General features: G+C 74.8%; 50 protein-coding genes, 1 other RNA gene and 1 riboswitch (2 of these 52 cut by a window edge). Of the genes, 27 read left to right on the plus strand and 24 right to left on the minus strand.

Annotation, left to right across the window (positions count from 1 at the left end; all coding sequences use genetic code 11):
• Positions 1-2,464: the 5' portion of a type I polyketide synthase gene (locus tag ACZ4M8_RS02155; protein WP_467602612.1), read on the minus strand. 1,928 nt of this gene lie to the left of the window's left edge; the window shows 2,464 of its 4,392 coding nt (coding positions 1-2,464); it begins with the start codon at positions 2,462-2,464; the stop codon falls past the left edge of the window.
• 672 nt (positions 2,465-3,136) lie between these two features.
• On the opposite strand from ACZ4M8_RS02155, the gene ACZ4M8_RS02160 reads away from it, so the two are divergent.
• A complete protein-coding gene (locus ACZ4M8_RS02160; RefSeq protein ID WP_467602614.1) occupies positions 3,137-4,225 on the plus strand; it encodes an FG-GAP-like repeat-containing protein in 1,089 nt (362 codons plus the stop codon).
• Positions 4,226-4,335: 110 nt separating this feature from the next.
• Here the strand turns inward: ACZ4M8_RS02160 and rnpB are convergent.
• An RNA gene (gene rnpB, locus ACZ4M8_RS02165) (RNase P RNA component class A) lies at positions 4,336-4,734 on the minus strand.
• A gap of 39 nt (positions 4,735-4,773) precedes the next feature.
• The gene (locus ACZ4M8_RS02170; RefSeq protein ID WP_467602616.1) at positions 4,774-6,312 is read right to left on the minus strand and encodes an RNB domain-containing ribonuclease; all 1,539 of its coding nucleotides are present in this window, start codon (positions 6,310-6,312) and stop codon (positions 4,774-4,776) included.
• A gap of 203 nt (positions 6,313-6,515) precedes the next feature.
• Between ACZ4M8_RS02170 and yaaA the strand changes: the two genes are divergently transcribed.
• Positions 6,516-7,313, plus strand: coding sequence for a peroxide stress protein YaaA (gene yaaA, locus ACZ4M8_RS02175; protein ID WP_467603433.1), 798 nt, complete (start codon positions 6,516-6,518; stop codon positions 7,311-7,313).
• 267 nt (positions 7,314-7,580) lie between these two features.
• Positions 7,581-8,234 (plus strand): bifunctional 4-hydroxy-2-oxoglutarate aldolase/2-dehydro-3-deoxy-phosphogluconate aldolase, encoded by a 654-nt coding sequence (gene eda / locus ACZ4M8_RS02180; RefSeq protein ID WP_467602618.1) that lies wholly within the window; start codon positions 7,581-7,583, stop codon positions 8,232-8,234.
• Positions 8,235-8,300: 66 nt separating this feature from the next.
• Here the strand turns inward: eda and ACZ4M8_RS02185 are convergent, their stop codons facing one another.
• The 4 genes from ACZ4M8_RS02185 to ACZ4M8_RS02200 all read right to left on the minus strand — a co-directional run bounded on the left by ACZ4M8_RS02185 (position 8,301) and on the right by ACZ4M8_RS02200 (position 12,213).
• Positions 8,301-9,449 carry a bifunctional RNase H/acid phosphatase gene (locus ACZ4M8_RS02185; protein ID WP_467602620.1) on the minus strand — a complete coding sequence of 383 codons (1,149 nt, stop codon included), beginning with the start codon at positions 9,447-9,449 and terminating at the stop codon, positions 8,301-8,303.
• A gap of 3 nt (positions 9,450-9,452) precedes the next feature.
• Positions 9,453-10,196, minus strand: a complete 744-nt coding sequence (locus ACZ4M8_RS02190) for a zinc ribbon domain-containing protein (protein ID WP_467603435.1) — start codon at positions 10,194-10,196, stop codon at positions 9,453-9,455.
• The gene (locus ACZ4M8_RS02195) at positions 10,193-11,065 is read right to left on the minus strand and encodes a Nif3-like dinuclear metal center hexameric protein (protein ID WP_467602622.1); all 873 of its coding nucleotides are present in this window, start codon (positions 11,063-11,065) and stop codon (positions 10,193-10,195) included. The genes ACZ4M8_RS02190 and ACZ4M8_RS02195 overlap by 4 nt, the downstream gene beginning before the upstream one ends.
• 116 nt (positions 11,066-11,181) lie before the next feature.
• Positions 11,182-12,213 (minus strand): ABC transporter substrate-binding protein, encoded by a 1,032-nt coding sequence (locus tag ACZ4M8_RS02200; RefSeq protein ID WP_467603436.1) that lies wholly within the window; start codon positions 12,211-12,213, stop codon positions 11,182-11,184.
• 210 nt (positions 12,214-12,423) lie between these two features.
• On the opposite strand from ACZ4M8_RS02200, the gene ACZ4M8_RS02205 reads away from it, so the two are divergent.
• Together ACZ4M8_RS02205 and ACZ4M8_RS02210 are read left to right on the plus strand one after the other, a co-directional pair.
• On the plus strand, positions 12,424-14,100 hold the full coding sequence (locus tag ACZ4M8_RS02205; RefSeq protein ID WP_467602624.1) for a hypothetical protein: 1,677 nt from the start codon (positions 12,424-12,426) through the stop codon (positions 14,098-14,100).
• Between the two features lie 131 nt (positions 14,101-14,231).
• A complete protein-coding gene (locus ACZ4M8_RS02210) occupies positions 14,232-14,399 on the plus strand; it encodes a hypothetical protein (protein ID WP_467602626.1) in 168 nt (55 codons plus the stop codon).
• 94 nt (positions 14,400-14,493) lie between these two features.
• On the opposite strand, the gene ACZ4M8_RS02215 is transcribed toward ACZ4M8_RS02210, so the two are convergent.
• On the minus strand, positions 14,494-15,069 hold the full coding sequence (locus ACZ4M8_RS02215) for a TetR/AcrR family transcriptional regulator (protein WP_467602628.1): 576 nt from the start codon (positions 15,067-15,069) through the stop codon (positions 14,494-14,496).
• Between the two features lie 99 nt (positions 15,070-15,168).
• Between ACZ4M8_RS02215 and ACZ4M8_RS02220 the strand changes: the two genes are divergently transcribed.
• Together ACZ4M8_RS02220 and ACZ4M8_RS02225 are read left to right on the plus strand one after the other, a co-directional pair.
• Positions 15,169-15,579, plus strand: a complete 411-nt coding sequence (locus ACZ4M8_RS02220; protein ID WP_467602630.1) for a nuclear transport factor 2 family protein — start codon at positions 15,169-15,171, stop codon at positions 15,577-15,579.
• 47 nt (positions 15,580-15,626) lie between these two features.
• On the plus strand, positions 15,627-16,502 hold the full coding sequence (locus ACZ4M8_RS02225; RefSeq protein ID WP_467602632.1) for a Rossmann-fold NAD(P)-binding domain-containing protein: 876 nt from the start codon (positions 15,627-15,629) through the stop codon (positions 16,500-16,502).
• Between the two features lie 160 nt (positions 16,503-16,662).
• Here ACZ4M8_RS02225 and ACZ4M8_RS02230 read toward each other — a convergent pair whose 3' ends face one another.
• The 3 genes from ACZ4M8_RS02230 to ACZ4M8_RS02240 are packed head-to-tail and all read right to left on the minus strand — an operon-like array spanning position 16,663 to position 19,690.
• On the minus strand, positions 16,663-17,613 hold the full coding sequence (locus ACZ4M8_RS02230) for a 3-oxoacyl-ACP reductase (RefSeq protein ID WP_467602634.1): 951 nt from the start codon (positions 17,611-17,613) through the stop codon (positions 16,663-16,665).
• Between the two features lie 60 nt (positions 17,614-17,673).
• Positions 17,674-18,750 (minus strand): Zn-dependent alcohol dehydrogenase, encoded by a 1,077-nt coding sequence (locus ACZ4M8_RS02235; protein WP_467602636.1) that lies wholly within the window; start codon positions 18,748-18,750, stop codon positions 17,674-17,676.
• A 55-nt stretch (positions 18,751-18,805) separates the two neighbouring features.
• Complete coding sequence (locus tag ACZ4M8_RS02240) at positions 18,806-19,690, minus strand: MaoC/PaaZ C-terminal domain-containing protein (protein ID WP_467602638.1); 885 nt, start codon at positions 19,688-19,690, stop codon at positions 18,806-18,808.
• Positions 19,691-20,603: 913 nt separating this feature from the next.
• Here ACZ4M8_RS02240 and ACZ4M8_RS02245 point away from each other — a divergent pair.
• Together ACZ4M8_RS02245 and ACZ4M8_RS02250 are read left to right on the plus strand one after the other, a co-directional pair.
• Complete coding sequence (locus tag ACZ4M8_RS02245; RefSeq protein ID WP_467603438.1) at positions 20,604-21,911, plus strand: sensor histidine kinase; 1,308 nt, start codon at positions 20,604-20,606, stop codon at positions 21,909-21,911.
• A 32-nt stretch (positions 21,912-21,943) separates the two neighbouring features.
• The gene (locus ACZ4M8_RS02250; RefSeq protein WP_467603439.1) at positions 21,944-22,576 is read left to right on the plus strand and encodes a response regulator; all 633 of its coding nucleotides are present in this window, start codon (positions 21,944-21,946) and stop codon (positions 22,574-22,576) included.
• A 420-nt stretch (positions 22,577-22,996) separates the two neighbouring features.
• On the opposite strand, the gene ACZ4M8_RS02255 is transcribed toward ACZ4M8_RS02250, so the two are convergent.
• The 3 genes from ACZ4M8_RS02255 to ACZ4M8_RS02265 form a co-directional block, all read right to left on the minus strand.
• Positions 22,997-24,436 carry an MFS transporter gene (locus ACZ4M8_RS02255; protein WP_467602639.1) on the minus strand — a complete coding sequence of 480 codons (1,440 nt, stop codon included), beginning with the start codon at positions 24,434-24,436 and terminating at the stop codon, positions 22,997-22,999.
• 161 nt (positions 24,437-24,597) lie between these two features.
• Entirely contained in the window at positions 24,598-25,791 is a 1,194-nt protein-coding gene (locus tag ACZ4M8_RS02260) for a lipid-transfer protein (RefSeq protein WP_467602641.1), read from the minus strand.
• A gap of 126 nt (positions 25,792-25,917) precedes the next feature.
• Positions 25,918-28,293: an acyl-CoA dehydrogenase gene (locus tag ACZ4M8_RS02265; RefSeq protein WP_467602642.1), complete on the minus strand. Its 2,376-nt coding sequence runs from the start codon at positions 28,291-28,293 to the stop codon at positions 25,918-25,920.
• 566 nt (positions 28,294-28,859) lie between these two features.
• Between ACZ4M8_RS02265 and ACZ4M8_RS02270 the strand changes: the two genes are divergently transcribed.
• The 4 genes from ACZ4M8_RS02270 to ACZ4M8_RS02285 all read left to right on the plus strand — a co-directional run bounded on the left by ACZ4M8_RS02270 (position 28,860) and on the right by ACZ4M8_RS02285 (position 34,908).
• Positions 28,860-30,530 (plus strand): sensor histidine kinase, encoded by a 1,671-nt coding sequence (locus ACZ4M8_RS02270; RefSeq protein WP_467602644.1) that lies wholly within the window; start codon positions 28,860-28,862, stop codon positions 30,528-30,530.
• Positions 30,527-31,207, plus strand: coding sequence for a response regulator (locus tag ACZ4M8_RS02275; protein ID WP_467602646.1), 681 nt, complete (start codon positions 30,527-30,529; stop codon positions 31,205-31,207). The genes ACZ4M8_RS02270 and ACZ4M8_RS02275 overlap by 4 nt, the downstream gene beginning before the upstream one ends.
• Positions 31,208-31,529: 322 nt before the next feature.
• Entirely contained in the window at positions 31,530-32,300 is a 771-nt protein-coding gene (locus tag ACZ4M8_RS02280) for an ABC transporter ATP-binding protein (protein WP_467602647.1), read from the plus strand.
• Between the two features lie 40 nt (positions 32,301-32,340).
• A complete protein-coding gene (locus tag ACZ4M8_RS02285; RefSeq protein WP_467602649.1) occupies positions 32,341-34,908 on the plus strand; it encodes an ABC transporter permease in 2,568 nt (855 codons plus the stop codon).
• Between the two features lie 85 nt (positions 34,909-34,993).
• On the opposite strand, the gene ACZ4M8_RS02290 is transcribed toward ACZ4M8_RS02285, so the two are convergent.
• The 3 genes from ACZ4M8_RS02290 to ACZ4M8_RS02300 all read right to left on the minus strand — a co-directional run bounded on the left by ACZ4M8_RS02290 (position 34,994) and on the right by ACZ4M8_RS02300 (position 36,453).
• Positions 34,994-35,260: a DUF397 domain-containing protein gene (locus ACZ4M8_RS02290; RefSeq protein WP_467602651.1), complete on the minus strand. Its 267-nt coding sequence runs from the start codon at positions 35,258-35,260 to the stop codon at positions 34,994-34,996.
• Positions 35,261-35,404: 144 nt separating this feature from the next.
• The gene (locus ACZ4M8_RS02295; RefSeq protein ID WP_467602653.1) at positions 35,405-35,617 is read right to left on the minus strand and encodes a DUF397 domain-containing protein; all 213 of its coding nucleotides are present in this window, start codon (positions 35,615-35,617) and stop codon (positions 35,405-35,407) included.
• Positions 35,614-36,453: a helix-turn-helix domain-containing protein gene (locus ACZ4M8_RS02300; protein ID WP_467603441.1), complete on the minus strand. Its 840-nt coding sequence runs from the start codon at positions 36,451-36,453 to the stop codon at positions 35,614-35,616. Before ACZ4M8_RS02300 ends, ACZ4M8_RS02295 begins: the two co-directional genes overlap by 4 nt.
• 91 nt (positions 36,454-36,544) lie before the next feature.
• On the opposite strand from ACZ4M8_RS02300, the gene ACZ4M8_RS02305 reads away from it, so the two are divergent.
• The 8 genes from ACZ4M8_RS02305 (at position 36,545) to ACZ4M8_RS02340 (ending at position 42,034) form a co-directional block, all read left to right on the plus strand.
• Positions 36,545-36,802 (plus strand): hypothetical protein, encoded by a 258-nt coding sequence (locus tag ACZ4M8_RS02305; RefSeq protein ID WP_399090487.1) that lies wholly within the window; start codon positions 36,545-36,547, stop codon positions 36,800-36,802.
• The gene (locus ACZ4M8_RS02310) at positions 36,799-37,263 is read left to right on the plus strand and encodes a hypothetical protein (RefSeq protein WP_467602655.1); all 465 of its coding nucleotides are present in this window, start codon (positions 36,799-36,801) and stop codon (positions 37,261-37,263) included. The genes ACZ4M8_RS02305 and ACZ4M8_RS02310 overlap by 4 nt, the downstream gene beginning before the upstream one ends.
• Positions 37,260-37,445 carry a hypothetical protein gene (locus ACZ4M8_RS02315; protein ID WP_467602657.1) on the plus strand — a complete coding sequence of 62 codons (186 nt, stop codon included), beginning with the start codon at positions 37,260-37,262 and terminating at the stop codon, positions 37,443-37,445. Before ACZ4M8_RS02310 ends, ACZ4M8_RS02315 begins: the two co-directional genes overlap by 4 nt.
• 312 nt (positions 37,446-37,757) lie before the next feature.
• On the plus strand, positions 37,758-38,417 hold the full coding sequence (locus ACZ4M8_RS02320) for a class I SAM-dependent methyltransferase (RefSeq protein ID WP_467602659.1): 660 nt from the start codon (positions 37,758-37,760) through the stop codon (positions 38,415-38,417).
• A 19-nt stretch (positions 38,418-38,436) separates the two neighbouring features.
• Positions 38,437-39,351, plus strand: coding sequence for an N-acetylmuramoyl-L-alanine amidase (locus tag ACZ4M8_RS02325; protein ID WP_467602660.1), 915 nt, complete (start codon positions 38,437-38,439; stop codon positions 39,349-39,351).
• A 200-nt stretch (positions 39,352-39,551) separates the two neighbouring features.
• The gene (locus ACZ4M8_RS02330; RefSeq protein ID WP_467602662.1) at positions 39,552-40,358 is read left to right on the plus strand and encodes a hypothetical protein; all 807 of its coding nucleotides are present in this window, start codon (positions 39,552-39,554) and stop codon (positions 40,356-40,358) included.
• 235 nt (positions 40,359-40,593) lie between these two features.
• On the plus strand, positions 40,594-41,604 hold the full coding sequence (locus ACZ4M8_RS02335) for an LLM class F420-dependent oxidoreductase (RefSeq protein ID WP_467602664.1): 1,011 nt from the start codon (positions 40,594-40,596) through the stop codon (positions 41,602-41,604).
• A 40-nt stretch (positions 41,605-41,644) separates the two neighbouring features.
• Positions 41,645-42,034 (plus strand): hypothetical protein, encoded by a 390-nt coding sequence (locus ACZ4M8_RS02340; RefSeq protein WP_467602666.1) that lies wholly within the window; start codon positions 41,645-41,647, stop codon positions 42,032-42,034.
• Between the two features lie 39 nt (positions 42,035-42,073).
• Here the strand turns inward: ACZ4M8_RS02340 and ACZ4M8_RS02345 are convergent, their stop codons facing one another.
• The 4 genes from ACZ4M8_RS02345 to ACZ4M8_RS02360 form a co-directional block, all read right to left on the minus strand.
• Complete coding sequence (locus ACZ4M8_RS02345) at positions 42,074-42,883, minus strand: maleylpyruvate isomerase family mycothiol-dependent enzyme (RefSeq protein WP_467602668.1); 810 nt, start codon at positions 42,881-42,883, stop codon at positions 42,074-42,076.
• 85 nt (positions 42,884-42,968) lie between these two features.
• Complete coding sequence (locus ACZ4M8_RS02350) at positions 42,969-44,039, minus strand: prenyltransferase (RefSeq protein ID WP_467602670.1); 1,071 nt, start codon at positions 44,037-44,039, stop codon at positions 42,969-42,971.
• On the minus strand, positions 44,036-44,770 hold the full coding sequence (locus ACZ4M8_RS02355; protein WP_467602672.1) for a class I SAM-dependent methyltransferase: 735 nt from the start codon (positions 44,768-44,770) through the stop codon (positions 44,036-44,038). The genes ACZ4M8_RS02350 and ACZ4M8_RS02355 overlap by 4 nt, the downstream gene beginning before the upstream one ends.
• An 83-nt stretch (positions 44,771-44,853) precedes the next feature.
• Positions 44,854-46,194: a glycosyltransferase family 4 protein gene (locus ACZ4M8_RS02360; protein ID WP_467602674.1), complete on the minus strand. Its 1,341-nt coding sequence runs from the start codon at positions 46,192-46,194 to the stop codon at positions 44,854-44,856.
• A gap of 242 nt (positions 46,195-46,436) precedes the next feature.
• Between ACZ4M8_RS02360 and ACZ4M8_RS02365 the strand changes: the two genes are divergently transcribed.
• The gene (locus ACZ4M8_RS02365; RefSeq protein ID WP_467602676.1) at positions 46,437-47,138 is read left to right on the plus strand and encodes a TetR family transcriptional regulator; all 702 of its coding nucleotides are present in this window, start codon (positions 46,437-46,439) and stop codon (positions 47,136-47,138) included.
• 338 nt (positions 47,139-47,476) lie between these two features.
• Here ACZ4M8_RS02365 and ACZ4M8_RS02370 read toward each other — a convergent pair whose 3' ends face one another.
• The 3 genes from ACZ4M8_RS02370 to ACZ4M8_RS02380 all read right to left on the minus strand — a co-directional run bounded on the left by ACZ4M8_RS02370 (position 47,477) and on the right by ACZ4M8_RS02380 (position 49,932).
• Positions 47,477-48,043: a hypothetical protein gene (locus ACZ4M8_RS02370; protein ID WP_467602678.1), complete on the minus strand. Its 567-nt coding sequence runs from the start codon at positions 48,041-48,043 to the stop codon at positions 47,477-47,479.
• 204 nt (positions 48,044-48,247) lie between these two features.
• Entirely contained in the window at positions 48,248-48,481 is a 234-nt protein-coding gene (locus ACZ4M8_RS02375; protein ID WP_467602680.1) for a ferredoxin, read from the minus strand.
• Positions 48,481-49,932 carry an aldehyde dehydrogenase gene (locus tag ACZ4M8_RS02380; protein ID WP_467602682.1) on the minus strand — a complete coding sequence of 484 codons (1,452 nt, stop codon included), beginning with the start codon at positions 49,930-49,932 and terminating at the stop codon, positions 48,481-48,483. Before ACZ4M8_RS02380 ends, ACZ4M8_RS02375 begins: the two co-directional genes overlap by 1 nt.
• 422 nt (positions 49,933-50,354) lie before the next feature.
• Between ACZ4M8_RS02380 and ACZ4M8_RS02385 the strand changes: the two genes are divergently transcribed.
• The 5 genes from ACZ4M8_RS02385 to ACZ4M8_RS02405 form a co-directional block, all read left to right on the plus strand.
• A complete protein-coding gene (locus ACZ4M8_RS02385; RefSeq protein ID WP_467602684.1) occupies positions 50,355-51,470 on the plus strand; it encodes an MBL fold metallo-hydrolase in 1,116 nt (371 codons plus the stop codon).
• Positions 51,471-51,794: 324 nt separating this feature from the next.
• Positions 51,795-51,882: riboswitch (cobalamin riboswitch) on the plus strand.
• 192 nt (positions 51,883-52,074) lie between these two features.
• On the plus strand, positions 52,075-53,346 hold the full coding sequence (locus ACZ4M8_RS02390) for an LPXTG cell wall anchor domain-containing protein (RefSeq protein WP_467602685.1): 1,272 nt from the start codon (positions 52,075-52,077) through the stop codon (positions 53,344-53,346).
• Positions 53,346-54,008 carry an SCO2322 family protein gene (locus tag ACZ4M8_RS02395; protein ID WP_467602687.1) on the plus strand — a complete coding sequence of 221 codons (663 nt, stop codon included), beginning with the start codon at positions 53,346-53,348 and terminating at the stop codon, positions 54,006-54,008. Before ACZ4M8_RS02390 ends, ACZ4M8_RS02395 begins: the two co-directional genes overlap by 1 nt.
• Positions 54,005-55,405 carry an energy-coupling factor transporter transmembrane component T family protein gene (locus ACZ4M8_RS02400; RefSeq protein ID WP_467602688.1) on the plus strand — a complete coding sequence of 467 codons (1,401 nt, stop codon included), beginning with the start codon at positions 54,005-54,007 and terminating at the stop codon, positions 55,403-55,405. The genes ACZ4M8_RS02395 and ACZ4M8_RS02400 overlap by 4 nt, the downstream gene beginning before the upstream one ends.
• A protein-coding gene (locus tag ACZ4M8_RS02405; RefSeq protein ID WP_467602690.1) for an ABC transporter ATP-binding protein crosses the window boundary here: on the plus strand, positions 55,402-56,334 show its 5' portion. It continues 774 nt past the right edge of the window; only the first 933 of its 1,707 coding nucleotides appear in the window; the start codon lies at positions 55,402-55,404; its stop codon lies beyond the right edge, outside the window. The genes ACZ4M8_RS02400 and ACZ4M8_RS02405 overlap by 4 nt, the downstream gene beginning before the upstream one ends.

Consider the following 56,334-nt stretch of genomic DNA (forward strand, 5'->3'; position numbering starts at 1 on the left):
CGGGCGCGCCGGTGACGGTGGACCACATCGGTACGGTGCCGGGCCCGGGGGCGAGCCCGGCCAGCGCCTTGCGCAACGGGGTCAGCAGCGGGTCCATGTGCGGCGAGTGCGAGGCGTAGTCCACGTCGATCGGGCGGACGGTGACGTCCCGCGCGGCGAGCGCCGTGGTCAGCGACGCGATCGCGGCGCGGCCGCCGGAGACGACGGTACGGTCCGGCCCGCCGACGACGGCCACCGCGAGGTCGGCGGCGCCGTGTTCGGCGAGGGCGGCGCGGGTGGCGTCGGCGTCCAGGCCGACCACCGCCATGGTGCCGTCGGGGGCCCGGTCGTCGACGAGTCCGGCGCGGAGGGCGACCAGCCGCGCCGCGTCGTCCAGCGAGAGGGCACCGGCGACGTGCGCCGCCGCGATCTCGCCCATGCTCTGTCCGATCACGGCGGCCGGGCGCACGCCCCGGTCCGCCCAGAGCGCGGTGAGCGCGACCTGCATGGTGAAGACGGCGGACTGTACGGAGGCGGTGTCGTCCAGCGGCTCGGTGCGCAGGGTGAGGAGGTCCTTGACGCTGCGCCCGCCGAGGTGCGGGGCGAGCGCCCGGTCACACTCCCGCACCGCCCGTGCGAACGCCGGCTCCGCCATCAATTCCACGGCCATGCCCGGCCATTGGGAGCCCTGCCCGCCGAAGACGAAGACGGGGCCGGCGGTTTCGCCGGGGGCGTGGGCGGGGGTTCCGGCGGAGGCGTCGGAGGCGTCGGCGGGAGTTCCGGCGACGGCCGCGGGTGCGGCGGGCTCCCCCGGCACGGTCGTCCCCGCCGTCTCCGCCGCCTCCTCCCGGGGCGCCCCGGAGAGCAGCACATGGCAGTTGGTGCCGCCGAAGCCGAAGCCGCTGATCCCGGCCCACGCCTCCTCGTCCGCGGCGCCCGGCCAGGGCCGTGCCTCGGTGGGCACCGCGAGCCCCAGCTCGGCGAAGGGGATGTGCGGGCTGGGCGACTCGAAGTGCAGATTGCGCGGAATCTGACGGTGGTGCAGCACCAGCGCGGTCTTGACGAGTCCGGCCACCCCGGCGGCCGCCTCCAGATGGCCGATGTTGCTCTTCACCGCCCCGAGCAGCAGCGGCGCGTCCGCCGCCCGTCCCGGCCCGTAGACGGCGCCCAGCGCCCCGGCCTCGATCGGGTCGCCGAGCATGGTGCCGGTGCCGTGGGTCTCGACGTACCGCACGGCGGCGGGGTCGGCCCCGGCGTCCGCGCAGGCGCGGCGGATCACCGCTTCCTGCGCCTGCGGGCTGGGCGCGGTCAGCCCGTTGCTGAACCCGTCGTTGTTGACGGCGCTGCCGCGCAGCGTGCAGTAGATACGGTCACCGTCGGCGCGCGCCTTCGACAGGGCCTTGAGCACCACCAGCCCGCCGCCCTCACCGCGGACGTAGCCGTTGGCGCGGGCGTCGAACACCTTGCAGCGGCCGTCGGGGGCCATCGCGCCGAAGTGCGACATCGCGACGGTGCCCGCCGGGTCGCAGAAGAGGTTGACGCCGCCGACGAGCGCGAGATCGCACTCCCCCGCGAGCAGACTCCGCCGCGCCTGGTGCAGCGCGACCAGCGACGACGAGCACGCGGTGTTCACCGTCAGGCTGGGCCCGGTGAGGCCGAGGGTGTAGGAGACGCGGGCGGAGATGATGCTGAGGTCACCGCCGGTGGCCGAGTGCGCGGTCAGCCGGGTCGGATCGGCGGCGGTCAAGGCGGCGTACTCGCTCCACATCGCCCCGACGAACACCCCCGCCTCACGCCCCCGCAGGCTCCCCGGCACGATCCCGGCGTCCTCCAGCGCCTCCCACGCCAGCTCCATCACCAGCCGCTGCTGGGGGTCCATCTGGCGTGCCTCGGCGGGCGATATCCCGAAGAACAGCGGGTCGAACCCGTCGATCCGGTCGAGGAACCCGCCCCACCGGGTGGCCATCCGGCCGGGCTCCCCGGGCGCGTACCACTCATCCGCCGACCAGCGCTCCGCCGGTGTCTCGACGACCGCGTCGCGCCCCTCGGTCAGCAACTCCCAGTACGCGGCGAGGTCCGGCGCGCCGGGGAACCGCGCGGCCATCCCCACCACGGCGACCGGCTCGTCCACCGCCCGCGGCGCCGCACCGCCGGCCGCCGCGACCGGCTCGGGCCGCTCGCCCGCTCCGGCCAGATGCCGGGCCAGCTCCGCCGGGGTCGGGCAGCTCCAGGCGAGGGTGGAGGCGAGCGGCCGCCCGATCCGCCGCGACGCCTCGGCGACCAGCCGGGTCAGCGCCATCGAATCGAGCCCGTACGAGGTGAACCGCCGGTCCGCGCGGATCTCACCGCGCGCCCGTCCACTCGCCCCGGCCACCCACTCCAGAAGCCAGCCCTCCAGCTCTCCGGCGTCCGCGGCCGACGGCCCCCCGGGGCTCGCGTCCGGGCCGTGCGACGCTCCGCGCCGCGGGTCGATCCGCTCAGCCATCCCTGAACTCCTCTGCGCCACCACTCATCGAGTGTGGAGTGCTGTCTTACGGGCGGGCGCCCCGGCGACGACGGCCGGAGCGCCGGGCACACGGTCGGGGAGTCCGCTCCCATGTGCCCACGACGGACAAACGGAACGCGATCAACGCTGTGTGCAATCCCAGGCACAGATTGTCAATGGCTCAACCACAGCCACACCTCCGTTTGGATGTAGCATGCACCAATCGTTCGTGATATAGCCCCCATCTGCAGCTTCCCTCTCCTCCACCACCCCCGCCCCCACCCGAACGGACAGCCGGAACGGCACCCCCGCCCCCACTCGGGCCCGGCCCGCGGAGCCGTCGTTCGCGCCCCTTCCGGCCTTCTCGCGCCGGGGCCGAATTCGGGTCGTCGGGACCGCCGGCCCGCACCCCTGTCCGTGGTCCAGGTCACACGATTGCCCTAGGCTCGTGGGGCTCGCCGGCCGACCGAGAGTCAAGGGGGACCATTGCCTTCGGCACCGTCATCTCAGAACGGCGATCCGGATCCGGACCGGAGCCCCGCCCCGGGAGAGGGCGGCCCTGATGCAGGAGAGGACCAACTCCCGACGCCCCAGCGGCACTTACGTACGGGCCGGGCCAGGGCATGGTTCGGCGGGCTGAGCGAAGCCGGCAAGGTCGCTCTCCTCACCGCGGTGATCACCACCGTCGGCGGCGGAGCGTTCGGCGTGGTCAACGCCGTCATCCCCGTGGTGACCAGCCAGGACGAGGGGAACAAGACCAGCGGCGGAAAACCGGGGAGTGAGGCTCGGAGCACTCCCCCCTCCGGACGCGGCACACCTGCCGCCGGGCCGGCCCCCTTGCCGCCTCCGGCCAAGTGCGGAGGCGCCCACGACGGCTGGAGCGAAATGCGGCCCATCGGCACAGCCCCTGAATTCGATGCGGCTCATATGGACGTCGACTTCGCCGACGTCAACGGCGACGGGTTCGACGACTACTTGGTGGTCAATCGCGAAACCGGTGAAGTGAAGGCATGGAAGAACCTCAATTCGATCAATGAGAAGAACCAGTTCCGCTGGGAAGAGCCTGGAAAAACTTTGACCACCGGCCCCGGCAGACTTTCCGCGAACAACTACATTGATTTCGCCGACCTCGACGGCGACGGACTCGACGACTACCTGATGGTCGACCGTGAAACCGGAGCCGCGAAGGGATGGAAGACGAGCGCTTCAAAGGAACACCAGATCGTTGAAGCCGGCGCCCTCGGCCGGCCCACCTGGACGATCGAAGCGCGGATTCCCCGCGCCACGGCAGGGAACACCAGGGTGATATTTGCCGACCTCGACGCGGACGGCCGCGACGACCACCTCACACTCGACCTTGATTCCGGAACCGTACAGGCGTGGTCCAACCGTGCGGGCAGCGACGGCGGTCAGCCCGACTGGAAGTCCATCGGACAATTCCGTCCCACCGGATTGAACGAGAAGGACGTGCCCACCTTCGCCGACGCGGACTGCGACAATCGGGCGGACTACCTGATCAGCACCGCGGCCAAGCCCCTGAACGTGTCACTGAACGGCGGCATCGAAAGCAACGGGCAGCCCCGCTGGGGAAAGGAATTCGAGATCGCCAACGGCGGCGGATTCGACCCTGGAACACAACAACGCGATTTCGCCGACCTCAACGGTGACGGACGGGACGAAGTCCTGTGGGTCGACACCGATACCGGAAGGGTGACACCTCATATCAACAAGGGCGGCGACCCCGCCCCTCTGAATTCCTAGGGCACCGCAGCCCGGAACTCTCACCGGGAGCGACTGCCCCGCCCCACCGGAAATCAAGGGCCCCTGACCTGGAAAACTCCAGGTCAGGGGCCCTTTTAGCAGCTAGCCGGCGGACGAGACCGGCCTGTACGCCGGGTTCTGTCTCCCCCGGTCCTCGCGGGCCGAGGGGAGGCGGCCATCCATCTAGGGCTGTCGTTGCCGGCAGCCTCGTGCGGTCTACCCGCGGACTCGGGCGGGCAGCCCTCGATCGTCCGCGCAGGAGCGCCGGGGCGCTCCCTCTTGACCTTGCTCCGGGTGGGGTTTACCGAGCCCTCCGAGTCACCTCGGAGGCTGGTGGTCTCTTACACCACCGTTTCACCCTTACCGGTGCCTTGCGGCGCCGGCGGTCTGTTCTCTGTGGCACTGTCCCGCGGGTCACCCCGGGTGGGCGTTACCCACCACCCTGCCCTGTGGAGCCCGGACGTTCCTCGGGAGGTCGTAAGACCTCACGCGGCCGCCCGGCCGGCTCGTCCGCCGTGGTGACCATGCTACCCGGCCGCGACCGCCGGTCAGGCCGGGGTGAAGCGGACGGGTTCGCTGCCCGGTTCGGCGGCGGCCAGGCGGACGCGGAGGGCGTCGCCGGGGTGCGGGGCGGGGGCGCCGGGCGGGACGGTGAGGTGGCCGGCGACGGCGGGTTCGCGGAGGTGGACGGTCACCCCGGCGGCGTCGGAGCCGGTGCCGGTACCGGCTCCAGTTCCGGCACCGGCACCGTCATCGGCTCCGTCACCGGTCTCCGTCACGACGGCGTCGAAGGTCTCGCCGATCCGGTCGCGCAGCAGGGCGGCGGCGACGAGGGCGACGCACTCGCTTTCCGCCTCGTCGGCGCGGCGGGCGCCGGTCGCCATCGTGGCGGGCAGTCCGGGCAGGACGGAGCGGACCCAGGGCGGGGGCGCGATTCCGGCCGAGGCGGCGAGGCAGAGTTCCGAGGTGTAGCGGTCGACGAGGCGGCGCAGCGAGGCGGTGGCGTGGGCGTAGGGCAGGGCGACGGCGGCGTGTACGGCGGCGGACGGCGGGGGCGGGCGGCCGTCGAACGCGAGGTAGTCGCCGCCGCGCAGCACGGTGGCGCACTCCTGGAGGAACGCGGCGTGGGTGGCACGGTGCGGGTCGAGACCGCGGACGAGCGCCGCGTACGACGTGTGGTGCGGCCAGTCGACGCCGAGGGCGCGGGCGGTGCGGCGCAGGCGGGCGACGGAGCCGTCCGGGGCGGTGGGCAGGGTGCGCAGGATGCCGGTGCCGGCGGCGAGCATGAGGTCGGCGGCGGCCACGCCGACGAGTTGGGCGAGTTGGGCGGTGAACCGTTCGGCGGGCAGCGGGGCGCGGTGGGTGAGGGCGTAGTGGCCGTCGTGGACGGTGAGGCGGGCCTCGGGGACGTAGAGGGAGATGCCGCCGCGGGCGCGTTCGCGGGCCTCGCGCAGCAGTCCGGTCTCGCGGAGCAGGGCGAGGGGTTCCTCGGCGGTGCCGTCGTCGAGGATCCGCTGGACGGCCGGGTGGTCGAGGCGGGCGCGGGAGCGGACCCGGGCGCGGCGGACGGAGGCGGTGGTGAGGTCGCCGTCCGCGTCGAGGTCGAGTTGCCACAGGACGGCCGGGCGGTCCTGGTCGGGCAGGAGCCCGGCGGCCCGCTCGCTGAGGGCGTACGGGTGGAGGGGGACCCGTTCGTCGGGGAGGTCGAGGGTGGCGACGCGGTGGTGGGCCTCGGCGTCGAGGGCGCCGCCAGGGGTGACGAAGGAGGCGACGTCGGCGACGGCGTAGTGGAGGCGGAAGCCGCGTCCGCCGGGGCGGCGGGCGAGGAACAGCGCGCGGTCGAGGTCCGGGGCGCCGGGCCGTTCGAGGGTGAAGAGCGGCAGGTCGGTGGCGTCGGCGAGGCTGTGGGCGGTGGCGACGTCGCCGGTGGCGGTGGGGATGCGCGGGGCGAGCGCCGCGCTGTCGGCCTCCGCCTGCGCGGTGGGCGGGAAGTGCTCGGGGATCTCCAGCCGCCAGCGCAGCCCGCGCAGTGCGGCCCCGAGCGGGTCCTGCGCGGCGTCGGTCACATGCATGGGACGGCGGGCCATGTCACCGAGCGTAAGGCGGTACGCCGCGCTCGGCGCGGTATGACGGGGCGCCCCGGGGCCGGTCGGGTGCGGGCCGCCATCATGGGGTTGAGCTGGGGTTCCGTCGTGGTGGGTGGCGGGCGGCAGGACCTACCCTTTTGCGGGGTCCGTGGCGCGGTGTGGGCGCGGGCCCGTACCGCGTTCGTCGTGTGAAGGAGAAGACCGTGCTGGTGCTGTTGCCGCCGTCCGAGGGGAAGGCCGCGGGGGGCGAGGGGGCGCCGCTGGAGGTGGCCGGGCTGTCGTTGCCGGGGCTGGGTGCGGCGCGGGAGACGGTACTGGCGGAGTTGATCGCGCTCTGCTCGGGCGATGAGGACAAGGCGCGCGAGACGCTGGGCATCGGTGCGGGGCTGCGGGGCGAGGTCGCGAAGAACGCGGCGCTGCGGACGGCGGGCACCCGGCCCGCCGCGGAGATCTACACCGGAGTGCTCTACGACGCGCTGGGCCTGACGACACTGGACGCGGCGGCGCGGGAGCGGGCCGACCGGTCGCTGCTGGTGTTCTCCGGGCTGTGGGGCGCGGTGCGGCCCGGTGACGCGATCCCGTCGTACCGCTGCTCGATGGGGGTGAAGCTGCCGGGTCTCGGCGCGCTCGGTGCGTACTGGCGGGAGCCGATGGCGCGGGTGTTGCCGCAGGTCGCGGCGGCCGGGCTGGTGCTGGACCTGCGGTCGGCGGCGTACGCGACGGCGTGGAAGCCGAAGGGCGAGGTCGCGGGGCGGACGGCGACGGTGCGGGTGCTCCAGTCGAAGATCGTGGACGGGGTGGAGAAGCGGTCGGTGGTCAGCCACTTCAACAAGGCGACGAAGGGACGGATGGTCCGCGATCTGCTGACCGCCGGGGTCTCCCCGGAGAACCCGGCGGAGTTGGTGGAGGCGTTGCGCACGCTCGGCTACACGGTGGAGGCCGAGGCCCCGGCGCGGGCGGGCCGCCCGTGGGCGGTGGATGTGATCGTCACGGAGCTGTAGGGCCGGTGGCGGGAACGGAGGGCGAGGACGGGAGCGGGGGCGGGAACGGGGGGCGGGGAAAGGGGTACGGAAGCTGGAGCCGAGGCCCGGCAGAGGTGCCGGCCAAGACGGACGCCAGGACCGGCCACCGTCATCCGCCACCGTCACCAGCTACCGCGAGCCCTCCCGGCTCCCGGCTCCCGGCTCCCGGCTCCCGGCTCAAGCACCTCGTTGCATGCTGCGCAACGCTCGTTGCGTATTACGCGCGTCGGGGCGCACTATGGGCGCGTGACGCACGCTGACTCCTCCCCCGCGCCCGATGTGCCCGCCTCCGTGCTGGGTCTCGCCCCTGTCCTTCCGGTTGTGGTGATCCAGGAGGTCGCCGACGCCGTGCCGCTCGCCCGTGCGCTGGTCGACGGGGGGCTGCCGGCGATCGAGGTGACGCTGCGGACGCCCGCCGCGCTCGACGCCATCGCCGCCATCGCCGCCGAGGTGCCGGACGCGGTGGTCGGCGCGGGCACGCTGCTGACGCCCGAGCAGGTCACGGCGGCGTGCGGGGCCGGGGCGCGGTTCCTGGTGAGCCCCGGGTGGTCGCCGCGGCTGCTGGCCGCGATGGAGGACAGCGGGGTGCCGTTCCTGCCCGGCGTCTCGACGGCGTCGGAGGTGGTGACGCTGCTGGAGCGCGGCGTACGGGAGATGAAGTTCTTCCCCGCCGAGGCCGCGGGCGGCGTGCCGTATCTGAAGTCGCTGGCCGCGCCGCTGCCGCAGGCCCGGTTCTGCCCGACCGGCGGTATCGGCGCCGCCTCCGCGCCGTCCTACCTCGCCCTGTCCAACGTCGGCTGCGTGGGCGGTACGTGGATGCTCCCGGCCGACGCGCTGGCCGCGAAGGACTGGGGCCAGGTCACCGGACTCGCCCGCGAGGCCGCCGCGTTGGCGGGCTGACGATCCGGCCGTGACGACGGCGGGCCCGGCACCTCCCGCGGGTGCCGGGCCCGCCCTCGTACCGCGTCAGCGCAGGTGGGAGGTGTCGTTCAGGAGCCGGAGGGAGGCGTTGCCGTCGGCGTAGTACGCGACGGCGGAGAGCGAGGCGGCGGAGAGTTCCATCCGGAACAGCGCCTCGGGCGGGGCGCCGAGCGCCAGCCGGACCAGTTGCTTGATCGGCGTGACGTGGGTGACCACGAGGACGGTGCGGCCCGCGTACCGGGTGGTCAGCTCGGTGCGGGCGGCGGCGACCCGGCGGGCGACCGCCGCGAACGTCTCGCCGCCGCCGGTCGGCGCCGCGCGGGTGGAGCCCAGCCAGGCGTCGAGATCGTCCGGGTACCGTTCGCGGACCTCGCCGAACGTCAGGCCCTCCCAGGCGCCGAAGTCCGTCTCGCGCAGTCCGTCCTCGACGCGGACGTCGAGGCCGAGCCGGTCGGCGACCGTACCGGCGGTCTGCCGGCAGCGGCGCAGCGGGGAGCTGACGACCGCTTCGATCGTGCCGCGGGCGGCCAGCGCGGCGGCGGCCGCCTCGGCCTGCCGCAGTCCGGCCGGGGAGAGTTCGGGGTCGGTGCCGCCGCTGCCCGAGAAGCGCTTCTGCGGGGTCAGCGCCGTCTCGCCGTGGCGCAGCAGGACGAGGGTGGCGGGTCTGCCCAGGTCGGCGGTGCCCCAACCGACGGACGGAGTGGCCGCCGCGGCCCTGTCCGTACCGCCGCGCGCCGGGGTGTCGAGCGCCGCGCGGGAGGCGGCGGGCCGCCACTGCCGGCCGTCGCGTCCGGCGTCCATCGCCTCGTTGGCGAGCCGGTCGGCGTGCTTGTTCTCCGCCCGGGGGATCCACTCGTACGAGACGAGGTCCGCGGGATGGGCGGCGGCCGCCTCGGCGGCGAGCGGCTTCATGTCGGGGTGCTTGATCTGCCAGCGGCCCGACATCTGCTCGACGACGAGTTTGGAGTCCATCCGCACCCGGACACGGGCCGCCGGGTCGAGGGCGTGGGCCGCCCGCAGTCCGGCGACGAGGCCGCGGTACTCGGCGACGTTGTTGGTGACGGTGCCGAGGAACTCGGCGGCCTCGGCGAGGGCTTCGCCGGTGGCCGCGTCGAGGACGACGGCGCCGTAACCGGCCGGCCCCGGGTTGCCCCGGGACCCGCCGTCGGCCTCGACGATCAGGGTGCGGGTCACGGCCTACAGACCGGAGTCGGGCGTGCGGACCAGGATGCGGCTGCAGTTCTCGCAGCGCACGACGGTGTCGGCGGGGGCCGAGCGGACGTCGTTCAGCTCGGTGAGGTCCAGCTCCAGGCGGCAGCCCTCGCAGCGCCGCTGGTAGAGGCGGGCGGCGCCGATACCGCCGTGCTTCTCGCGCAGCCGGTCGTAGAGCTTCAGCAGGTCGGCGGGGATGTCGGCGACGGTCAGCCCGCGCTCCTTGGTGACCGTCCCGGCCTCGGCGTCGATCTCCGCGTACGCGGCGTCGCGGCGGGCGGTGACCTCGTCGACCTTGGCCTGGGCGGCGGCGACCTGCTCGGAGAGTTCGGCGGCGCGCGTCTGGGCGGCCTCGCGGCGCTCCATGACCTCCAGGACGATGTCCTCCAGGTCACCCTGGCGCTTGGCGAGGGAGGCCAGTTCGCGCTGGAGGCTCTCCAGGTCCTTGGGCGAGGTGACGGCGCCGGAGTCCAGGCGCTTCTGGTCGCGGGCGGCGCGCTGGCGCACCTGGTCCACGTCCTGCTCGGCCTTGGTCTGCTCGCGGGCGGTGTCGCTCTCCTCGGTCTGCGCGGCGACGAGCAGGTCGCGCTGCTGGGTGAGGTCGGCCTCCAGGGCGGTCAGCTCGGCCAGCTCGGGGAGGTTCTTGCGCTTGTGCGCGAGCTGGGTGAGGCGGACGTCCAGGGCCTGGACGTCGAGGAGGCGGATCTGGTCGGCGGGCGCGGCGTTCAGCGGGGGGCTCCTGTGGTGTGTGTCGGGGTGGACGGGACGGACGCCGCGTGGGCGGTCCAGGGGTCGGTGACCGTACGGGAGACGTGCGTGCGCAGGCCCCAGCCGTGGCGGTCGGAGACGGCGTCGAGCTGGGCGGCGGCCTGCTCGCACCAGGGCCATTCGGTGGCCCAGTGGGCGGCGTCGAGCAGCGCCGGGGGGACGGCGCCCGTGCTCTGGGTGGCCTCGGAGGCCGGGTGGTGGCGCAGGTCGGCGGTGAGGAACGCGTCCACCCCGGCGGCCCGCACCGCGTCGAAGAGGCTGTCGCCCGAGCCGCCGGAGACGGCGAGCGTACGGATGACGCGCTCCGGGTCGCCGGCCGCGCGGACGCCCTGCGCGGTGGCGGGCAGCCGGGCGGCGGCGTACGCGGTCAGCTCGGCGAGGGTCATCGGGTGCGGCAGTTCGCAGACCCGGCCCAGGCCGCGGCGGCCGTGCGGGTCGGTGGCGTCGGGTACCAGCGGGCCGGTGATCCGCAGGTCGAGGGCGCCGGCGAGGGCGTCGGAGACTCCCGGGTCGGCGGTGTCGGCGTTGGTGTGCGCGACGTGCAGGGCGACGCCGCCGCGGATGAGGGTGTGGACGACCTTGCCCTTGAAGGTGGACGCCGCGACCGTCGTCGTCCCGCGCAGGTAGAGCGGGTGGTGGGTGACGAGGAGGTCGGCGCCGAGGGAGAGCGCCTCGTCGGCGACGGCCTGGACGGGGTCGACGGCGAACAGTACGCGCTCGACCGGCGCCTCGGGGTCGCCGCAGACCGTGCCGACGGCGTCCCACCCTTCGGCCCGCTCGGCGGGCCAGAGGGCGTCGAGAGCGGTGAGGACTTCAGACAGTGCGGGCACGGGTGGAAGGTTACCTCCCGCCCGGGGCCCGCCGTTCCGCGTCCCCGGCGGGCGGGGACGGGTGCCCGGCGGCGCGGCGCGGCGCCTGTCCGCCGCCGCGCCGCCGGGCCGGTACGTCACTTCTTGACGAGGTATCCGCGCAGGTCGTCGAGGACGCTGTCGGCGGCGGTGACGCCGAGGCCGAGGTACCAGGTCTCGTCCTTGACGTTCTTGGCGTGGCCGTCCTTGACCGCCTTGAGGTTCTTCCACAGCGGGTTGGACTCGGCGGTGTCCCGCTTGGTGGCCTTCGGGTCGCCGTAGACGCCGGTGAAGATCCAGTCGGCGTCGGCCTGGTTGATGTTCTCCGGGCTGACCTCGGTGGCGAGGTCGTCGACCTGCTGGTTCTTCGGGCGGGGCAGTCCGACGTCCTTGAGGAGGGTGCCGATGAAGGACTGCTGGGCGTAGAGGCGGGTGAACTGCGGCATGTAGCGCAGCATCGTGACGGTCGGCTTCTTCGGGCCGATGTCCTCGCCGAGCTGCTTCGCCTTCTTCTCGTACGCGTCGAGCTTCGCCTTCGCCTCGGCGGTCTTGTCGAGGGCGGCGGCGTTGAGGAGGTAGTTCTCCTTCCAGGTGAAGCCGGGGCGGATGGAGAAGACGGTCGGGGCGATCTTCGCGAGCTGCTGGTACTGCTTCTCGGCGCGGAGCTTGCTGCCGAGGATCAGGTCGGGCTTGAGCTTGTTGATGGCCTCCAGATTGAGGCCGTTGATGGTGCCGATGCTCTTGGGGTTCCCGGCGTCCTTCTTCAGGTAGTCCGGAATCGACTCGTCGCCCTCGGTGGGGGCGTAGCCGACGGGCTTGATGCCGAGGGAGACGACGTTGTCCAGCTCGCCGACGTCGAGGACGACGACGCGCTTGGGCGCGGCCTTCAGCTCGGTGGTCCCCATGGCGTGCTTGATGGCGCGGGGGAACTGACCGGCCTTGGCGTCGGTGCCCATCTTGGCGGTCTCCTCCGCCGCCTTGGCGAAGTCCTTGCCGCCCTGGGCGACGGACTTGGAGCCGGCGCCGTTGTCGCTCTTGCCGCCCCCGTCGGAGGAACCGCAGGCCGCGAGGGCGAGGGCACCGGCGGCGGCGAGGGCTGCGGCGGCGGTGCCGCGGCGGCGAAGGGACATCGCGTACTCCAGGGGGTCGGGCGGGCGGTCCACGGCGCGGCGGACCCCCGGCACAGCATGAGGTTAGGCGGCCCTTACTTTACGCACGCTTGAATCTCGCAGCACAGGGACCCCGATCAACACCGGCGAATCGGACTTTCGCCACCCTTATGCGTGAACCCTCACCGCACACATTGATCGGCCGGAAGTCCGAAAACTACCTTCGGTCCGATGACTGGAGGTGACCATCTGATGACGGTCTGTGGCAGGGATGACCGCGCGGCGTCCGGACGTCCGCCCCGCGCGCCGCTGACGATCGCCGCCGACGGCTCGTACGCCGCCCGGCTGGCGCGTCGGGACGACGGGACGGACGACCGGTTCCCGGAGCGCTGGACGCTGAGCGGACCGGAGCCCTACGCCGTACCGCTGCCCGGTGAGGCGCCGGAGGCGCCGGACAGCGCGCTGCTGGCGCTGGCGGACGGCCGGGTGCTGATCCGGCGGCCCGTCGAGGACGGCTTCGCCCTCGCGCTGCTGTACCCGTCGGGCCCGGACACCGGCGAACTCCCGCTCGGTACCATCGAGGCGCCGGAGCTGACGCTGCTGCCCCCGGCGCCGGACGGCCGCAGCGCGCACGCGCTGACGCCGGGTGACACCTCCACCTCGCTGTGGCTGCTGCACGGCGGTCCGGGCGGTCTCGACCACCTCGCGGAGCTTCCCGGGCGGTGCACCGGCGGCGCGTGGCTGGACCGCTCCGGGCAGCTGCTCGCCGTCGATCAGGAGCTGGACGGGCGGACGAAGACCGTCGCCGTCGACCTGAGCCGCGGCGGCGAAACGACACTCCTCCTCCAGATCACCGAGGAGAGCAACGACCGGCTGCTGCTGGCCGATCCGGACAGCGGACTGCTGCTGGTCCGCTCCGACGCGCCGGGCGAGGACCGGCTGGGCTGGGGCGTCCTCGGCAGTGCGCTCCCGGTGCGGTTCCCCGCCTGCCTGCACCCGGCGGACGCGGTGCTCACCCCGTTCGCCGTCCAGCCCCGGCAGATGCTGACGCCCGAGCACTGCGCGGTGGCCTGGCACATCGGGGACGGCGACGGCGAACGGCTCGGCGTCTGGCGCCCCGCCGACCGGGAACTGCGCCAGCTCCCCGCCCCCGAAGGCTGGCTGACCGGCGCCGGCCGCTGGAGCGCGGACGGCGAACTGCTGCTGCCGTACGTCACGGACGCGGCCCCCTGCGGGCTGGCACGGATGGCCGTACCGCTGGAGCCGTCCGAGGGGCTGTGGCCGTGGGCGGCGGAGCGGGCGGCGGATCCGGTGCCGGTCGCGGCACCGGCCGGGGAAGCGGCGGCCGGTCCGGTGCCGTACCCGCAGTCGGCCGGGGAAGCGGCGGTCGGCCCGGCGCCCTTCGCGGTGCCGGCGGCGGACCCGGTGACCGTCCCGGCGCCGCCCGCGGGCCCGGTCACGGTCGGCGGGGCGGTGGCGGGGGCTCCGGCGGCCGGGGCGGTGCCCGTTGCGGTCCCGGTGGCGGCGCTGCCCGCGGGCTCCGGGACGGCGGCGGCGCTGCCCGCGACGCCGGACGGGGAGCGGACGCGGCCATCCCGGGCGGGACGGACGATGCAGGGGCTGCACACCACCCGGCCGCCGCTGCCGGTGCGCAACAGGCTGGACGGGGACGCGGTCCGGCAGTGGCAGGACCGCGGGCGGATCGCCCCGATCGGTGCGGCGTTCCCGCCGCCCCGGGACGGCAACTCCCCGTCGTCCGCCCCGCCGGAGGGCGCGTTCCGGGAACCGTTCACGGGGACCGCGCGCCCTTCCCCCCGCCGTCCGGTGCCGCTCCAGGAGGCGCCACTGTCCGCCGGGGAGGCCCGGTGGAGCGTGATCACCCGTCCCGTTAGGATTCAGCGGGGCTGACGGGGGCCGCCCTTCCTCCTGACGGAGCGCGGGGTTGTTCCCGCGCGGCCGGCCGCGCCGGCCACCGGCGTCGGCACCGCGGCGGCCTCGACGCGTACAGCCGTAAGCGATCCGACGGAGTGACACTTTCCATGCCCGAAGCCCAGACCGACACGACCGAGGCGCGCCCGCAGGAGGCATCCGCCCAGGCCGCCGAGGCCCAAGGCTCCGGCAGGCACCGCGGTCCGGCAGCGACGGAGGAGGCCAGGGCGGCCGCCAACGGCCGTCACCGCCGCACCAAGCAGCCCCAGAACGCCTGATCTCCAGGCGCCCCGGAGCCTGTCCCGGCCCCCGTTCCCTTCTCCGGAAGGGGCGGGGGCCGTTGCTGTGCGCGGGGCGCGGATCCTGCTTCCGTCACGGCATCAGGGAGCGGGCGTACCGGGCCAGCCGGGCACGGATCTCGGCGGGCGGGCGGCCTTCGGTGGTCGTCAGATGCTCGATGAGGTCGGCGCGGACGGCGGCGAGCATCAGATGCGCGAGGAACGGGGCGTCGTCCGGGGCACCCATCTCCCGCCAGGCGTCGGCCAGCGCCGTGTGCCACCAGCCGTACGCCGGGGAGCGGTACGGACTGGCCGCGCCGCCCTCTTCCAGCGCGAGGACGAGGCGGCGGTTGTCGAGTTTGAACGTGACGAGCGCGTCCAGCAGCGCCACCACCCGCTCACGGGGCGGGGCGGCGCGGCCCAGGGGCGGCGCCTCACCCTCGACCTGGCCGCGCAGTGCGCCGAAGCGGCGGTCCACGAGCGCCAGGATGAGGCCGTCGCGGTCGGTGAAGGCGCGGAAGAGGGTGCCCTTGCCGACGCCCGCCGCCGAGGCGACGGCGTCCATGGTGACGCGGGCGGCGTCCGTCTCGCGGGCGAAGAGCGCGTCCGCGGCGGCGAGGGCGGCCTCGCGGTTGCGGGCTGCGTCCGAGCGGGGCTTGCGTGGCGGCACAGGATCTCCCATTGCGAAGCGGACCGTCGGTCCGTAAAGTCGATCGGACCGGCGGTCCGCATTTTAGCGGTCCGCCGCCCTCACGTACCCGGAGGCACCGTGACAGTCGCACACCGCTCCCCCGCCGCCCTCTACCGCCACGGTCTGCGGCTGCTGCTGGCGGCGGACATCGACGGATGGGTCGCGCTCTGGGACGAGGACGGGGTCTTCGAGTTCCCGTTCGCGCCGCCCGGCGCTCCGGCACGGCTGGAGGGCCGCGCCGCCGTCGCCGCCTATATGCGCGACTACCCGGCCCACATCGACCTGCACGCCTTCCCCCGGCTGGAGATCCACGAGACCCGGGATCCGGAGACGATCGTGGTGGAGATGGCCGCGGAGGGCCGGGCGGTGGTGGACGGCGAGCCGTTCGCGATGGCGTACATCGCCGTCGTCACCGTCCGGGACGGGCGCATCGTCCACTACCGGGACTACTGGAACCCCCTGGCGATGCCCGCCTCCCTGCGGCCGTGAACCGCCGCCCCTTCCCTGCCTTCCCGCCGCTCTCCCCAGGAGTCGTCATGCCCGCCGCACCCCGTACGTCCTCCGCACCGCTCACCCTGGTGACGGGCGCCACCGGTACCACCGGGAGCCGGGTGGCGGGCGGGCTGATCCGGCGGGGCGTGCCGGTCCGGGCGGCCGCGCGGCGGGCCCCGGACCGGCCGGGCGGGGTGCGGTTCGACTGGTACGAGCCGGGGACCCATGACGCGGCGCTGGCGGGGGTGCGGTGCCTGTATCTCGTTCCGCCGGTCGGCGCGGTGGACCCGGCGGCGGTGATGCTGCCGTTCCTGCGGCGGGCGCGGGCGGCCGGGGCGGTCCGGGCGGTGCTGCTCAGCTCCTCGCAGATCGGCGCGGACGACCCGGGGACGGGCGCCGTGCACGCGGCGCTGCCGGAACTGTTCCCCGAGTGGGCGGTGCTGCGGCCCTCGTGGTTCATGCAGAACTTCACCGGTGACCATCAGCACGCCCGCGCCGTCCGGGCGGACGGGGTGCTGACCACCGCCACCGGTGCGGGCCGGGTGGCGTTCATCGACGCGGACGACATCGCGGCGGTCGCCGTGCACGCCCTCACCGCCGCGCGACCGCTCAACGACGCGCCGGTGCTCACCGGTCCGCAGGCGCTGAGCTACGCGGAGGTGGCGGCGGTGATCGGCGCGGTGGCGGGCCGCCCGGTGCGGCACGACGCGGTCTCCGAGGAGCGGATGCGGGAGCGGTTCGCGGCGGAGGTGTCCGAGGAGTTCGCCGCGGTGCTCGCCGGTCTGGACGTACGGATCGCGGGCGGGGCGGAGGACCGGGTCACGCCCGCCGTGCGGCGGATCACCGGCCGTCCGCCCCGCGCGTTCGCCGACTTCGCGGCGGCGCACGCCGCGGCGTTCTCACCTGACGCACGGCCATGACCGCGGGGCGCGCGGACCATGGCGGGGCGCCCCCACGGGGCCGTGGCGGGGCGCCCCCACGGACGGACCCGGACCGTACCGGGACCGGCCCCGATCGGCCACGGTGCGGTACGGGCCGGTCGGCGATCCGGCGGCCGGCCGAAGCGTCCGCCGCCCGGCCTCACCCCCGCTTGAGCCCCAGTACCTCGGCGGCGGCGAAGGTCTCCCCCGCCGGGCGCGCCGCGTAGTACGGCGTGAGGGCGGCGTCGAGTTCGCCGTAGGTGAAGGTCTCCCCGGCGCTGTCGAACTGGGCGGCGATGCGGGGGCGTTCGGCGATGGCGACCATGCCGCCGTGGACGACCAGCAGTTGGCCGTTGACGCGGGCGGCGGCCGGGGAGGCGAGGTAGCCGACGAGCGGGGCGACGTGTTCGGGGGCCAGCGGGTCGAGGGCGCCGTCGGCGGGTTCGGCGAAGCCGGCGAAGACGTCCTCGGTCATGCGGGTGCGGGCGCGCGGGCAGATGGCGTTGGCGGTGACGCCGTACTTGGCCAGGGCCAGGGCGGTGGAGGTGGTCAGGCCCACGATGCCGCCCTTGGCCGCGGCGTAGTTGGGCTGGCCCGCCGAGCCGGCGAGGAACGCCTCGGAGGAGGTGTTGACGATGCGGCCGTAGGCGGGGGCGCCGGCTGCCTTGGACTGTGCGCGCCAGTGCTTCGCGGCGAAGTGGGTGGTGTTGAAGTGGCCCTTGAGGTGGACGCGGACGACGGAGTCCCATTCGTCCTCGGTCATGGAGAAGATCATCCGGTCGCGGAGGATGCCCGCGTTGTTGACCAGGATGTCGAGGCCGCCGTAGGTGGTCAGGGCGAGGTCGATCAGTTCGCCCGCCTGGGCGTGGTCGGCGACGTCGCCGGTGTGGGCGAGGGCCCGGCCGCCGGCCGCGGTGATCTCGGCGACGACCTGTTCGGCGGGGGCGGCGGACGCCTCACCGGAGCCGTCGCGGCCCGGCGCCCCGAAGTCGTTGACGACGACGGCGGCGCCGAGCCGCGCCAGTTCCAGCGCCTCGGCGCGGCCCAGGCCGCGGCCCGCGCCGGTGACGACGGCGGTGCGTCCGTCCAGGGGGAGTGCGGTGCCGGTCAATGCCGTTCCTCTCGGTCGCGGGGCCCGGCGGCCGCCGTACGGCCGTCCGGCCCGGGGCGGTCACAGTTCGATGCAGGTGCGCAGGGAGGTGCCGGTGCGCATCTGGTCGAGGGCGTCGTTGATGTCGGCGAGGCGGACGCGGTGGGTGATCAGCCCTTCGAGGTCGATGCGTCCGGCGCGCCACAGGGCGATGGCGCGTTCGTAGGAGCGCAGGACGTCGCCGCCGCCGTAGAGGGAGGGCAGGATGCGCTTCTCGTCGAAGAACAGCTCGAACATGCTGACCTGGAAGGAGTCGTCGAGGGCGCCGGCGCCGACGACGCAGAGGGTGCCGCCGCGGCGGGTGGTCTCGTAGGCGGTGCGGGCGGTGGCGGACTTGCCGACGACCTCGAAGACGTAGTCGTAGCCCTCGCCCGCGGTGACCTTGGCCTTGGCGTCGGCGAGGGCGTCGGGCTCCACGGCTTCGGTGGCGCCGAAGCGGAGGGCGGCCTCGCGGCGGGCGGGCACCGGGTCGACGGCGGTGATGTGGGCGGCGCCGCAGGCCCGCGCGCCCTGGATGACGGAGATGCCGACGCCGCCGCAGCCGATGACGGCGACGGACGAGCCGGCCTCCACCTTCGCGGTGTTGAGGACGGCGCCGAGGCCGGTGGTGACGCCGCAGCCGATGAGGGCGGCGATGTCGTACGGGACGTCGTCGGGGATGGGGACGGCGCAGTGGGCGGCGACGACGACCTCCTCGGCGAAGGTGCCGGTGCCGGCGAAGCCGAAGACGTCGCCGCCGGGCCGCCGGAAGTTGGGCGTCCCGGCGTTCATGAACCCGGCCAGGCAGAGGTGGCTCTGGCCGCGTTTGCAGGACGGGCAGGTGCCGCAGGCGGGCAGCCAGCACATCAGGACGCGGTCGCCGGAGGCGAGGGCGGTGACGCCGTCGCCGACGTCGAGGATCTCGCCGGCGCCCTCGTGGCCGGGGACGAACGGGGTGGGCTGCGGCAGCACCCCGCTCATCGCGGAGAGGTCGGAGTGGCACAGACCGGTGGCCCGCACCCGCATCCTGACCTTGCCGGGCCCGAAGCCCACCGCCTCGACATCGTCGAGGACATCGAGGCGGTCCTGTCCTGTCTCGTGCTGTACGGCTGCGCGCACGGTGCGGCTCCTTCTCGTACGAACGGACGGTGCGGGTGGCGGGGCGGGGCGCGGGTCAGGTGTGGTCGACGACGGTGTCGGCGAGGACCGGGGCGTCGTCGCGGTCGGCGGCGGTGACCAGCACCTGGATACGGCCGGGCCCGGGGGTGTCGCGCCACAGCCGCAGGCGCAGCGTCTCGCCGGGGAGGACGATCCCGGCGAAGCGGGTGGTGTAGGCGCGGACCCGGGAGACGTCGCCGCCGAGGGCGGTGTCGACGACGGCCTTGAGGGCGACGCCGTACGAGCAGAGGCCGTGCAGGATGGGCCGGTCGAACCCGGCGAGCCGCGCGAACGACGGGTCGGCGTGGAGCGGGTTCCAGTCGCCGGAGAGGCGGTAGAGGAGGGCCTGGTCCTCGCGGATGAGGCGTTCGGTGGTGAGGTCGGGGGCGCGTTCGGGCACCTCGGTGCGGGCGGAGGGGCCGCGGTCGCCGCCGAAGCCGCCCTCGCCGCGGACGAAGATCTGGGTGTCGCAGGTCCACAGCGGCCCGTCGTCGTCGGCGACCTCGGAGCGCAGCACGATGACGGCCGCCTTGGTCTTGTCGTACACGGCGGGCACGGTGGAGGTCTGGGTGGCGCGGCCGGAGACCGGCAGGGGGCGGTGGACGGTGACGGTCTGGCCGCCGTGGAGGACGGCGGCGAGGTCGACGTCGATGCCCGGGGCGGACAGTCCTCCGGCGACCGCCATGCCCCCGCCGGCGACGGTGGCGAAGCTGGGCAGCACATGCAGTGCGCTCTCCAGCGTGTAGCGCAGTTCGTCGGGGTCGGTGGCGGGGTGGGCCTTCTCCGGGGTGGGGGCGCCGGCGCCGATGCCGAGGTGGTAGAGCTGAACGTCCTTGTGGCTCCAGGTGAGTTCGGTGGTCCGCGGCGGGGCGCCGGTGGCCTTGGCGACGTCGATGGGCATCGGGCTGTCTCGCTCCTTCGCGCGTAGGAGGACCCCGGCCCGTCGTCCGCACCGTCGACGGGCCGGGGCCGTACCGGGTCGGCCGGGACGCGTCCGGTGGGTGCGGGCCGGGGTCGCCCGGTGGCGCGCCCGGGGCCGGGTGCCCCGTACGCCCGGCCGGTCCGGAGCGGGCCGGGGCCGAGCGGGGCGCTCGGTCCGGGCGCCCGGCCGGTGGGCCGGGGCCTGGTGCTCGGGCCGGTGGCGGGCTGGTCCGGTGGCCGCCGGGGGCCGGTGTGCGGCCGGCGGCTCCGGGCGCACCCGCACTTCTAGAACGCGTTCTAGCCGATGGGGTCCTGTATAGCCGATCCGTCCGGCGCCCGGAACCCCCCTGACGGATCGTCAGTTACGGGGGCGAGGCCGCACCCGTGACATTTGTCCCAGGCCCCGCCCCCTCGTTCTCCTCTGCCCGGCCACGTCGGCGCTGCGTACCGTCATGACCGTGAGAACCATGGACGCGCGGCCGGCGGCCCGAGCGGGGCGACCCGCCGGGCCCGGCGCGCGCGTACCGGAGAGACCGACCCGACCTGGGGGAATGACAGTGCGGCGGACGAATCACCCCGAGGACGCGGGCGACGGCGGGACGGCCGGTGGCGCCGCACGGCACCGGGATCCGGCGCGGGACGCGGACCGGCCCGGCGGGCCGCGGCGCCGGGGGACGGACCTGCTCGGCCGGGTGCGGGGCCGACAGCCGGGGACGGACGGGGCACGAGGGCCGCGGCGCCGGGCGGAGTGGCGGAAGGTGGACCGGCTCGGCGGGGCGTGGGGCCGCCCCCGGGAGACGGGCGGGAAGCAGAGCGAGGGGAGGCGGTGGTCGGCGCGCGGTTACGGGAAGGCGCCGGGGCGGTACGCGTTCCTGCCCTGGCTGCTGCTGGGGATGGGCGCGTTCTCCCACATCATCCAGGGGCGGACCGGTAACCCGTGGCTGGCCGGCGCCGGGCTGCTGGCCTTCAACTCCCTCTACGTCTCTGTCGTCTTCCTCTCCTTCAACCCGCGGCTGCGCGCCACGGCCGCGCCGGTGTGGGCGCTGGCCGCGCTGGCCGCCGTGACCTACGCCGTCGCTCTCGGCTTCGGCGGGAGCTGGTACCTGTTCTTCCTGCTGCTGGCCCTGGCCTCCGGCACCGTCCAGCCGCTGCGGGGCCGGAAGCTGGCGCTCTGGCTGCTGGTGCTCGGCGGCTCGGCGGGTTATCTGATGGGGCAGCACGACCCGAAGGGCGCGTTCGGCATCGGGTACGGCACGTTCCTGTCCGGCATGGTGACGGCGACGGTGCTCAGCCTCTTCGACACCATCAAGGAGCTGGACGCCACCCGGCAGGAGCTGGCGCGCGGCGCGGTGGAGCGGGAGCGGCTGCGTTTCTCCCGCGATCTGCACGACCTGCTGGGCCACACGCTGTCCGTGGTGGTCGTCAAGGCGGAGGCGGTACGGCGGCTGGGCCCGCGCGATCTGGACGCGGCGCTGGAGCAGGCGGCCGATATCGAGGCCGTCGGCCGGCAGGCGCTGACCGAGATCCGGGAGGCGGTCAGCGGCTACCGCGAGGGCAGTCTCTCCCTCGAACTGGACCGCGCCCGCTCGATGCTGGAGGCCGCCGGTATCGCCCCGGAGGTCCATCAGTCGGGCCCGCCGCTGCCCCCGCAGGCCGGTGCGCTCCTGGGCTGGGTGGTCCGCGAGGGCGTCACCAACACCGTCCGCCACAGCGGCGCCACCCGCTGCACGATCGAGGTACGGGTGGACGAGGACCGGGCCCGCCTGACGGTGACGGACGACGGCCGGGGGCCGAGGGAGACGAGCGGCGACGGGGCTCCGGAGAGCGGGGCTCGGGAGGGCAAGGCTCCGGCTTCCGGAGCGCGGAGGGCAGGGGCGTCTGACGCCGGGGCGTCTGAGGCCGGGGCAGGAGCTGGGACTTCCCGGGACGGGGGGCCGGAGGCCGGGGCTTCCGGACACGAGGTACCGGGGGCCGGGGGCTCCGGGGCGGAGGTGCCGGAGGCCGGGGCGGAGGTGCCGGGGGCGCCGGAGGCCGGGACCGGGGCCGCTGCCCGGCCGGTCGGTGGCACGGGGCTGCGGGGGCTGGCCGAGCGGCTGGCGGCGGCCGGGGGCACCCTGGCCTTCGGGCCCGACGGGCGCCGTGGCTTCCGGCTGACCGCTCACCTCCCGGTGGGCGGCGAGGCGGCGGACGACGAGGGCTGAGCCGGGGCCCGTACCCTCGTCCCGTGGACGAGATGGCGCGGGACGAGCGGGCGGGGCAGCCGGTGCGGCTGCTGCTCGCGGAGGATCAGGGGATGATGCGCGGCGCGCTGGCGCTGCTGCTGGGGCTTGAGGAGGACATGGAGGTCGTCGCGCAGGTCGCGGCGGGCGACCGGATCATGGCGGAGGCGCTGGCGACGCGGCCGGACGTGGCGCTGCTCGACATCGAACTGCCGGGCCGCAGCGGGCTGGACGTGGCGGCCGACCTGCGGGCCGGGCTGCCGTCGTGCAAGGTGCTGATCCTGACGACCTTCGGGCGGCCGGGGTATCTGCGCCGGGCGATGGAGGCGGGGGCCGCCGGATTCCTGGTGAAGGACGGGCCGGTGGAGGACCTGGCGGCGGCGATCCGGCGGGTGCTGGCCGGGGAGCGGGTGATCGATCCGGGACTGGCCGCGGCGGCGCTCAGCGCCGGGCCCAATCCGCTCACGCCCCGCGAACGCGATGTGCTGACCGCGGCGGTGGACGGCGCGACCGTCGCCGATATCGCCGGAGTGCTGCACCTCTCCCAGGCCACCGTCCGCAACTACCTCTCCGCCGCGATCGGCAAGACCGGCACCCGCAACCGCATCGAGGCGGTCCGCGCGGCCCGCCGCAACGGCTGGCTGTAGCGGCAACGGGTCGAGCACCGGGGCCGCGAGGCGGAGCGGACACGGGGCGGGGCGGGGGCCTCCCCTGCCGGACCGGCGCCTCCCGGCCCGGCCGCCCGGCGCTTCATCGCCGGAAGCCCCGGAAGCCCCGGAAGCCCCGGAAGCCCCGGAAGCCCCGGAAGCCCCGGGCACAAGCTACCCAGGCCACCCGCTCCCCGGATCCCGGATCCGAGTCCGGGAAGCACCGGGCACGAGCCACCCTCACCACCCGCTCCCGGAAGCGGGAACGCACCCGCCTCCCGGCAGGCGCTCCCTCAGCCACACCTCGCACGGTCAGGCACGCGCGCCCGCCCCGGGACGGAACGCGGCCCGCCGTACCAGGTGCGGGCTGCCGCGCCGGGCGGTTGCCGCGTCAAACCGTGCCGTGTCAGGCGTGCCGCGTCAGGCGTGCCCCGCGTCCTTGCTGCGGCGCGGCAGGGCTATGACCATCAGCACGACCGCGCCCAGCAGGACCACCGCCCCGACATGGAAGGCGAGGCCGTAGCCGTCGGCCAGGGCCGCGGGGCCGTCGCCGGACAGGGCTCGGGCGGCGGCGACGGTGGAGAGGATGGACAGGCCCAGGGCGCCGCCCATCTGGCGGGAGGTGTTGATCAGGCCGGAAACCAGGCCCTGGTCGCCGGGGGCGGCGCCGGAGGTGGCGACGGCGGCGACGGGGGTGGCCGAGAGTCCGGCGCCGAAGGCCATCAGGATGCCGGGGCCCAGCAGGGTGCCGAGGTAGGTGCCGTCGACGCCCATGGTGCCCTGCCAGAGCATGCCGCAGGCGGAGATCGCCGCGCCGCAGACCGCGAGGGTCTTGGCGCCGGTGCGGCGCATCAGCCGCGGGGCGAGTTTGGAGCCGATGACGATGCTCAGCGAGTGCGGGATGAAGGAGAGTCCGGCCCGCAGCGGGGAGTAGTCGAGGACGTTCTGCACGTAGAGGGAGAGGAAGTACCACATGGAGAACATCGCGGCGCCGGAGAGCAGCATCGCGGCGTTGGCGGAGGAAACCGCCCGGGTGCGGAACATGGCGAGCGGCATCAGCGGCGCCTTGGCGCGTGCCTCGACGGCGAGGAACGCGGCGATGACCAGCAGTCCGGCGATGAGCGGCAGCAGGGCGGCGGCGGAGCCCCAGCCCGCCGTCTCCGTCTGCACGATGCCGTAGGCGACGAGTCCGAGACCGGCGGTGGCCAGCAGTGCGCCGGGTATGTCGAGGCGGCGGGCGGTGTCCTGGCGGCTCTCGGTGAGCCAGAGCACGGCGCCGATCAGCACCAGCGCGCCGACGGGGACGTTGATCAGCAGCACCCAGCGCCACGACAGGTACTGCGTGAGCACGCCGCCGACGAGTCCGCCGACCGCGCCGCCGCCGGCGCCGACCGCCGACCAGGTGGCGATGGCCCGGGTCCGGGCGGGGCCGGTCGGGAAGGATGTCGTCAGGATGGTGAGGGTCGCCGGGGAGAGGATGGCGGCGCCGATGCCCTGGAGGGAGCGGGCGGTGATCAGCTGCCAGGGCTCCTGTGCGGCTCCCCCGGCGAGGCTGGAGACGGTGAAGAGCGCCAGCCCGAGGACGAATATCCGCTTACGGCCGAAGAGGTCGGCGGCCCGCCCGCCCAGCAGCATGAAGCCGGCGAAGGTGATGACGTAGGCGTTGACGATCCACTGCAGGCCCAGTTCGCTCAGGCCCAGTCCGGAGCGCATGGCGGGCAGTGCGACGTTGACGACGGAGACGTCGAGGATGACGAGGAACTGACCGGAGCAGACCAGCAGCGTGACGAGCCAGCCGGGGGGCGTGCTGCGGCGGGGTGGAGCGGACAGGGCGGTGGACGGGGAAGCAGTCGGGGGCATGGAGCAATGGTCGCACCCGCCGGACCGAACGCGTATCGGATATCCGCCCGGTCCCGGCCCCGTCGCAGGTCGCGGGCATGGTCCTAGGACCTACGACCGATACGCGCCCGGGGAGGCCCGGTTCGGTCCCCGCGCACCGTCCAACTCGCCGCTTTCCGGCGTCACTTGCGGAGCAGGGTCACCACCGCGGCGCCGCCGAGGCCGATGTTGTGGGCGAGGCCGGTGCGGGCGCCGGGCACCTGGCGTTCCCCGGCCGTGCCGCGCAGCTGCCAGACCAGTTCGGCGGCCTGGGCGAGGCCGGTGGCGCCCAGCGGGTGGCCCTTGGAGATCAGCCCGCCGGAGGGGTTGACGACCCACCGGCCGCCGTAGGTGGTGGCGCCGTCGGCGACGAGCGGGCCGGACGCGCCCTCGGCGCACATGCCGAGCGCCTCGTAGGTGAGGAGTTCGTTGACGGAGAAGCAGTCGTGCAGCTCGATGACGTCGATGTCCTCGATGCCGAGGCCGCTGGTTTCGTAGACCTGGCGGGCGGCGGCGCGGGTGAGCGGGGTGCCGACGACGTCGGTGCAGGTGCCGGTGGTGAAGCTGGCCTCGGTGTCGGTGGTCATGGCCTGTGCGGCGATCTCGACGGCGTGGCCGGCGAGGCCGTGGGCGGCGACGAACCGTTCGGAGGCCACGACGGCCGCGGCGGCGCCGTCCGAGGTCGGGGAGCACTGGAGCCGGGTCAGCGGGGCGTGGACGACGGGCGCGGCGAGGACGTCCTCGACCGTGTACACGTCGCGGAACTGCGCGTACGGGTTGTGGGCGGAGTGGCGGTGGTTCTTGGCGCCGACGGCGGCGAGCTGTTCGGCGGTGGTGCCGTGGCGTTCCATGTGTTCACGGGCGGCGTTGCCGAAGAGTTGCGCGGTGGGCGGGGTTTTCGCGAAGCCGTGGGTGGCGGCCATCACGCCGTAGTGGCGGGCGACGGGTGAGGCGGCGAGGTCGCCGCTGCCGGCGCCCGCGCCGAGGGCGCCGCGCCGCATCTGTTCGAAGCCGAGGGCGAGGACGCAGTCGTTGACGCCCGCCGCGACGAACTGGCGGGCCAGCATCAGGGCGGTGGCGCCGGTGGCGCAGTTGTTGTTGACGTTGTAGACGGGGACGCCGGTCATGCCGAGTCCGTAGACGGCGCGTTGGCCCGCGGTGGATTGCTGGTGGCAGTAGCCGACGGGGACCTGTTCGACGGCGTCGTAGCCGATTCCGGCGTCGGCGAGGGCGTTGCCGCCCGCCTCGGCGGCGAGGTCCCAGTACCGCCGGTCGCCGCTCTCGGGTTTGGTGAAGGGCGTCATGCCGACGCCGATGATGTACGCCTTGCCGCTCATGGGGGTCTCCAGGGCGTCTACGGGGCGGCCGGGGCGGCCCGGTGCGGGACCGGGCTCGCGGGGCGCGCCCGCCGGTCGGATGGTGCCGGGAGGGCCGGGGCCCGCGCCGGACGCGAGCCGGACGGGTCAGGTCAGGGGCCGGGGTTCGGGGTCGCGGGGCAGGCCGAGGAGCCGTTCGGCGACGACGTTGAGCTGGACCTGGGTGGTGCCGCCGGCGATGGTCAGGCAGCGCGACATCAGGAAGCCGTGCAGGGCGCGGGCGCCGGGCCCTTCGTCCAGGGTGCCGTCGGGGCCGAGGAGTTCGAGGGCCAGTTCGGCGGTTTTCTGCTGGTGGGGGGTCTGGACGAGTTTGCGGATGCTGGCTCCGGCGCCCGGTTCCTCACCGGCGACCTGCTGGAGGGTGGTGCGCAGGGTGAGGCAGCCGAGGGCGTGCGCTTCGGCGGCGAGCGCCCCGGCGCGGGCGCGGACGGCGCCGTCGCGGCGGGCGGCGTGGTCGAGGAGGGTGGTGAGCCCGGTGCCGAACGTCATCTGGTCGGCCATGTGGACGCGTTCGTTGCCCAGGGTGGTGCGGGCGACCTTCCAGCCGTCGTGCACGGCGCCGACGACGGCGTCGGCGGGGAGGTCGACGCCGTCGAGGAAGACCTCGTTGAAGAGCGCGTCGCCGGTGATCTCGCGCAGTGGGCGGACGGTGATGCCGGGGGCGCGCATGTCGAGGACGAAGAAGGTCAGGCCGCGGTGTTTGGGGGCGTCGGGGTCGGTGCGGGCGAGAAGGATGGCGTGGTCGGCGTCGCGGGCGGCGGAGGTCCACACCTTCTGGCCGGTGACGCGCCAGCCGTCGGCGGTCCGTTCGGCGCGGGTGCGCAGGGAGGCGAGGTCGGAGCCGGCTTCGGGTTCGGAGAAGAGCTGGCACCAGGCGAGGTCGCCGCGGAGCGTCGGCGGCAGGTAGCGGGCGCGTTGGGCGTCGGTGCCGTGGGTGAGGAGGGCGGGGACGACCCAGGTGGCGATGGAGAGGCCGGAGAGTGCGATACCGGCGGCGGCCATCTCCTGCTGGATGGCGAGTTGCCGGACGGGCCCGGCGCCGAGTCCGTACGGGGGCGGCAGGTGCGGGGCGGCGTACCCGGTGGGGGCGAGGGCGCGGCGGGCGGCGGCCGGGTCGAGGCCGCGGGCGGCACCGAGGGCGGTACGGGCCTGTCGGCGGAACGCGTCGGCGGCGGGCGGGAGTTCGAGGTGGAGGGGGCGGCGGGCGCCGTCGGCGGCGAGGCGGACGGCGCGCTGCCGGTGGGTGTCGCCGGGGCCGAGGAGCTGGCGGGCGGCGGTGGCCCGGCGCAGGTGCAGGTGGGCGGGGTGTTCCCAGGTGAAGCCGGTGCCGCCGAGGATCTGGATGCAGTCCTTGGCGTTGTCGAAGGCGGCGTCGAGGGCGGTGGCGGTGGCGAGCGCGGCGGCGAGGGCGCGTTCGGCGGGCGGTGCGCCGAGGGCCCGCGCCGCGTCCCAGACCAGTGCCCGCGCCGTCTCGCAGCGGATCAGCATGGTGGCGCAGAGGTGTTTGACGGCCTGGAACTGGCCGATGGGACGCCCGAACTGCACGCGCACGGCGGCGTGTTCGGTGGCGGTGCGCAGCGTACGGGCGGCGGTGCCGCAGCTCTCGGCGGCGTACAGCACCCCGGCGAGGTCCCGGACGAGGTCGGCGTCGACGGTGAGGCGCCGCGCGGCGGGCACGGTCACGGCGTCGGCCCGTACCTCGGCGACGGTCCGCAGCAGGTCCGCCCCGTCCCGCACGCGGACGGTGAGCGCGGCGGCGTCCACGGCGAACCAGCGGGTGGCGGGCGCGCCGCCCCCGGCGGGCCGGGTCGCGTCCGCGGGTGACTGCCCGGCCGCGGCACCCGGCCGCCCGCCACCGGGCCCGGCCCCGGCGTCCGGCGCCCCGGTGGCGGCCCGGTCCGGCGCCTCCCCGGGCGTCTCCCCGGGTGCACCGCCGCTCGCCGCCCCGGGCTCGCCCCCGTCCCCCGCCGTCTCCCGGGCGGCCAGCAGGATCAGGTCCGCGGGGCCGCCGCCGACGACGGGCGGGGCGGTGCCGTCGAGTACGTAGCCGTCGGGTCCGGCGGTGGCGGTGAGGGTGCCCGGTCCGAGGGCGACGGCGCCGATCCGGTCGCCGGTGGCGAGGCGTGCGGCGAGGTCGTCCGCGCCGCTGTGGTGGAGCAGTCCGGCGGCGAGGGCGCTGGGCAGGTACGGGCCGGGGAAGAGGGCGGCGCCCAGCTCCTCCAGGACCACCGCGAGGTCGAGTGCGGTGCCGCCGCCTCCGCCCAGGCGTTCCGGGAGGTGCGGGGCGAGGAGTCCTTGGGCGGCGAGGTCGTCCCAGTGGGCGGGACGGTCAGCGGCCCGGGGTGTGCCGGAGCCCCCCGCGTCGGCGCTCGCGCGGACCGCCTCGGGCGGCGCGGTCCGCGCGGCCCATCCGCGTACCGCCTCGGCCAGGTCACGGTGTTCCTGCGTGATTCCGATGCCCATGGCGGGCAGAGTAGAACACGTTTCAATCTGACGGAAGGTCAGGTACGGGATGGATGGCGGTACGGCCGCCCCGGGGGCCCCGCTCCGCCTCGGGAAGCACCGACCCGGGGCACCCCGCCGCGCCCCGCCGCCCCGGACGACCCTGTCCCGGGGGTCTGCCGCCTCGCGCCCCGGACACTCCGGGAAGCTCCACCCCGGCGCACGGCGCCCGTGCGGGGCCGCCCGGAACGCCACCACCGCCCCCAGCCCGATGGCCGGAACGCCACCACGACGGACGGGACCGAGCACGGCGGCGCACGCCGCCACGGGCAACCGTGACCCGGGACACCTGCCGCCCCGCAGGCACTCCGGGAAGCTCACCCGGCACACGGCGCCCGTGCGGGGCCGCCCGGATCCCTCCGCCCGCCCCGCGTCCGCACCCTGCCCGCCACGGCGGACGGGCCCAGGTGGCCGGCATCCGCACCGGGCTCCCGTGCCGCTCCACGACCGGGCTCTGCCGAAAGGCAGAGCCCGGATCGGTCTTGAGGTCCATGCCGGCTCGTCCGGCGCGGCCAATACTGGACGGCATGCTCCTCATCAGCGGTTTCCGTCGTGCCGGTCGTCCCGGGCCGGAGGCGGGGGCGCCTCCGGGCGGACGTGGCCGGGGCGCCGCGGAGACGGCCGGGGTGGCCTTCGCCGCCCTGGCGCTGTTCGCGGTCGCCCGGGGGTTGTGGAATCTGCCGCACCCCGTTCTCCAGCTGGGTGCGGGGGCGGTCGCGGTGGCGCTCTTCCCGGTGCGGAGGCGCCGGCCCGGGGCCGTGCTCCTGGTCCTCGCCGTACTGGCCGGGGTGGCGCCCGTCGCCGGTCCGGTGGCGGCGGGCGCCGCGTACGCGGGGGCGCTCGGCACGGTACGGCCGCGCCACCGCGTCCGGCTGCTCGGCGGCGCGGGGCTGCTGGTGCTGGTCGCCGCGACCGCGGCCGGTCCCTCGTTCGGTACCGGTTCGGTCGTGCACGGTGTGGAGCTGGGGGTGGTGCTGGCGGTGACCGCCGTGGTGGTGCCCGGTCTGGTCGGGACGGTGCACGGTCAGCAGGCCCGGCTGGTGCGGGCGTTGCGCGAGCGCGGCGACGCGGCCGAGCGGGCCCGCCGGTCCGCCGACAGCGAGGCCCGTACCCAGGAGAGGTCGCGGATCGCCGCCGAGATGCACGATCTGGTGGGCCACCGGCTCAGTCTCGTCTCGCTGCACGCCGGCGGGCTGGAGCTGGCCCTCGACCGGGCCGCGCCGGAGCTGCGGGAGGAAGCCGTCCTGGTGCGCCGGACCACCCGGGACGCGATGCGGGAGCTGCGGCAGGCCCTCGGCGTCCTCGGCCCGCTCGGCGGGGACACCGGCCCGGATCCGCTCACCGACGCCACCGGCACCCGGGCCGATGCCGAGGCGCTGGTCGCGCGGTCCCGGGACGGCGGTGTCGCGGTCCGGCTGGAGTGGGACGGCCCCGACCTCGGCGACTGTCCGGCGCAGGTGCGGCGCGCGGTGCACCGGGTGGTGCGGGAGGCCCTGACGAACGTCCACCGGTACGCGACGGCCGCCCATGTGACCGTACGGGTCGAGCGGGACGACCGGAGGGTGCGGGTGACCGTCCGCAACGGGGCGCCGCCCGCTTTGCACGGCGCGCCGCCCGAGGCGGGGACAGGGCGCGGTCTGACGGGCCTGCGGGAGCGGGTCGAGCTGCTCGGCGGGGGCTTCGAGGCCGGGGCGTTGCCGTCCGGCGGGTTCCGGGTGGCGGCGACCGTTCCGGTGCGGCCGGACGACGCCGTCACGTGGCCGCGGCCGCCGGGCGGCGCGGAGGCTTCCCCGGCGGCTCCGGGCGGCGGTGCGGCGGCGCTGCCGGGGACGCCCCGGGCGGCCGGGGCGCTGGCGTTCGCGCTGGGGGCCGCGGCGCTGTGGGTGCTGATGGCTCTCGCCGTCGCCCTGGTGTACGCCCAGCCTCGGCACGTGGTCCGGCTGGTGGAACCGCGTCCGGGCATGACGTATCAGGAGCTGACGGGGGTCGTCGACGTCCCGGCCGCGCGCGCCGCGGCCACCGGGCACGAGCCGTCGCGGCCCGCCGGGGCGGCCGGCTGCGTCTACATGCCCGGGGATGCCCGGCCCGGCTCCCTCGCCCTGGCCCGGTACTGCTTCGATACCACGCAGCGCCTGATCTCCATCGACCGTTTCACCGTCCCGTCCGTACGGGACGCCGCTCCCTGGGAGACCCCGTGACCGAGCCCGCCCGGCCGATCCGTGTCCTGCTCGCCGACGACGAGGCGATGATCCGGCACGGGGTGCGGCTGATCCTGCGGCACGCCGACGGTATCGACGTGGTCGCCGAGGCCGCCGACGGGCACCGGGCGGTCGCGGAGGCCGCGGCGCACCGCCCGGATGTGGCGCTGGTGGACATCCGGATGCCCGGGTGCGACGGGCTGTCCGCGATCCGGCCGTTGCTCGCCCTCGATCCGGCGCCGCGTGTGGTGATGCTGACGACCTTCGGTGACGAGGAGAACGTGCTGCGGGCGCTGCGGGACGGCGCTTCGGGGTTCCTGCTGAAGGACGAGGGGCCGCAGGAGCTGATCAGCGCGGTCCGGGCGGCGGCGTCCGGTGACGCGGTGCTCTCCCCCGGGGTCACCGGGACGGTGATCGCCCGGATGCTGCGCGGCGGCGTCCCGGACGGCGGGGGCACGGCCGCCGTGGCGGACGAGCGGATCGCCCGGCTGACCGGGCGGGAGCGGGAGGTGCTGGCGATGCTGGGTGAGGGCCTGTCGAACCAGGACATCGCGGAGCGGCTGGCCATCGGCGTCGGCACGGTGAAGACGCATGTGGGCGCGGTCTTGGAGAAGACCGGTTCGGCGAGCCGGGTGCAGGCGGCCCTCCTGGCGCACCGCACGGGCCTGCGCCCCTGATCCGGCCCCTGCCGCTCCCACCCGTACGAGTGACCCGCGTGGTGGACGGGACGCGTCCGGTGCGGGTGGCGTCCGGCCCGGACCGCCGGCGGGCGACGCCGGGACCCGTCCCGCGCGGGCGGCACCGAGGTCTGACCTGAGGCGGAGACGGGCCGGGGAAGCTCTGCCGAAAGGCAGGGACGAGCGCCGGGCCCCTGCCTTTCGGCAGAGCCTCAACGACCGCCTGCGGAACGATGTTTGTGCAGGTGGGAGCCAGAAGGATGGGTGATGTCCGCTCCGGCCCGCGGTGTTCGCGGGCCGTCGTTCCCCAGCCGGAGTCCTCATGTCGCAGACGTTCACACCCCCCGCTCCTCCCGCCACCGGACCGGCCGCCCGCGCCACGGGCCTGACCAAGGTGTACGGGGCGGGCGAGACCCGGGTCACCGCACTGGACTCGGTGTCCGTGGAGTTCGCGCGGGCACGGTTCACGGCGGTCATGGGGCCGTCCGGCTCGGGCAAGTCGACGCTGATGCACTGCATGGCGGGGCTCGACCCGGCCACCTCGGGCTCCACCCTGATCGGTGGGACCGAACTCACCGGCCTGAAAGACCGTCAGCTCACGCAGCTGCGGCGGGAGAAGGTCGGCTTCATCTTCCAGGGCTTCAACCTGCTGCCCACCTTGACCGCGCTGGAGAACATCACGCTGCCGCTGCGCCTCGCCGGGCGGCAGCTCGACCCCGCGTGGCTGGACGCCGTCGTCGCCACCGTGGGGCTGTCCGGGCGCCTCGCGCACCGTCCGGCCCAGCTCTCCGGCGGTCAGCAGCAGCGGGTCGCCGTCGCCCGTGCCCTGGTGTCCCGCCCGGAGATCGTGTTCGCCGACGAGCCGACCGGCAACCTCGACTCGCGTTCCGGCGCGGAGGTGCTGGGTTTCCTGCGGGACTCGGTGCGGGAGCTGGGCCAGACCGTGGTGATGGTGACCCACGACCCGGCCGCCGCCGCCTACGCCGACCGGGTCGTCTTCCTCGCCGACGGCCGTCTCGTGGACGACCTGCACGCCCCGACCGCCGAGGCCGTGCTCGACCGGATGCTCGCGTTCGAGGCCCAGGGCCGCTGATCCCGCACCCGGCCCGCCGTCCCTACTCCGAAAGCCCGCCATGCTGCGAACTGCCCTGCGCAACGTTCTCGCCCACAAGATCCGCCTGCTCATGACCGTGCTCGCGGTCTGTCTCGGTGTCGCGTTCATCTCCGGTTCCCTCGTCTTCGCCGACTCCGTCGCCGCCGCCTCCCGCGCCGCCATGTCCGAGGACTACGCGGGCGTCGACGTGAGCGTGGGCCCGAAGTCCGCTCCGGGCACCGCCCCCGACGAGCAGTACGGGGCCCTGGACGACGCCTTGGTCCACAAGCTGTCCGCCCTTCCCGGTGTCGCCTCCGTCCGCCCGGTGGCCGATGGTTCGGTCACTCTGGCCGCCAAGGACGGCACGCCGATGCGGGCCGACTCCATGAGAGGCAAGCTCGGCGTCGCCTACGTCCCCGGTCCCGGCGGTCAGGATTCCCGCTATCCGCTCACGTCGGGCCGCGCCCCCCGCGACGGCGGTGAGGTCGCGCTGGACCGCGGGACGGCGGCTGCCGCCGGGTACGCCCTCGGGGACACCGTGACGCTCGCCACGGACGGACCGGCCCTGAAGAAGCGCCTGGTGGGGCTGGTGTCCACCACGGACAGCCGGGTGAACGCCGGCGGCACCCTGGCGGCGTTCGACAAGGCCACCGCCCAGAAGCTGTTCGCCGCCCCGGGGCATTACAGCGGGGTGGATCTGACGGCCGCGCCGGGCACCGATGAGTTCACGCTGGCCGCCCGGGTCGGCGCCGTACTGCCGGCCGACCGGGCCCAGGCCACCACCGCCACCGCCCTGGCCACTCAGCAGTCCGTCTTCGTCGCGGGCACGACCGGCGCCTACGAGCGTCTGCCGCTGCTCTTCGCCGTGGTTTCGCTGTTCATCGGCACGTTTCTGATCGTCAACACCTTCACCGTGCTCGTGGCCCGCCGTACCCGCGAGATCGCGTTGTTGCGGGCGATCGGCGCCACCCGCCGTCAGGTGGTCCGCTCGGTTCTCGCCGAGGCGGCGCTGGTCGGTCTGGCTGCGTCCGTGCTCGGGTTCGTGCTGGGCCTGGGTGTGGCCACGGTGTTGCCGTCGGTGCTGGACACGTCCGGCGATCTGCTGCCCAGCGGGCCGCTGGTGATCGGTCCGGCGGCGGTCCTCGCCTCGCTCGTCGTGGGGGTGGGCGTCACCGTGCTCGCCGCGTGGCTGCCGGCGCGCCGGGCGGCGCGGATCGCTCCCGTCGAGGCGATGCGCACGGCCGGAGGGCCGCCGTCCGTGGTGGTCTCCCGCCTGCGTGGCGTGGCCGGTGCGCTCCTCGTCGCTCTGGGCGTGGGTCTGCTGTTCTCGCTGAGCGACGCGACCAGCGCCGACGACGAGAGCTTGCAGACCGCGATGGTCGGGTGCGGTGTCCTCGTGACGGGGCTGATCGTGCTGGCCCCGCTGCTCGCCGGGCCGGTGCTCCGGCTGCTCGGCAAGGTCACCGCCCACTTCGGCGCCGCCGGGCACCTCGCCCGTAAGAACGCGCTGCGCGATCCGCGCCGTACCGCCGCCACCGCCGTCGCCCTGATGATCAGTACGGCGCTGGTCTCCGGTCTCGCCGTCGTCCACGAGTCCACCAGCCGGGCACTGGACTCGCAGGCCGCCGCCGGGCTGAGCGCCGACTACGTCATCAGCACCCGCGCCACCCTCGGCGACCTCGGCTCCGCCGCCGTCCGGCGGATCGCCGCCGTGCCCGGCGTGCGGACCGTCTCCGCCGTGGCGGACTCCACCTTCTCCGCCGGTCCGCTCGCCAAGCCGGTCTCCGGGGTGGACCCGAAGACCGTGGACGAGGTGCTGAAGCTCCGCTTCGTCAGCGGTTCCGCCGAGGATCTCGGCCCCGGCAGGCTCGCCGTCTCCCGCAGCTTCGCCCGCGACCATCACCTCACCGCCGGTGAGCGGATCGAGGCGACCATGGGCCCCGGAACCGGCGACCGCGACGAGCCCTACACCGTCGTCGGCGTCTACGAGGACAATCCCACCGCCCAGGACGTCCTCGGCTACCGCCCCGAGGTGCAGAAGCACAGCTATCTGCGCGACTCCGTGCAGCGCGTCCTGGTCCGCACCACGGACGGCGCGGTCTCCGACGGCATGGAGAAGCGTCTGCGCGCCGCCGTGGGCGACAGCCCGCTGCTGAAGGTCCAGGACCGCGACCAGCTCGTCCAGGAGCAGGCCGGTGTGGCGGGCGAGTTGATGACCCTGATGTTCGGGCTGCTCGCCATCGGCGTGCTGATCTCCGCGCTCGGCATGGTCAACACCCTTGCCATGGCGGTCTCGGAACGTGTCCGGGAGATCGGCGTCCTGCGCGCCGTCGGCATGGACCGCTCCGGCGTCCGCACCATGATCCGCCTGGAGGCCCTCTGCGTCGCCGCCTTCGGCACCCTGCTCGGCATGGCGGGCGGCCTCTTCGCGGCGTGGCAGGTCAGCGGACTGGCCAACGGCGCGATCCCGCAGTACGCCTTCGCCCTCCCCTGGGGCACGCTCGCCCTCGTGGCCCTGCTCTCCCTCGCCGTCGGCGCGGTGGCCGCCGCCTTCCCCGCCCGCCGGGCCGCCGCGCTCAGCCCGCTGGAAGCGGTCGCGCAGGCGTAGGAACGGCCCGCCGCGTACGGCACCGGGCCCCGTCCGTCCTCCGTTACGGGGACGTACGGGGCCCGGCGCCGTACGCGGACCAGTCTCAGGCCCGGAATTCGCCCGCTTTCACACCTTCGACGAAGGACGCGAACGCGGTCGCCGGAACGCTGAGCCTCGGCCCGTCCGGGTCCTTGGAGTCGCGGACGGGGACGATGCCGTGCGAGGCGGCGAGGACGGCGGTCACCTCGACGCACTCACCGCCGCCCCCGCTGTGGGTGGACTTGAACCAGCGGTCGGCGGCCACTTCGACGCAGTTGCCGCCGTTCTCGCTGTACGAGGACTTGAACCAGCGGGGGGAATCGGTGGTCATGACGTGCCCTTTCGCTGTGTGTCAGCGCGCTCGGTCGCGTCCGAGCGTAGGAGCCCGGCGACGGCGCCCGCGAGGGGGCATACGAAAGCCCCGCCCGCCTCTGGTCGAGAGGCGGGCGGGGCTTTCGCCGTACGTCGGCCTGGCTCAGGCGCGAAACTCCCCAGCCTTGACGCCCGCGACGAAGGACGCGAACGCGGCGGCCGGGACGCTCAGGGACGCGCCGTGCGGGTCCTTGGAGTCGCGGACGGGGACTATGCCGGTAGCCGCCGCGTGGGCGGGGGCCCACTCGACGCAGGAGCCGCCACTGCCGCTGTAGGAGGACTTGAACCAGGTCAGGGGGAGGGAGTCGGTTGTCACGGGGAGCCCTTTCGCAACTGCTCGATCACGGCCACGGATTCCGCCTGAGAAAGCGCCTCGGCCTGTAGCTGATGGTAGGCCCTCACCAGCGGCAACACGGACGTGATCTCCCGGTCCAGATGCCCATTGGTCTGGGACTCCACATAGGACATGACGGAGCGGTCGGGCAGAGTCAGCAGGTTCACCAGCCGGTTGAACGGGCGACGCTCACCTATGGCGTACGGGGCCAACTGAAGCACAGAATTCGGCTGTTCAGCGAACTCAATCAGCCGGGCCAACTGGCGCTCCATGACCTCCGGCCCGCCGATCAGCCGCCGGATACAGCTCTCGTCCAGAACCACGATCACCATGGGCGGGACCCGCCGCACCAGAGCCGCTTGCCGCTCAACCAGGGACTCAACTCGTTCCGCAGCTTGCTCCGGGGTGAGCGTGCCCCTCCGCACATGGCCTTCTTCGATGGCGCTTGCGTACTCCGGCGTCTGGAGCAGCCCAGGCACGACGCCCACGTCGAACAGCCTTATCTCCGCCGCGCGGGCCTCTTGGCCCAGGTACTCCGGGAAGCCCTCCAGCAAGCTTCCGTTCCTGATCTCGCCCCAGCCTCGCTCGAACGACTCCGCGGTGCCCGTGAAGCCGAACGCCTCGTCAAGACCCCGCGAAAGCCGCAGAGTCGGCGGCTTCCGACCAGTTTCGATAGCCGAGATGTGGCGGCCCGAGTAGCCGACCCTCTCGGCCAGTTCGTCCTGTAACCACCCCCGCGCTTCGCGAGCGCTGCGTACGCGTGCCCCGTAGGCGGCCTGCGGGCTCGCCTCGGGGTTCAGTTCCTTGACGTTTACCAACGTGCCCTCCAGCACTGGAACGTTGAAGACAGCAAAACACTAGGCCAGCCTGAACCTCCCGGTAGTGGAATAACTACAGAGAGGCACTATCGTGTCCGTCGAACGCAGGTCCGGAAAACGCGATCAGACTCCCTACCGTCCGCAGCGCGGCGAGCTTGTCGCCGACGCCGAACGCCGCTGTCTCGCCTTCGCCAAGAGCGAGTTGTGCGGGGCGTGGTCGCTGCGGTCGCTGACCGGCGGCGAGGAGTGGGTGGTCGATGCCGCGCACCTTCGCCGCCCGTCCCGCGCGGAGCGGCTGATCGCGGGGATCACGCTGGTCAACGCGCGCAGCCGGGGAGAGATCCTGTGACCGGCTATCTCGCCGAAGTCCGGCTGGAACGGCGGCATCCGCGCTCCGACACCGGCGCCACGCACACCGTCGGCGCGCTGTGGACCGTCTCGCCCGTCCTCGCCGTGCGGTGGCTGCGCGGGCAGGCGCTCCGGCTCGCGGAGCGGATCGCGCCCGAGCCCGTCCGCTCCCCGTGGGCGTGGCTGACGCGGGAGGCGGACGACGCGCCGGACCACATCCGGCAGGTACGGGCGTGGGCCTGGGACGCGGGCGAGGAACGCGCCGCCCGCGAGCACATCAAGCGCGGGCACGCCCTCTTCGTCACCCTCCCGGACGCCGACCTCCTCCACACCCTCAGCATCTGGCCCGGCCAGCCGCCCGCCGCCGGGGGCCACACGCCGCCGGAACCCTTCCGGTACCGCGCCGGGGGCCGCACCCACCCGCTCCACGTCCTCACCGAAGACCCCTGGAGGCAGCCGTGAACACCCGCCCCACCAGCGAGGACACACCGCGCACCCCGACCCGCTCCGGCACCGTCGGCGAGGACGTCCTCCGCGTCCACGAACTCACCGGCACCGACGACCCCCGCCCCAAATGTGGCGCCGGAAAAGGCGAACCGGTCGACGAATGGCTCCGCGCGGTCAACTGCCCGGACTGCCGCTAGCGACGGCCCCATTCCCGCCGCGCCGCTCCCCCGTTTCCGCCGCCGCGCCCCCGTATCCGTATCCGCACCCGGCGGGCGTCGCACCGGCGTATTTCCGGTCTCCCGGAAAAGCGGCGGCGCCCGTTCCCGCAGGGCACAGGGTTCGGCTCCCGGAATACGGACCCGCTTCCCCGCATTCCGGATTTCCGTCCCCGCCGCCGCGCGTTCCCGTCCCGCCCCACCCGCGGCGGCGGGAACCCCGTACGGCACGATGAGCCACCGGTGCCGCCCGCCGGGCGGTCACCGAACGGACCGTACGACCAGGAGGACGCCATGGCCGCCGTGCCCGCCGACGTTCAGATCCCGCCGCAGACGCTCGCCGCCTTCGAGGCGGCCAAGGGCTTCATGCCGGTGGACGAGGGGCGCGCCCTGTACGCCGCCGCGGTGGAGGCGGCGGCGCTCGGGCGGCCACTGCTGGAGGTCGGCACGTACTGCGGGCGCTCCACGATCCTGCTCGCCGACGCGGCGCGCGCCGCCGGGGTGACGGCGCTCACCGTCGACCACCACCGCGGCAGCGAGGAACAGCAGCCGGGCTGGGAGTACCACGACCCGACGGTGGTGGACGCGGAAGTGGGGCGGATGGACACCCTGCCGACGTTCCGGCGGACCCTGCACGCGGCCGGTCTGGAGGACCACGTCATCGCGCTGGTCGGCCGGTCGCCGCAGGTCGCGGCCGTATGGGGGACGCCGCTCGGGCTCGTCTTCATCGACGGCGGGCACACCGACGAGCACGCCGCCGCCGACTACGAGGGCTGGGCGCCGCACCTCGCGGAGGGCGGACTGCTGGTGATCCACGACGTGTTCGCGGACCCGGCGGACGGCGGGCAGGCGCCGTGGCGGATCTACCGGCGGGCGCTGGAGTCCGGCGCGTTCACCGAGACGGCGGTCCGCCGTTCCCTGCACGTCCTGCGGCGCACCGGGCCCGGAATCTGAGCGGGCTACCATCACCGACGTGTTCTCCGGGCCCTCCTCCACCTTCCCCCCGCCCCGCCGCCGGCGCGGGCTCCTCCTCGTCCTGCTGCTGGCGGTGATCGCCGCCGGGGCCTCGGGCTGGTTCCTGTGGCGACCGTCCGGGGACGCGTCCGCGCAGGCCACGGCCCCGTCGCCGGACGGCGGCGCCGCGAAGCCCGTCCCGTCGGACACCGCCGACGGACACGGCGCGGGCCACGGCGGGCCCAGCCCCACCGGCCACGCCGGGCTGCGCGGCAAAACCGTCGTCCTCGACCCGGGCCACAACCTCCGCAACCGCGACCACACCGCCGAGATCGCCCGTCAGGTCGATGTCGGCAACGCCCGTAAGGAATGCGACACCACCGGCACCGCCACCAACGGCGGCTACCCCGAGGCGTCGTTCACCCTCGACGTCGTCCGGCGGGCGCGGGCACTGCTCCGGCAGGAAGGCGTCAAGGTCGTCCTGACCCACGACGACGACCGGCCGTGGGGGCCGTGCGTGGACGAGCGGGCGGAGCGGGGCAACGAGGTGCACGCCGACGCCGCGGTGTCGGTGCACGCCGACGGCGCGGGCGCCGGGGAACGCGGCTTCCACGTGATCCTTCCGGCGCGGGTCGTCGCGGGCAAGGCGGACACCTCCGCGATCGTCGCGCCGTCACGCACCCTCGGCACGGGACTGGTCAAGCGGTTCGCGGCGGCGACGGGCAGCGAACCGGCCGACTACATCAACAACGGCTCGGGCCTCGACGTCCGCTCCGATCTCGGCGGTCTCAACCTCTCGAAGGTCCCGAAAGTCTTCATCGAATGCGGCAATATGCGCGACGCGCAGGACGCCGCGCAATTGACCGAGGCGCAGTGGCGGCAAAAGGCCGCACGCGGTATCGCCGAGGGCATTACGGACTTCTTGGAGCATTGAGCCGGAACCCACGGAACACCGGTCCGTAAATACGTCCCCACGACCTCCCGGTGTTCCCCCGGCCTGTACCGACCGGCGGGACGGCCCGCCCGTCCGGGCGATAGGTTCGCCTTTACGATGGGGGGCCACCGCCGCGCCTCCCGCCGCGCACCCGAGCGTCAGCGCCGACCCGAACCCGAAACCGACAAAGGACCTTTACGTTGAATATCCGCTCCCTCAGTCGAGGTGACGGCGTGGTGACCGGAGCAGCGGTGTTGCTGTTCATCGCCTCGTTCCTTCCGCTCTATTCCTCCTACGCCACCAGCCTCATCGCGTGGGAATCGCTGCCGCTGCTGATGAGCGTGTACCTCGCGGGCATCGCCGCCGCCGCGCTGATCATCCTCGGACGGGCGCTGCCGCAGTCGCCCAAGGTCCTCGGTCTGGAGCTGAACCAGATCGGCACCCTGCTCTCCGTCTTCGCCACCTGGACGGTGTTCTGGTCGCTGGTCAGCAGCGGCGGCCCCTCCGCCGGCCTGATCCTCGGCCTGCTCGCCGCGCTGGCGCTGGCCGCGGGGGCCATCGCCACGCCGCTGGTCCCGGCCCTGAGCGCCCCCCTGCTCGGCGCCCCGAAGCCGCAGACCCCCGGCGCGTACGGCACGGGCCCGCAGCCCGGCTACGGCTACCCCGGCGCGCAGCAGCAGCCGCAGGGCCAGGGGTACGGCTACCCCGGCGGCCAGCAGACCGACCCGTCGCAGCAGAGCTACGGCGGCCAGCAGCCCGCCCCGGCGGACGGTACGGCCGGTGGCGCGCAGGGCGCGGCGGCGCCCGCGGAGTTCGCGGCGTTCTGGTTCGCGGTGCCGGTAGCGCGCCCGCTGTACGGCGAGGACGGCTCGCCGTCGCCCATCGCGGAGTTGGCACCCGGCACCTGGTACCTCGCGGTCGACCAGCGCGGTCAGGCCCTCATCGCCCAGACCCAGGACGGCCGCCGCGGCGTCCTCCAGGACACGACGGGCATCCAGCGCGGCTGACCCGCGTATCTCCCGTCTTCCCGACGGCCCCTCGCCTCGCGGCGGGGGGCCGTCGGCGTTCCCGCGCCGGCGGCGGGCGCGCGCATGAGGGCGGACGGCCGGGGCGCGTACGGGGCGGGCGCGGGGGCCGTTGCGCCGGACGGTGGGCGGTCGTACAGTGCGCCCACCCGACCGTTTCTGACGCTACGTCAGTTCTGGTGGGGCGCGGCGGATTCCGGCGGCGGGAGGGGCGGACATGCGACTGGGGCTGGCGCTCGGCTACTGGGGACGCGGCCCCGACCCCCGCCATCTGGAACTCGCCCGCGAGGCCGAACGGCTCGGCTACGCCTCCGTATGGACCGCCGAATCCTGGGGCTCGGACGCCTTCACCACGCTCACCTGGATCGCCGCCCACACCTCCACCATCGCCCTGGGCACCGGCATCGCGCAGATGGCCGCCCGCACCCCGACCGCCACCGCCATGCACGCCCTCACCCTCGACCACCTCTCCGGCGGACGGCTGCTGCTGGGCCTGGGCCTGTCCGGACCGCAGGTCGTCGAAGGCTGGTACGGGCAGCCGTTCCCCGCGAGCCCGCTGACCGCCACCCGCGAATACGTCGGCATCGTCCGCCAGGTCCTGCGCCGCGCCGCCCCGGTGACGTCCGACGGCACGTACCACGCGCTCCCCCACCGCGGCGCCGCCGCCACCGGACTCGGCAGGCCGCTCAAACCGATCACCCACCCGCTCCGCGCCGACCTGCCCGTCCTGCTCGGCGCCGAAGGCCCCAAGAACATCGCGCAGACCACCCGCATCGCGGACGGCTGGCTGCCGCTGTACTGGTCCCCGCTGCGCACCGCCGTGTACGAGGAGCCGCTGCGCGAGGCGCCCGCGGGCTTCCGGATCGCGCCGCTGGTCCGGGCGGTGGTCTGCGACGACGTCACCGAAGGGCTGTGGCCGGTCAAGGCGATGCTCGGCTTCTACATCGGCGGCATGGGCCACGCCGCGAAGAACTTCCACGCCCGACTGATGGCCCGCATGGGCTTCGCCGATGAGGCCCACCGCATCCAGGAACTCTTCCTCGCGGGCCGCAGGGACGAAGCGGTCCGCGCCGTCCCCGACGCGTTCGCCGACGAGATCTCCCTGGTCGGGCCGCGTGAACGGATCGCGGAACGCCTGGAGTTGTGGCGGGCGGGCCCCGTCACCGACCTGCTGGTCACCGCACCCGATCCGCACACGCTGCGGGTGCTGGCGGAGTTGACGACGTAAAAGCGGGCGGGGCCGGGCCCCGGCCGCGTACCCTCGGCCCGTGCCCCGTCATCCGAAGAAGCCCCGCCGTCTCGTCGCCGGAGGACACACCTACCTGTGGACCCTCCGCCACAGCCACCGGCGGGAGACCGGCGGGCCCGTGGACTGCCGCGAGACCCTCACCCTGCACCCCCAGCCGGCAGGCTCCGGCGGCTCACTGCGCCTCGTCTTCGCCGACGGGCCGGGCCGGTACGTGCCCGGCGGCGCCCCCCTGGGCTCCGGGGACGTGGGGCTGCGCCACGGGCCCTCGCTGAACCTGCACGAACCGGGCGCGGTCCGGGCACTGCTCGACGCGGCCCTGGCCCGGGGCTGGCGCCCGGACGAGGGGCGGGCGACGGTGGAGATGGACGGCTGGCCCCTGCTGGAGGCGGCGGCACCGCCCGGCACCTGACCGGCCACCGGGCCGCCGCGCCCGCCCCCGCCCCGCGCCTCAGCCGAACGTCGCGTACTCCAGCCACGCGTCCAGCACCCCGCGGTCGCCGATGACCTCGACGCGGTCGTTGTCGGCGGGCAGGCGCTGGAAGACGACCAGCAGGAGATCGGTGAGCGGGGCGCGGACCGCGACGGTCGCCTTCTCGTGGGCCCGGCGGTGCAGGACGCGGTCACCGGAGAGGTCGAGGAGCCATTCGGCGTTCAGCTCCGGCGGGGCGTCGGTGGCGTGCAGATGGATCGTACGGCCGGGCGCGAACGGCGTCTTGACGCCCTCGCGGGCGGCCAGCCGCGCCGCGACCTCGGGCAGCTCGCCGAGCTGGAACCACTCCTCCAGACAGTCCGCCGCCATCTCCGGGGCGACCTCGAACGGCGCCCGCGCGGTCACCGCCGCGTCGGCGCGGTGCACCAGCGTCTCGTGGGCCATCCGCCGCGCCCAGAACCCGGCCCGCCGCTCCGGCGTCCACGTCCACACCGCGGCCTCCGGCCCGGCCTCCCGCAGCGCCCGTACGGCCTGCTCGGCGCCCTCGGCCAGCCAGCGGTCCAGCGCGTCCGGGTCGTCCTCCTCCGGGCCCTTGCCGCCGGGGACGTCGTCGAACGCGACGGCTTCGGTGGCGCGGCGCTCGACCATCGCCCCGGCCCAGCGGTGCGCCCCGCCGACATGCCGGATCAGGTCGGCGAGTTTCCAGTCCGGGCAGGTCGGCACCGTGGCGGTGAGATCCGCGCCGCGCACGGTGTCCCGGAACGCCTCGGCCTCCGCGAGGAGTTCGGCGCAGTACCGCTCGTGGCTGAGTGATCCTTGGAGAGTCATGGCCGCACCGTAATACGGGGCCCTCCGCACCGCGCGGCCATTTCCCGAACGTATCGGCGAGTTCTTCCCGCCCGCCCAGCGCGGGTCAGCCGCAGCAGTCAGGGGCGAGCCCCACCGGCAGCGCTTCACCGCCGAAGACCGAGGTGGTGGCCTCGTCGCCGCCGAGCGCCGCCACCGCGAGCAGCAGCGAACCGGCGGTCCACGACGTCCGCTCCCGTGGCCAGATCACCTCGTCGTCGAAGACGTATCCCGTCCAGTACATGCCGTCGTCGGCGCGCAGGTGCCCGATCCAGCGGAGGATCTGCACGGCGCGGTCGGACTCGCCCATCGCCCAGAGCGCGAGGGCCAGTTCGGCGCTCTCCCCGCCGGTGACCCACGGGTTGGGCAGCACGCAGCGCACGCCAAGACCGGGGACGACGAACGCGTCCCACTGCGCGTCGATGCGCTCCCGGGCGGCGGCGCCGCGGACGGCGCCGCCGAGGATCGGGTAGTACCAGTCCATGGAGTAGCGGGACTTGTCGAGGAACCGCTCGGGGTGCGCGCGCAGCGCGTGGCCGAGGCGGCCGAGGGCCAGCTCCCAGTCGGGCTGCGGCTCCTCCCGCTGTTCGGCCATGGCCAGCGCGCACCGCAGCGCGTGGTGGACGGAGGACGAGCCGGTCAGCAGCGCGTCGGTGACGGGCGTGCCGTCGTCCTCCCGCTTCCACCCGATCTCGCCGCCCGGCTGCTGGAGCCCGAGGACGAACTCGACGGCGGCGTAGACGGCGGGCCACATGCGGTCGAGGAACGCCTCGTCGCCGGTGGACAGGTAGTGGTGCCAGACGCCGACCGCGAGGTAGGCGCAGAAGTTGCTCTCCCGGCCGCGGTCGGTGGGCTCGTCCGCGTCGCCGTCGGCGTACGCCGCGTACCAGGAGCCGTCCGCGTTCTGGTGGCGGCGCAGCCACTCGTACGCGGCCGTGGCGCGGTCGTGCTCACCGGCGGCGTCGAGGGCCATGGCCGCCTCGGTGTGGTCCCACGGGTCGAGGTGGTGGCCGCGGAACCAGGGGATGGCGCCGTCGGCACGCTGGGTGGCGAGGATCCCGGCGACGGTGGCGGCGGCCTGTTCGGCGGTGAGGACGCCGGGCAGGACGAGGCGTTCGGTACGGCCCGGACTCGTCACTTGGCGGCCGCCTCGGGCAGGTGCGGCTTGGTGGCGTAGGCGACGAAACTCTTGCCGATCAGCGGGTTGAGGGTCCGCTCGGTGAGCCGCGTGGCCAGCGGTTTCTTCATGATGTCCCAGACCAGCAGCTTGTGGAACGCCTTCACCGGCAGCGCCTTGTCGTTGTCGACCCCGAAGGCGCACTTCAGCCACCAGTAGGGGGTGTGCAGGGCGTGGGCGTGGTGGGTGCCGTACGGCTTGAGCCCGGCGGCGCGCATCTTGGCGAGGAGTTCATCGCCCCGGTAGATGCGGATGTGGCCGCCCTCGACCTCGTGGTACGCGTCGCTCAGCGCCCAGCAGATCTTCTCGGGGCCGTAGCGGGGGACGGTGACGGCGATCCGGCCGCCGGGGCGCAGGACGCGCACCATCTCGGCGAGGACGCCCTTGTCGTCGGGGATGTGCTCCATGACCTCGGAGATGATCACGACGTCGAAGGAGTCGTCGGGGAACGGCAGGGCCAGCGCGTCGCCCTCCATGGCGGTGGCGGTGGCCCCGGCGGGCGCCTCACCGGCCTCCTCCATGGCGGCGAACCACTTGGCGACCTCGCGGATCTCGTCGGCGTTCCGGTCGAGGGCGATGACCTGCGCGCCGCGGCGGTAGCACTCGAAGGCGTGGCGGCCGGCGCCGCAGCCCAGGTCGAGCACGCGGTCGCCCGGGGCGAGCGGGAAGCGGGAGAAGTCGACGGTCAGCACGGCGTTCTGCTTTCGTCCGGCGGGTCGGGGAGGGGGAACTGGCGGGTGGGAGGGGACAAACAGCGGCGGGTGCGGGCGGGGCCCTAGGCGCGGGCGGTGGCGCGCTGCCGGGCGATGGCCTCGCGGTAGCGCTCGGCGGTGCCGAGGGCCGCCTGCCGCCAGGTGAAGCGGGCGAGGACCCGTTCGCGTCCGGCCGAGCCCAGGCGGTGGCGGAGGGCGGCGTCGCCGAGGAGGCGCCGCAGTCCGCCGGCGAGGGCGTCGGCGTCGCCCGGCGGCACCGCCAGGCACGTCTCGCCGTCCGGCCCGGCGACCTCGGGGATGGCGCCGCCGGTGGTGGCGAGCAGCGGGGTGCCGGTGGCCATCGCTTCGGCGGCGGGCAGCGAGAACCCTTCGTAGAGGGACGGCACACAGGCGATCTGGGCACCGCGTACCAGGTCGACCAGTTCGGCGTCGGTGATGCCCTTGACGAACTCGATGGCGCCGGAGAGGCCGAGGCGCTCGACGGCGGCGGCGACCGGCCCGTCGTCGGCGCGCTTGCCGACGACGACGAGGTGCGCCTCGGGGTGCTCGGTGCGGACCTTGCCGAGCGCCTCGACGAGGTGGATCAGGCCCTTGAGGGGGACGTCGGCGCTGGAGGTGGTGACGATCCGGCCGGGCACCTCGGGGACGGACGGGTCCGGGGCGAAGAGGTCGGTGTCGGCGCCGATGGGCACGACGTGGATGCGGTCACCGCGGACGCCGAGGTCGTCGATGATCTCCTGGCGGGAGGAGCCGGAGACGGTGAGGACGGACGGCAGGCGGCGCGCGACGCGCTTCTGCATCCGCGTGAAGCCGTACCAGCGGCGGACGGAGAGGCGGCGGGCCGCGCCGTCGGCGGCGGCGAGGTCGAGGCGGCGGTCGACGGTGATGGGGTGGTGGACCGTGGTGACCAGCGGGGCGCCGAGCGCGCCGGGGCCGCCGAGCAGTCCGTAGCCGAGGGTCTGGTTGTCGTGGACGACGTCGAACGCGCCGCGGCGGGCGGCGAGGTGGCGCCGGGCCCGCAGGGAGAAGGTGAGCGGTTCGGGGAAGCCGCCGGTCCACATCGTGGCGACCTCCAGCGCGTCGATCCAGTCGCGGTACTCGCCGCGCTTGGGCGTGCGGAACGGATCGGGCTGGCGGTAGAGGTCGAGGCTGGGCAGTTCGGTGAGCGGGACGCCCTCGTCGAGCACCGGGTAGGGCTGCGCGCCGATGACCTCGACGGTGTGCCCGAGGCGGGCCAGTTCGCGGGAGAGGTGGCGTACGTAGACGCCCTGTCCGCCGCAGAACGGGTTCCCCTTGTAGGTGAGCATCGCGATGCGCAGGGGGATGTCGCCGGGCGGCCGGGCGGTGGTGGAGGGAGTGCCACCGGGGCGGGGCGTCGCTGCCTGGACGGCCTCTGCGGTCACCGCGCGGCCCCCTTCCTCACTGGACGTCCGCCGGAGCGTAACCGCTGGCGGTAATCTAGAACAAGTTTCAGAACTGAAGAGCTACTGATCAGTTCACGAGCTGTTGAATCTACCGGCCGGTCCGGGAACGCGAGGAGCCACCTCGGGTGATTCGCGCCACGGCCGGAGCCCCTGCCATGCTGTGCCGATCGCACCACCGGCACAGCACCGCATCGCGGACGAAATGCCATGGAATGGGACATATGACTACGGAATCCAGGGCGGCCAGGCCGGCACTTCCCGCGAGTCCACCCCTGACCGAACGTCAGGAGGCACGGCGCCGCCGCATCCTGCACACCAGCGCCCGGCTGGCCGGACGCGGCGGCTTCGACGCCGTCCAGATGCGCGAGGTCGCCGAATCCTCCGGCGTCGCCCTCGGCACCCTCTACCGCTACTTCCCCTCCAAGGTGCACCTGCTGGTCGCCACCATGCAGGACCAGCTCCAACACCTCCACACCACGCTCCGCAAACGCCCGCCGTCGGATGAGGACCCCGGCGCCCGCGTCGCCCAGACCCTCATGCGGGCCTTCCGCGCCCTCCAGCGCGAACCCCACCTCGCCGACGCCATGGTCCGCGCCCTCACCTTCGCCGACCGCTCCGTCAGCCCCGAGGTCGACACCGTCTCCCGCCTCACCACCACGATCATCCTCGACGCCATGGGCCTCGACGGCCCGCCCACCCCCGAGCAGCTCTCCGCCGTCCGCGTCATCGAACACACCTGGCACTCCGCGCTGATCACCTGGCTGTCGGGCCGCGCGTCGATCGCCCAGGTGAAGATCGACATCGAGATGGCGTGCCGGCTGATCGGCGTGACGGGGGTGAGCGGGGGCGCGGGCTCGGAATCGGCCTCGGGCGCGGGCTCGGGCTCGGGCTCGGGCTCGGTGGCACGTGGGGGTAGGGGATGAGCGGGAACGCGGGGCGCGGCGGGGCGGGTTAGGGCCGGTGGGGGTGCGGGTAGTTGGCCCGCGAGGGGCCCTTTCGACCCTTACGGGATGTTCCCTACGGGAAACCGGACCGGAGCCGGGCCCGCCGGACGCGCACAGACCTCTCCGCACAGCCCTCTCGGCACAGCCCTTTCGGCACAGCCCTCTCGGCACGGCGACGCACACGACGAAGCAGGGGCCCGACGCCATGTGCGTCGAGCCCCTGCGTGCGGTGCGCGTCCCCGCGCCGTTCCGCCCGGTGACCTGCGGGCCGGTGACCTGCGGGCCGGTTGCCTACGTACCGGCCGTTCCCGTACCGGTTACTTCTTGACCGGCGGGCAGTAGCCGCTGTCCTCGCCGATGGAGTTGATCTCGGCGTTCGGGCGCGAGTCGCCCGCGTAGTTGATCTGGTCGGTGCACTTCACGCCCGGCTTCTTCGGGGTGCCCTCCGGCTTGGCGGCGCCCTTCTCCGGCGTCGGGCAGTAGCCGGTCTTCTCACCGATGGAGTTGATCTCGGCGTTCGGGCGCGAGTCGCCCGCGTAGTTGATCTGGTCGGTGCACTTCACACCGGGCTTCTTCGGGGTGCCGGACGGCTTGTCGCCCTTCTGCGGTGCCGGGCAGTGGCCGGTCTGCTCGCCGATGGAGTTGATCTCGGCGTTGGGGCGGGGGTCGCCGGCGTAGTTGATCTGGTCGGTGCACTTCACACCGGCCTTGTTGGGGGTCTTGGCCGCCGCGCCGCCGACGGAGCCCTGGGCGTCCTTGGCCGGGGAGGACTTGGCGCCCTCCGCGGGGGCCTCGGCGGAGGACGAGGCCGGGGACGAGGACGAGGTGTCGGTGCCGCCGTCCTGGCAGGCGGTGAGCCCGAAGGCGGCGATCGTGATCACCATGGCGGCGGCTGCCTTGCGAGCGTAACGGCGGGTGTAGTGCGACACGTTCTTCCCGATCTTTCCGAGGGGGTGTTTCCGGCTTCTGGGAACAAGACTGCCGCCCGGCGCTGATGCTCCGCCTACGTATGGTTAACGCACCGCTAACGTCCTGCGGGCGGGGCGGGCAGCGGCTTCCCCTCCCGCTCCGCCACCCTCCGCTCCCCGCTACTCCTCCGGTGGGAAGACCGCCTCCCCGCCGGGCGCGAGGGCGACGGTGATCGCCTCCACCGGGCAGCTCTCGGCGGCGGCGAGGACCGTTTCGCAGGCGTCCGTCTCGGCGGCGGTGGGGTGGGAGCGGCGGGCGGTGTCGAGGCGGAAGCGGTCGGGGGCGGTGGCGGCGCACAGACCGGAGCCGATGCAGACGCCGTGGTCGACCTCCAGGTGCCAGCGGTCGGCCATCAGGCACCTGCCGGGAGGTGGATCATCTTGTGCTCCAGGTACTCGCCGAATCCCTCGGGGCCGAATTCGCGGCCGATGCCGGAGTTCTTGTAGCCGCCGAACGGGCCGAGCATGTCGATGCTGAAGGTGTTCACGGAGTAGGTGCCGGTACGGACGCGGCGGGCGAGGTCGGTGCCGTGGTCGGTGTCGGCGGTCCACACGGAGCCGGACAGGCCGTACTCGGAGTCGTTGGCGATGCGTACCGCGTCCGCCTCGTCGTCGTAGGGGAGGAGGCAGATGACCGGGCCGAAGATCTCCTCGCGGGCGATGCGCATGGCGGGGGTGACGTCGCCGAAGAGGGTGGGTTCGACGTACCAGCCGGTGGGCCGGCCGGCGGGGACGCCGCCGCCGGCGAGGATCTTGGCGCCCTCCCGCCGGCCGAGGGCGATGTAGTCGAGGGAGCGTTGCTGCTGGCGGCGGGTGACGAGGGGGCCGAGTTCGGTGGCGGGGTCGAGGGGGTCGCCGACGGTCAGGGCGTTCGCGGCGGCGGTGAACCGTTCGGCGATCTCGTCGTAGCGGGAGCGGGGGGCGAGGATGCGGGTCTGGGCGACGCACGCCTGACCGTTGATCATCCAGGCGAACGGGGTGATCCCGGCGACGGCGGCGTCCAGGTCGGCGTCGGGGAGGATCACGGCGGCGGATTTGCCGCCGAGTTCCAGGGTGACGCGGGTGAGGTTGCGGGCGGCGACCTCCATGACGCGTTTGCCGGCGGCGACGGAGCCGGTGAAGGAGACCTTGTCGACGCCGGGGTGGCCGACGAGGTATTCGCTGACCTCGCGGTCGGCGGGGAGGATCGACAGGACGCCGGGCGGCAGTCCCGCCTCCGTGGCGATGTCGGCGAGGAGGTACGCGTCGAGCGGGGTCTCGGGCGAGACCTTCAGGACGACGGAGCAGCCGGCGAGGAGGGCGGGAGCGAGTTTGGCGGCGGCGGTGAACTGCGGGACGTTCCAGGGGACGACGGCGGCGACGACCCCGGCGGGTTCGCGGCAGATGAGGAGCGGGCCGAGGAGCCCGGCGCGGCGTTCTTCGAACGGGAAGTCGCGGGCGACGGTGAGGGCGGCGTCCCAGACGAGCATCGCGGCGAGCGCCTGGACCATGACGCCGGAGGTGTAGGGGGTGCCGTTCTCGGCGCTGATGACCTTGGCGATCTCCTCGCTGCGGACGGCGAAGGCGTCCTTGATGCGGGTGATGACCGCGATCCGTTCGTCGAGCGGGGTATCGGCCCAGACGCCGGAGTCGAAGGAGGTGCGGGCGGCGACGACGGCGCGGTCGACGTCGGTGCGGGTGGCGTGCGGGACGCGGCCGATGAGCTGTTCGGTGTGGGGGGAGATCACGTCGAGGGTGCCGGTTCCGGCGGGGTCGACGAGTTCACCGCCTATGTAGAGCTTGCCGTGTTCGACGAGGTCGCTCATGGCTGCCGCCTCCCGCGGTCGGCCGCCCTGTCCGGTGTCCGGCGGCCCGGTCGGCCGTGTGACGCCTCCGGTGTCGGGCGGGTGGGAACTTCCGTCAACTGCCTGCGCGTCGAGCGTGTCCGGCGCCGTCGCGGGGCGTCCGCCGGGTGGAAGGGGCGGCGACACAGCAATTCTGACGGCGCGTCAGTTATGGGTCGTTGAACTGATACCACCTCCCGGGGCAGGAGTCCACACGGCCCGGAGCTGGCCACGGCGGGGCGACCGCGGGGCCATCCCGGGTCCGGCTTCCGGAACCTCTCCGCACCCCCCTCCACTGAAACGCGTTCTAGTTATAGTGACGTGGCGTACGCCCCACGGCAGCACGGTCCGGCGCGTGCGCACGGAGGCGGGCCCGGCGGGCGGGCACACCGAGAGGGGCCGCGATGACGCAGGTGACCGACCACCGGGGCGGCGTGTGGAGCATCTCCGTGCCGATCCCGGACAATCCGCTCGGCCACACCCTCGTCCACCTCCTGGAGACCGACCGCGGCCCGGTCCTCATCGACACCGGCTGGGACGACCCGGACTCCTGGGCCGCGCTGACCGGCGGGATCGCCGCCTGCGGCTTCACCGTCGCCGACATCCACGGCGTCCTGCTCACCCACCACCACCCCGACCACCACGGACTGTCCGCGGCGGTGCGCGAGGCGTCCGGCGCCTGGATCGCGATGCACGCGGCGGACGCCGACGTCGTACGGCGCACCCGGGTGGCGCGGCCCGCCGCGTGGCGGGCGCAGCTGGCCGCGAAGCTGGCCGCCGCCGGGGCGCCCGAGGACCACCTCGCGCCGCTGCGCACCGCGCGCGGCGGGGAGCTGCCCGGACAGCGGGCGGCGGTGCCGGACCGGCACATCGCCCCGGGTGAGCTGCTGGATCTGCCCGGCCGCCGGCTGCGCGCCATCTGGACGCCGGGGCATACGCCCGGCCATGTCTGTCTGCATCTGGAGGAGGCGCATCCGGGGCGCGCGGCGGTGGCGGCCGGGGACGGGCCCGGGGCGCCTCCCGGGGACGGCCCGGGGACGGCCGGCGGCGGGCCGTCAAGCCCCGGTGGCGGGCCGGGCGCCGGGTTCGGGCGGCTCTTCTCCGGTGATCACCTGCTGCCGGGGATCAGTCCGCACATCGGGGTGTACGAGGGGACGGACGAGGCGCCGGGCGATCCGCTGGGGGACTATCTCGCGTCGCTGGAGCGGGTGGCGCGGCTCGCCCCGGCGGAGGTGCTGCCCGCCCATCAGCATCCGTTCACCGACGCGGCGGGGCGCGCCCGCGCGCTGCTCGACCACCACGAGGCGCGGCTGGACGGCCTGGTGCGACTGCTCGCCGAGCCGCGGACGCTGTGGCAGCTGACGGTGGCGATGGAGTGGAACCGCCCCTGGGAGCGGATCCCGTACGTCTCCCGGAACATCGCGGTGGCGGAGGCCGAGGCCCATCTGCGGCGGCTGCTGGTGCGGGGCCGGGTGGTGGCGGTGGCGGGCTCGGACCCGGTGACGTACCGGGCGGTGTGAGGCGTCCGGCAGCCGGTGGCGGGGCGGCCGCTCCTGGTGACGGTGCGGGCCCGGGTGGCAATCGTGCGGCGGGACGCGGGGCGCGGGCCCCGGCCGGGCGGTCGGGCGGCGGCGCCCCCGGGGCCGGACGTACGGCGGGGCGCGGCCAGGTGGCGGTGTACGGCCGGGCGGCGGGGCGCGGTGGTGCGCCGGACGGCCCGGCCGCTCGGCGTGCGGGGCGGCCACCGGCGCCGGGCGTCCGTCCTCCGGTGGCCGACCCGGTACCGGAGGGTTCCGGCCGGGTGACCGCTAAAATGTGCGGACAACTCCATGTGTGCCCGATCGGGGGAAGCCGGTGGAATTCCGGCGCTGACCCGCAGCCGTCAGGGCGGACGCGTGCCGTGGGCGCGCCTTCGCACGAGCCGGAACACCCGGTGGGGCGCGACAGGCTCCCGCCGCCGTGCGGGCCGCGCGCAGCGGCCGCGGACGGCGGCGGCACCGTCGAGGTATACGGGGCTGAGCCCGGTGCCACCGCCTGCGGCCCCGGCCGTCGTGCGGGTGGCGGGCCGAGCACGGCCGTCCGCCCCGCGACGCCCCGAGCGATCCGACTGAGAGGCACCCGCCGATGGCCCCCCTGGCCCCTTCCCGTACCGCCCTGGTGCGCCGCGCCGCCGTGGTGTGCGCCGCGGCGCTGGTGCCGGTCGCCGCGACCGCGACCGCCGCGTCCGCCGCTCCGGCGCCGTCCCCCACGAAGCTGCCCGCGGGCCTGTACGGCTCCGGCGACCCGCGGTACGACGGGGTGTGGCGGCAGTCGCTGGCGCTGCTCGCCCAGCACACCGTGCGGGTGGAGCCCGCCGCGGCGGCCGTTGCGTGGCTGACCGGACAGCAGTGCGCCGACGGCGCGTTCGCCGCGTACCGGGCCGACCCCGCGAAGGCGTGCGGCGCGGCGACGATGCGGGACACCAACCAGACGGGTGCGGCGGTGCAGGCGCTGGCGGCGCTCGGCGGGCACGGCGCGACGGTGGAGAAGGCGGTGCGCTGGCTGAGGTCGGTGCAGAACGACGACGGCGGCTGGCCGTCGATGCCCGGCTCACCCAGCGACGCCAACTCGACCTCGGTGGTCATCGGCGCGCTCACCGCCGCGGGCCAGGACCCGGCGAAGGTCACGTCGCCGAAGGGCCACACCCCGTACGAGGGGCTGCTGACGTTCCGGCTCGGATGCTCGGCGAAGCCCGCCGAGCGGGGCGCGTTCACGTTCCAGCTGAAGGGCGCGGCGGCCAACGCCGACGCCTCGGCCGCCGCGGCGACCGGTGCGCTCGGCAAGGGCTTCGTCGTCCCGGCGGCGGGCAAGGACGCCGCCACGCCGGTGGCCGCGCCGGAGTGCGGTGACGGGAAGAAGGAGCCGTCCGGGGCGGGTCCGGACGCGCTGCGGCGGGCCGCGTCGGGCGCGAGCGCGTACCTGGTGAAGGAGATGGACGGCGGCGGGCAGCATCTGATGTCGGCGATGCCGGGCGCGAAGCCGGCGCCGGACGTCGGCAACACCGCCGACGCGGTGGTGGCGCTCGCCGCCGGCGGGCACGGCGCGGCGGCGGCGAAACCCCTGGCGTGGCTGGAGAAGAACGGTCCGGCGTGGGCGGAGCGGGCGGGTCCGGCGGCGTACGCGCAGCTGGTGCTGGCGGCGCACGCCACGGGCACCGATCCGCGGGACTTCGGCGGCAGGGACCTGGTGGCGGCGTTGAACGCGACGGGTCCGAAGCCGTCCGCCGCGGCGGAGAAGCCGGTGCCGCGGGAGAAGGACACCGGGTCGATCAGCGCGTGGTGGCTGGTGCTGGTGGGTCTCGCCGCGGGCGCGGGCATCGGGTTCCTGCTGAGCGGCCGCCGGAAGCGCGGTCAGTGATGCGGGGTGCGCGGTGGGCCGGTGCGCTGGCGCTGGCCGGGGCGGTGACGGTGCCGCTCGCGGTCCCGGCGCAGGCCCAGGGGCAGGCGTACCGGTACTGGTCGTTCTGGGACGGCGCGGGCGGGAAGTGGGCGTACGCGACGCAGGGCCCGGCGACGCTGCGGCCCGCGGACGGCGCGGTGGCCGGTTTCCGGTTCACGGTCAGCGCCGAGTCGTCGGCGGTGGCCCGGCCGCGCACCGCCGCCGACTTCCAGACGCTGTGCGCCGGTACGCCGGAGAAGCCCGGGACGAAGCGGATCGGGGTCGTCGTCGACTTCGGGTCGGCGGCGGACGCGCCCGGCGGTGAGCGGCCGCCGGAGCAGCGGACGGCGTGCGCGCGGGTGCCCGAGGACGCGTCGGCCGGTGAGGCGCTGGCCGCGGTGGCGCAGCCGCTGCGGTACGACGCGCAGGGGATGCTGTGCGGGATCGCCAGGTATCCGAAGGCCGGGTGCGCGGAGCAGGTCGGCGCGACGGGCGGGAGCAAGGCGTCGGGGAAGCCGTCGGCCACGGCGGACGACGGCGACGGCGGCGGCGGTCCGTCGGCGGGGCTGCTCGGCGGCGGCGCGGCGGTCGTGGCGCTGGGGGCGGCGGCGGTGTGGCAGGCCCGCCGCCGTCGCGGATGAGGGCGCCGGAGGCCACCCGGAGCACGGCGCTGCACGCGGGTGCCTGGTGGCTGTGGGCGCTGGGGCTGGCCGCCGCGGCGTCGCGGACCACCAACCCGCTGCTCCTGGGACTGCTGATCGCGGTGGCCGGATATGTGGTGGCGGCGCGGCGGACGGACGCACCGTGGGCCCGGTCGTACGGCGCGTTCGTGAAGCTGGGGCTGCTGGTGCTGGGCATCCGGCTGGTGTTCGCGTTCGTCCTGGGCTCGCCGGTCCCCGGGACACATGTCCTGGTGACGCTGCCGGAGCTGCCGCTGCCCGACTGGGCGCAAGGCGTCCGGGTCGGCGGCCGGGTCACCGCCGAGGGCATGGTCTTCGCCCTCTACGACGGACTGAAACTCGCCACCCTGCTGATCTGTGTGGGCGCCGCGAACGCCCTGGCCGGCCCGGCGCGGCTGCTGAAGTCGCTGCCGGGCGCGCTGTACGAGGCGGGGGTGGCGGTGGTGGTGGCGATGACGTTCGCGCCGCATCTGGTCGCCGATGTGCGGCGGCTGCGGGCGGCGCGGCGGCTGCGCGGCCGCCCGGACCGCGGGTTCGCGGCGCTGCTCCAGGTCGGACTGCCGGTGCTGGAGGGCGCGTTGGAGCGTTCGGTGGCGCTGGCCGGGGCGATGGACGCGCGGGGCTACGGGCGCCGCGCCGAGGTGCCGCGCGCGGTGCGGCGGATCACGGCGGCGCTGACCCTCGGCGGTCTGCTGGGCGTGTGCGCCGGAACGTACGGCCTGCTGGCGCAGGCGGGCGCGGGCCTCGGCCTGCCGCTGCTGCTCGCCGGGCTGGCGGCGGCGCTGGCCGGTCTGTGGCTGGGCGGTCGCCGCTCGGTCCGCACCCGCTACCGCCCCGAACGGTGGGGCGTACGGGCGTGGCTGGTGGCGGGCTCCGGCGCGGCGGTGGCCGCCCTGCTGATCACGGCGGGCGGCTACGCGCCCGAGGCGCTCCACCCCCCGGCGGTCCCGCTGACCGCCCCGCGGCTGCCGCTGTGGCCGGCGCTCTCCGTCCTCGTCGGCCTGCTCCCGGCGTGGGTGGCGCCACGGCCCGCGGACCCGGGCGGGCGGGTTTCGGACCCGTACGGGGCGCGCGGGGAGCCGGGCGGTCCGGAGAGGACCACCGGGGCGGAACGGCCTGCTGCGGCGAAGCGGCTCGGAGCGGGCTCGGGCACGGCCCCGGCCCCGGGCTCGGACTCGGCCCCGGGGTCGGCCCCGGGCTCAGCCCCGGCCCCAGGCTCGGACTCGGCCCCGGGCTCAGGCGCGTCCCCGCTCCCCGGCCCCGCCCGGCTCGTCGGCCGTGCGCCCCGCCGGGAGCGCCCGGCTCGCGGTGCCCGTCCCCTCTCCCCCGTCCGTCCTCCGAAGGAGCGCGTGCAGTGATCCGGTTCGAGCAGGTCTCGGTCACCTACGGGGAGGCGTCCGTGCCTGCCGTGCAGGGGGTGGACCTGACCGTGGCCGAGGGGGAGCTGTGTCTGCTCGTCGGACCCTCCGGTGTCGGTAAGTCGACTTTGCTGAACGCGGTGTGCGGGCTGGTGCCGCACTTCACCGGCGGCACGCTCCGCGGCCGCGTCACCGTCGCCGGACGGGACACCCGCACCCACGCCCCCCGCGAACTGGCCGATGTGGTCGGCACCGTCGGGCAGGACCCGCTGGACCGGTTCGTCACCGACACCGTCGAGGACGAGTTGGCGTACGGCATGGAGTCGCTGGGGCTCGCGCCGGGCGTGATGCGGCGGCGGGTGGAGGAGACGCTGGACCTGCTGGGGCTGGCCGGCCTGCGCGACCGCGCGCTGACCACGCTCTCCGGCGGACAGCAGCAGCGGGTCGCCATCGGGTCGGTGCTGACCGCCCACCCCGAGGTGCTGGTGCTGGACGAGCCGACGTCCGCGCTGGACCCGGGCGCCGCCGAGGAGGTCCTCGCCGTGCTCCAGCGCCTCGTCCACGACCTGGGGACGGCGGTGCTGCTGGCCGAACACCGGCTGGAGCGGGTGGTCCAGTACGCGGACCAGGTCATCCTGATGCCGGGGCCGGGCGCCGCACCACGGCAGGGCCCGCCCGCCGCGATGATGGCGGGCTCCCCCGTCCGCCCGCCCGTCGTCGACCTGGGGGCGCTGGCCGGCTGGTCGCCGCTGCCGCTGTCGGTCCGCGACGCCCGCCGCCGCGCGCCCGCGCTGCGCGACCGGCTGGCCGGGACAAAACCGCGGCGGCCCGACGCCCCGGAGCCACCGCCCGAGCGGGCCGCTCCCCCGGCCCGCCCACGGCGGTCCGGGCTGCTGCGCCGCCGCGCCGCCCGGCCGGACGCGCCGGGG

The sequence above is a fragment of the Streptomyces sp. NPDC027185 genome, from assembly GCF_055567035.1.

Coding starts and splice junctions, on each gene's coding strand:
- ACZ4M8_RS02170 (WP_467602616.1), bottom strand. CDS start 6,312: ATGGCCCGCCGTCCCATGCATGTGACCGACGCCGCGCAGGACCCGCTC.
- ACZ4M8_RS02200 (WP_467603436.1), bottom strand. CDS start 12,213: ATGTCCCTTCGCCGCCGCGGCACCGCCGCCGCAGCCCTCGCCGCCGCC.
- ACZ4M8_RS02205 (WP_467602624.1), top strand. CDS start 12,424: ATGACTGGAGGTGACCATCTGATGACGGTCTGTGGCAGGGATGACCGC.
- ACZ4M8_RS02210 (WP_467602626.1), top strand. CDS start 14,232: ATGCCCGAAGCCCAGACCGACACGACCGAGGCGCGCCCGCAGGAGGCA.
- ACZ4M8_RS02225 (WP_467602632.1), top strand. CDS start 15,627: ATGCCCGCCGCACCCCGTACGTCCTCCGCACCGCTCACCCTGGTGACG.
- ACZ4M8_RS02240 (WP_467602638.1), bottom strand. CDS start 19,690: ATGCCCATCGACGTCGCCAAGGCCACCGGCGCCCCGCCGCGGACCACC.
- ACZ4M8_RS02245 (WP_467603438.1), top strand. CDS start 20,604: ATGGGCGCGTTCTCCCACATCATCCAGGGGCGGACCGGTAACCCGTGG.
- ACZ4M8_RS02250 (WP_467603439.1), top strand. CDS start 21,944: ATGGCGCGGGACGAGCGGGCGGGGCAGCCGGTGCGGCTGCTGCTCGCG.
- ACZ4M8_RS02255 (WP_467602639.1), bottom strand. CDS start 24,436: ATGCCCCCGACTGCTTCCCCGTCCACCGCCCTGTCCGCTCCACCCCGC.
- ACZ4M8_RS02260 (WP_467602641.1), bottom strand. CDS start 25,791: ATGAGCGGCAAGGCGTACATCATCGGCGTCGGCATGACGCCCTTCACC.
- ACZ4M8_RS02265 (WP_467602642.1), bottom strand. CDS start 28,293: ATGGGCATCGGAATCACGCAGGAACACCGTGACCTGGCCGAGGCGGTA.
- ACZ4M8_RS02270 (WP_467602644.1), top strand. CDS start 28,860: ATGCTCCTCATCAGCGGTTTCCGTCGTGCCGGTCGTCCCGGGCCGGAG.
- ACZ4M8_RS02280 (WP_467602647.1), top strand. CDS start 31,530: ATGTCGCAGACGTTCACACCCCCCGCTCCTCCCGCCACCGGACCGGCC.
- ACZ4M8_RS02285 (WP_467602649.1), top strand. CDS start 32,341: ATGCTGCGAACTGCCCTGCGCAACGTTCTCGCCCACAAGATCCGCCTG.
- ACZ4M8_RS02290 (WP_467602651.1), bottom strand. CDS start 35,260: ATGACCACCGATTCCCCCCGCTGGTTCAAGTCCTCGTACAGCGAGAAC.
- ACZ4M8_RS02320 (WP_467602659.1), top strand. CDS start 37,758: ATGGCCGCCGTGCCCGCCGACGTTCAGATCCCGCCGCAGACGCTCGCC.
- ACZ4M8_RS02335 (WP_467602664.1), top strand. CDS start 40,594: ATGCGACTGGGGCTGGCGCTCGGCTACTGGGGACGCGGCCCCGACCCC.
- ACZ4M8_RS02345 (WP_467602668.1), bottom strand. CDS start 42,883: ATGACTCTCCAAGGATCACTCAGCCACGAGCGGTACTGCGCCGAACTC.
- ACZ4M8_RS02365 (WP_467602676.1), top strand. CDS start 46,437: ATGACTACGGAATCCAGGGCGGCCAGGCCGGCACTTCCCGCGAGTCCA.
- ACZ4M8_RS02370 (WP_467602678.1), bottom strand. CDS start 48,043: ATGGTGATCACGATCGCCGCCTTCGGGCTCACCGCCTGCCAGGACGGC.
- ACZ4M8_RS02375 (WP_467602680.1), bottom strand. CDS start 48,481: ATGGCCGACCGCTGGCACCTGGAGGTCGACCACGGCGTCTGCATCGGC.
- ACZ4M8_RS02380 (WP_467602682.1), bottom strand. CDS start 49,932: ATGAGCGACCTCGTCGAACACGGCAAGCTCTACATAGGCGGTGAACTC.
- ACZ4M8_RS02385 (WP_467602684.1), top strand. CDS start 50,355: ATGACGCAGGTGACCGACCACCGGGGCGGCGTGTGGAGCATCTCCGTG.
- ACZ4M8_RS02390 (WP_467602685.1), top strand. CDS start 52,075: ATGGCCCCCCTGGCCCCTTCCCGTACCGCCCTGGTGCGCCGCGCCGCC.
- ACZ4M8_RS02395 (WP_467602687.1), top strand. CDS start 53,346: ATGCGGGGTGCGCGGTGGGCCGGTGCGCTGGCGCTGGCCGGGGCGGTG.
- ACZ4M8_RS02400 (WP_467602688.1), top strand. CDS start 54,005: ATGAGGGCGCCGGAGGCCACCCGGAGCACGGCGCTGCACGCGGGTGCC.